We start from the raw sequence: 54,558 nt of genomic DNA, 5'->3' as shown, positions 1-54,558 counted from the left end.
AACTCATCACTGTAATGCTGTCTATTCTCGCTCATACCGGACACCTCTTCTTCATTTGTAGATTATTATCTAATTTCCCTTAAGAGGTGTCCACTTTTTATTCTAGTTCCAAAATCAAGCTTACAGTTTTTTTAAAGTCAGAATTGGTTAGTTTCAGATTGATTGTGGCTAGTATATGGTGTAACGGATATTATGATGAGTTAGAGTTTGGCTAGAGTAACTAGTATTATGGACATAACACATAATAAGTAACACAGATCAGACAAAACGCATAAATCAACATACTAAACAATAAATACTAAGTACCACAGACCAAGAAAGAAACACAAATAAGTGACACCAAACAAGAACACAAAATACGACAGACCAACAAGACAGCCAACAAGACAGCAACAAGACAGCCAACAAGACAGCCCATCAAGACAGCAACAAGACACTAATAACTAACTATCAACCGACTAACGACTAACCAAATTACATCAAATAAGAATATTGAAAAGGACGGGGTCTTTATTGAGCTCTATAAAATGGAACCCTTTCTTATTCATCCGATCAACAAGCGGATTGTAGTCCTCGCGATGTTTGAGCTCAATGCCGACAAGTGCAGGGCCGTTGTCTTTGTTGGATTTCTTCGTGTACTCGAACCTGGTTATATCGTCGTTTGGTCCAAGGATCTGATCGAGGAATTCGCGTAATGCCCCCGCGCGCTGAGGGAAGCTCACCATAAAGTAATGCTTATAGCCCTCATAAATGAGCGAACGCTCCTTGATTTCCTGCATCCGATCGACGTCATTATTACCGCCGCTCACGATGCATACGACTGTTTTGCCGGCAATTTGATCCCGGTACGCTTCTAGTGCAGCAATCGGCAATGCGCCCGCCGGTTCAGCGACGATCGCATTTTCATTGTATAGATCAAGCATGGTCGTACACACTTTTCCTTCTGGTACAGTAATGACATCATCGAGCAAATCTCTGCAGATCGCATAAGTGAGATCACCGACACGCTTGACGGCAGCGCCATCTACAAATTTATCGATTTGATCTAGCGGAGTCACCTCGCCCGCATCAATAGAAACTCGCAGCGAAGGTGCCCCTTCAGGCTCGACGCCGATTATTTTCGTGGATGGAGAAACGATTTTCACATAGGATGCGACACCTGCAGCAAGGCCGCCGCCTCCGACTGTAACGAATACGAGGTCTGGAACTTTGTCAGCTGCCTCCATAAATTCTTTACCGACCGTGCCGTTGCCGGCAATAATCTTCTGGTCATCGAACGGATGCACGAAGGCCATTCCGCTGCGGGTACTCTCAGCAACCGCTTCAGCATAAGCATCATCGAACGTATCTCCGGTCAAAATAACTTCAACTTGTGATCCGCCAAAAAAAGACACCTGCGAAACCTTTTGACGCGGAGTTGTGCTTGGCATATATATTTTACCCGGAATACCGAGTGTTTGACAGGAGTAAGCGACACCTTGCGCATGGTTGCCGGCACTGGCGCATACAACACCCTTCGCTAACGTCTCGGGAGAGAGGGAGCGCATGAGATGATAGGCACCACGTATTTTGAATGAACGAACGATTTGCAAATCCTCCCGTTTCAGGAGTACAGTACAGTTATATCGCTCGGACAGCACACGATTATGTTGGAGTGGCGTACGCGTAATGACATCCTTCAAATGCATTTGCGCTTGAATAATTTCTTCTAAACCAATGTGGGGAATAGGGGGTGTGTTCGGATTCATTTGCGGCCATCCTCTCGGTATTTCATTAGTAGTATTTTTTTATTTGATTTATTATAGCATTAACATTGAGATTAGAAGAGAGAAGAGGAGAAAATGCCAATGCGAAAAACGATAAGAAGACTGTTGATGGCTTTGGTGCTCTTTCTATTACTGCTAGGAGGCGGCGTTTGGTGGTTGTTGTCTTATATCGCGCCGGACGAGCAGCTTGATTTAGCTTATGAGCCTGTGGATGTGAAAGAAGAAGCGTTGTCGATGATCAAAAAGATGAAGCCAGAGCTGGTCCTTACGGAGCCGATTATTAACAACTTGATCAAAATGAGTCTGAAAAGTCAATTCAGTAGTGGAGAGCAATCATCACTTGAAATAGCGAAGGATGTCCAATTGGAAGGCGTAGCCTTTGAGCTGGAACAGGACAAGCTGATAGCACGGATGAATGTTACTTATCGAGACCGCATTCCTGCTGCGTTTGATGCCGTCTTTAGTATGGAGTGGCAGGAGCCGAATATTGTGCTTCGCCCGCAATCTCTTTCTCTAAAGAGGTTTAATTTGCCGCTGAGCTTGCTTGAGCCGATTATTATACCAATTGATTTGCCCAGGCAGGATGTTGTGACGGTGCGTGACGTACAGTTTCTAGTTGATCAAATCATTATAAAGTTTAAAATACACCTTCAACTAGATTTTTAGCTATAGTTAAGCAATAATAGGTCATCCGGTTGACAAAAAGTTAGATTGAAATAAGAATGGAGCGCGAGCTGGCGACAGTTTTGGCGCTCTATTTTTGTTGGCTTATTTTAGAAAATCCAAGCAACGTCCAGTAAGAATAAACTTTCGGAGTTGCAGGAGCAATTCTCAATTAACTTCGCTCAATGAAGTGAAAAGTTATTTCTTTAGGAGCAATAGCTTTCGCCTTGACAATGGCGTTGAGAATGTTTATCATATGATTGTAAGTGATAATCATTATCAATTGTTGAAATGGCTACATATACATTCGTATTGGGAGGCAATAATGTGGGCTTGCTTTATGAAATGGTTATTAAAAAACGCAGATCAGCGCAAATTTTGCACCAGCATAACAGCATGACAAACAGACCCGAGACAAATAAGTTAAGCAAAGCTAACGCCTATATAGATGGAGCTGAGACAGGAAGCGCGGAAATACAACTAATAAAGACAGTAAAGCCAATACGCTGCTAGGTCTAGGCTAATCGCTTAAAGCTGTCAACGGGATCGTGGACATAGAGCTTCGGTAAAAAATGATAAAGCGAGCATATACGGTGTTTTTTGAAGGAGAGAGAATTATGCAGACGGAAACAAGCAAGCCATGGAACTGGCTGCTCTTTCCCTTCTCATCGATAAAGGCTGGTCCAGACTGTTTATTTGCGGCCTCAGTCGGTCATGGCGTGTATCAAATCGATGAGACGGGTCGTTGGGATAAGATGGATGAAGGGTTGCCGGATCTGACAAATGTGAATCGGCTGCAGCTGCAGCATGAGCTGCTTCATGCATGCACAAGCAATGGGCTCTATGAATGGACTGCGGATAAGTGGGAAAACGACGGACTAGCTATCCCTTGCTACCAATTTCGCAAAATAGGAGGAACCTCTTACGTCGCGACAGATGATGGTCTTTGGTCTAAAACGGGATCGAAATGGGAGCAGGTGGCCTGCGAGGGCAAACGGGTATACGACTTTATTAATTTACCGCAATATTTGATCATTGCACATGACAGTGGCATTTCTCTCTATGATCGTTTTATGGATGATTGGGCTCACTTTGAGCTGCAGGAAAGAGTTGCGAGCCTGGCTGTATTTCACGGACATCTCATTGGAACCAATGATAAGGGGCAGCTACTTATTGGAGATAAGAAGGGGAAGTTTAACCGAATAAGCTTTGGTAAAAGGTTTATGTTTTCGGTGTTGGCTAAAGGGAATGACATCTATGTGTGCACGGACAGAGGGCTGTATCAGCTCGCGTATATTCATAATCAAGTTACCTTGTTATCCATTAAGCTCGGCTACCCCGTAACGGATGTTGATGTGCAGGGAGACAGTCTTTATATGGCTACGCTGTTTCAAGGTATTCAATCCGTAAAATTGGAGGAGTGACAGATGGCAAGGGTGCTTGTGGTATACGCGAGTCTGACCGGAAATACGGAAGAAATGGCGGAAGCCATTGCAGAAGGCGCGAAGGAAACAGGAGTAGAGGTGGTATGCAAGGAGTCATTCGATGCAAGCGCGTCGGAGCTTTCTGAGTATGATGGCATTATTATTGGAGCCTATACTTGGGGAGATGGAGAGCTGCCGGATGAGTTTCTTGATTTTTATGAGGAGATGGATGGACTCGATTTGAGCGGTAAAAAAGCGGCGGTATTCGGATCAGATGATACTTCTTACGAAATATACTGCGGTGCGGTGGACATTATTGAAGCTAAGCTGAAGGAGCTTGGAGCGGAAATAGCGGGAGAGAGCATTAAATTTGAATATAATGCTGCAGAAGCAGAGAAAGAGCAAGGCAGAAGCCTTGGGCGTCTTATTGCAGATCTTGTAGTGGTATAGCAATCCTCAGTCGATATCCGGAATCGGATCGGCTGGGGATTTTGTTTTGTTGTAGACAAATGAAAGGCTTATCAAGTAACATGGCAGTAGTCATTTTTGCATAATTACACATAGGAAGAACTACTGAGGAGAGATTAGGTTGTCAGAGGAATTATTGCTAACATTTCGTTCACCGCCGTTGCCGTTTTTTATAGAATCCAATCGAATAACATATAAAGCTGGGGAAGAGCATCCAAACCGGACTAACCTCGGCGTGTTTGATTTGTTGTTTGTGAATAAAGGCTCGTTGCATGTGGCAGAGGAAAACAACAGATGGACGCTCGGTCCAGGGGAAGTGCTTATTCTAAGGCCTGACCGCTGGCATTATTCCACCCGTCCTTGCGATGAGGAAACAGTGTTCGACTGGATTCATTTTCAGACCGTGGGTGCTTGGGAAGAAACCGAGGGCGGCCATCAAGGCTCGCTGCGCGGTGATTACTACACCTACGCGATTCGTTTGCCTAAGCAAATGAAGCTGACTTACCCGGATGAGGCTAAGCTCATCTTCTCCCAACTGCATGAAGCGGCTAAGAGCTCGTCGCATGGCGCATTTTGGGATCGGCAACAGCGTTTTCTGCATTTGCTGCAAATGCTGGATGAAGGCTGGCGTTCCGATGCTGCTAAAGCAGGGGTTTCGGTTGCGGAGCGGGCAGCTGCATATTTAAAGCTCAATTATCGCAGTCCTATTACCAATACGATGCTGAGTGATGTGCTTCAGCTTCATACCAATTACATAACACGCTGCATGACAGAGGTGTTCGACTGCACGCCGCAGCAGTATTTGCTTTACTATCGGCTTGATCAAGCGAAGCTTCTGTTAATTAAGACGGATTGGACGATCGCACGTGTGGCAGAGGAGACGGGCTTCCGTCAAACGCCGCATTTTTCCAGACTTTTTGCTTCGCATACAGGGATGCCTCCTCTTAAATTCCGTAAACGATTTACGACGTGAAAAGTTAATAGGCAGGGCCTGAATTTTTTATGGCGTAAATATGTAAGAGAGTTGAATACTAGAGTTTGAGAATTTAATGGAAAAAGGAATTGCTGCTGAGTGCATAATATTCTGGCATTTAACAAAAACTGGTTCAATCTACGTGAAAAAGGAGCGATCGCGATGATTGAACGGTTTTCGTTAACTGCGGAAATTGGCGATATAGTTGAAATGTTTAAGGTAAGCAAGGTTGTACGAGGATATACGAATCGGTTTAATGTGGCGCCAACACAATCGGTGTCGATTGTTATGAATGATCGTTTTGATCAAAGAACGATGCAGGAGTCTAGATGGGGACTGTTCCCTTTTTGGGCGAAGGATTCGGTTAATGCGGATCATATGACGTTGTCTGACAAGCCCTTCCTCGGAAGAATGCTGAAGAGACAACGGTGTATTTTGCCGTGCAGCGGATTTTTTGGCCAGAAGCAGGTTGGAAAAGAGCGTGACCCTCGTGCTATGCATATCGTGCTTCCCAGCCAGCAGCTGTTCGGAATAGCAGGGATCTATGATTGCTGGAAAAATGCGAGCGGCAAAGAGGTGCGGGCTTTTACCATGGTAACCGCAGCTTCGTCTGGCGCGATGTCCGTTTGGCAGCCTCGGGTTCCGGTTATTTTGGACGAGGACGGTATCGAGGATTGGCTTAACCCGCGTATTACAGAGTTCAGCGGACTTCGCAAGCATTTGGAAGCGATGGACACCTATCTAATGCGGGCCTACCCTGTCACAAATGCTGTACACAACGAATTATTTGAGTCGCCAGATTGTATTCGGGAGATTCGTCCGGATTTTGCTTGAGTGGCTGGTGGGGGATTGGAAAAGTAACTAACGACGAAAAAACCAGGTAACCAAATAACCAACTAACAAGTAACCAAGTAACAAGTAGTAAGTAGCAAGTAGCAAGTAGCAAGTGACCAAGTAACAAGTAACAAGTAACAAGTAACAGGTAGCAAGTAACAAGTAACCAAGTAACAAGTAACAAGTAACAAGTAACCAAGTGACCAAGTGACCAAGTAACCAAGTAACCAAGTAACAAGTAACAAGAAACAAACGCTCAAACGCCCAAACTACAAGTAACTGAGCAATTGAAGATATTGGCGTTCTTCGTAGCCTTGTGAGGTAAACTCACTAATTAGTGAGGAGAAGCTCACTAAAAGGACGTTAAAATGGTTTTGCTAATGAGATAGTGAGGAAAACCTCACTCGCCGTGAACTTATGTTCATGGGGAATGAGATTTACCTCACTATTTTTTGTGTTGTCTGGGGTACGGACGAGCTAATAGTGAGGATAACCTCACTATTAATGATGTTTACCTCAGTATTAGCAATTGAGGCATTGCATCTAATGTATTGTACCTAATGCAACGCATTTAGGAGGCCTAGGTGCGAACACGCTGTAACTCTGCAGTAAGCAAAGGGACTACATCGAACAGGTCACCGACGATACCGTAATCAGCAACGCCGAAAATAGGAGCTTCGGCGTCTTTGTTGATGGCGACGATGATGCGGGATTGGCTCATACCGGCTAAGTGCTGGATGGCGCCGCTGATGCCGCAGGCAATATATAGCTGCGGAGTCACGACCTTGCCGGTTTGCCCAATTTGCAGGGCATAGTCGCAATAGCCTGCGTCGCAGGCGCCGCGGGAGGCTCCGACCGCGCCGCCGAGCACGGCAGCTAGCGCCTGCAACGGCTCGAAGCCGGCCGCGCTGCGCACACCTCTGCCGCCGGATACGACTACGTCGGCTTCGGCAAGATCAAGCTGGCCGCCGGCTCGGCGAACGAGGCTATGCACGGCGGTGTAGAGCTGCGGCACCGTGAAAGGCAGAGCCACGACGGTGCCAGTGCAGGCGGCGGCGTCAAGCGGTTCCGCCGCCTGCAAATTATTCGGGCGCACCGTGATGACCCACGGGTGGCCCGCCACGAAGCTGCGCCGCTCGAACGCCTTGCCGGCGTAGAGCGGGCGAATAAAGCCGACGTTATCGCCACCTTGAGATGGTTCGATGGCGATAACGTCGGCAATGTGGCCGGAGCCATAGGCCGCGGCCACACGGGGCGCGAGCTCGCGCCCCACTGCGGTGTGGCCGAGCAATAGCGCGTCCGGCCGCACCGCATCCATTGCTGCGCTGAGGGCGGCGAAGCACGCCTCGGGCGCATAAGCGCGGAGGGAAGGATCGTCGGCGATATGCACGACGTCCGCCCCCCGCGCGGTTAGCGCGGCGGCTTCTTCAGCCGCGCCGCCGGTGCAGGCAAGGACGGCATGGACAGCGCCGTCCTTGCCTGCGAGCTGCCGCGCTGCGCCGAGCGCTTCGAGCGCCACGCGACGCAAGCTGCCGTCGCGGCATTCTGCAAAGACAAGTATTGTTTTGGACATATGACATAACTCCTCCCTCGCAACTTTGCTTTTGAAAATGATGTTCGGTTTAAAATCGTAACACTGCTTCTGAAAGTGATGTTTGTATAAAAGCGTAGCATTGCTTCTGAAAATGATGTTTGTATAAAACGAATCATTGCTTCTGAAAATAATGTTTGTTTAAAAACGAAGCATTGCTTCTGAAAATGGTGTTTGTTTAAAAACGAAGCATTGCTTCCGAAAATGATGCTTGTTTAAAAGCGTAGCATTGCTTCTGAAAATGATGTTTGTTTAAAAGCGTAACACTGCTTCTGAAAGTGATGTTTGAATTAAAAGCGGAGCACTGCTGCTGAACCTAGATTCTTTTGGATAGATACAAGTAGCGGACACAGGAGACCTTATTTGCAGGGGTTACCCTTGTTTTGGGATGTTTACGAACCTCAGATCCGTTATTTGTATGAAAAGGATCAAATATGCCCCCAGCCAAGAGGAATAGCGGATCTCATGTCTCGTAACCATCCTCAATAATGAAAAATCAAGAATAACGGATTATGTTCGCTCTCGCACTATCGCTCTTGCACTATCGCTCTTGCACTATCGCTCTTGCACTATCGCTCTTGCACTATCGCTCTTGCACTATCGCTCTCGCACTATCGCCCTTGCACTATCGCTCTTGCACTATCGCTCTTGTACTATCGCTCTCGCACTATCACTCTCGCACTATCATTTATAGCAACTTCGCCTCCGACTGCAGCAGCGCGACTAACGCAGCTGCCTGCTCTGCAGGTGCGCCGCCAAGTCGTTGACCGGATGCGCGTGGTGGGGGTGGGAGCAGCTGAGTCCTAACAGTACGAGGAGAAATGCTTGATATTCCACTCCCCCCACCACTACCAAAAAGCTCCTCAACCGCAACGGTGCGCAGCGGTTTTTTCTTTGCCTTTATAATGCCCGGGAGTGAAGGGTAGCGCGGTTCGTTAAGGCCTTGCTGTGCAGTGATGAGAGCCGGCAAGGGGATGGATACGGTCTCTGTATCACCCTCTACATCTCGCTCAACCAAGGCGTACCTTTCCGCAGGCATTAGTGTAGGAGCAATAACTTCCTCTAATGAGCTGTCTACCTTTAAGGAGTTGCTCCTTTCATCGCCAGTAATAATAGAAAGCTTAACTGCGGAGGAGGCATGCGGTAAGTCGAGGCGCTGCGCTACCTGCAAGGCAACGCTGCCAGAACCGCTGTCTACGGCGAATAGTCCAGCTAGCAGCAGATCCGGGGCGAGTGGTTCGATCACCGCAGCTAATGCGGCTGCTACGGCAAAGCCATCGTCGGGCAGTGAACTGCTATCGAGTCGGATCGCTTCATCGGCCCCGACAGCAAGCGCGGTACGCAGTGCATCTTGAGCCCGTTCCGGACCGCAGGTAACGACGATAACCTGACCGCCATGCCGTTCCCGCTGCAAAATAGCTTCCTCTAGCGCGTATTCGTCATAAGGGTTGATAACAAACTTGGCTTCGCTTTCGTCGACGCCCTGCGGCGTAACGATTATTTTCTCCTCGGTATCAAACGTTTGCTTGAGAAGCACCACTATTTTCAGCATAGAAGCTCCCTCATTTACACCAAAATTTTTTAAAGGATAAGACTTTATAAGTGTCACACTCATAATTGGCTTATCCTTCACCGCGAAACGAGCTTTAGCCGCCAGAAGACGGCGCCAGCCGTTTACGCTTGGCAACAACATTGTCCATCAGTGCTACGATATGACGATTCGCAAGCGAATAGACCGTACACTTTCGTTCAATGGGCGGCATGTTCGCGAGAAAAATCTCATATACATGGAGCACCGCGGCTATTTTTTTATATATAAGCATTAAACGTTTTCACTTATAAATATGCTTATACGTCGCTGCCAAAGGAGGCGACTGCCGTTTTTCTGCACACGTTTGAAAGCGCTTTAATGCTTGTCCAACTACTTCGTTCGCATATGTGGGTTAGATAACCGGCATACAAGGAGGTGGGGCATTTGGCTTGGGAGTTGGTCAAATGGCTGATGTTTGCAGCGCTTACTTTGCTTGCCGTATCCATGTTCTCGGCCGTTGTACTTAGGCGTGTCGGATACATGCGGCTTGGAGTGAAGTCTGATTTTACCCGTTATAAGCAGAAGCGTAAGCAAAAGAGCAGCTTTAGTGGTCAAGTTTTCGGTCATCGCAAGCTGTTGAACGATGTCAGGAGCGGGATCATGCATTTGGTTTATTTTTATGGCTTTATTGTGCTTCAGTTTGGGGCGGCAGATTTAATATGGAAGGGGTTAAATGGAGGTGTACCGATTCCGCTGCCTTATTATCATGTATTCTCATTCACGCAGGAGCTTACGGTAACTTTGGTGCTGGCAGCAGTGGTCTATGGCGCGTTTCGGCGGTACGGGGAGAGGCTTCCGCGGCTCAAACGAGGCTGGAAGCCCTCATTGGTCATGTGGTTTATCGGCACGCTCATGCTTACGATTTTATTCACTTTAGCATTCGAGCGAATGGCTGCTGACGGCAGTCTCGGCAATCTCAACCGTTCAACCTCCTCAGTCGAAAAAAGCTCCGTCAAAGTCGAAGCCGACTTACCCTCGACCACTGGCTCGCTCACAAATGCAGTCCAAGCAAACGCTCATGTTGTCGCGCCAAGCTATGCTCCGGTTAGTGTGCAGCTAGCCAAAGCGCTCCACTATGCAGGCGTGCAGCCAAAAAGCTGGCTGGCTCATGCTGGTTTTGAAGTTTTTTGGTGGCTGCATTTATTGGTGCTGCTTGGATTTCTCGTATATGTTCCACAGTCGAAGCATTTTCATTTGTTGACCGCTCCAATCAATTTATGGTTCAGACGCAGCACGCCGCCGGGACGGTTAACGCCATTAAATTTGGAGGATGAGGAGGCTGAAGCGTTCGGAGCGGGCAAGGTGGAGCATTTTACGCAAAAACAAATGCTGGATTTGTATTCGTGTGTTGAGTGCGGACGCTGTACGAATGTTTGCCCGGCTGCAAGTACAGGTAAGCTTTTGTCACCAATGCATTTGATCATTAAACTGCGTGATCATTTAACGGAGAAAGGAGCAGCTATAACATCCAAGTCACCTTGGCTGCCTGCTGGTTTGTGGCAGAGCAAATCGAGGGAAGGCTACGCGCATGTCATGGGGGCGGTGCTTCCGGCGTGGGAGGATGGCTTTGTTGATGGGATCACGACTATCGCTCCAACGATGGCTGCACAGGCGCAGGCATGGGGCAAACGTGAGTCGATTAAGGCTGAGGAGGTGGAATTGCTCGGCGAGGTGATTACGGAGGAGGAGCTATGGGCGTGCACGACCTGCCGCAATTGCGAGGATCAATGCCCGGTCGGCAATGAGCATGTTGATAAAATCATTGATATGCGCCGTTATCTCGTTTTAATGGAGGGACGACTCCCATCTGATGGACAACGCGCATTGCAAAACATCGAGCGCCAAAGCAACCCATGGGGTCTGCCGCGTGCTGAACGTGCCGCGTGGATTGCTGATTGTGAGAGTCGAACCGGAATTCGGGTTGACACAATGCAGGAGCTGAAGCTATTGGGGCGTAAGCCGGATGTGCTGCTTTGGGCGGGATCGATGGGCGCGTATGATTCGCGAAGCCGACGTGTGTTGTTCGATTTGGTACGGCTGCTTGATCATGCGGGCGTAAGCTTCGCGACGCTTGGCCATGAGGAGCGGAGCTCGGGCGATACGGCAAGGCGGATAGGGAACGAGCTACTTTTTCAGGAGCTATGCCGCGAAAATATCGAAACACTCCATAAATATGAAGTTAAGCAAATCGTGACCGCTTGTCCGCACACATTTAACACTTTTAAAAATGAGTATCCCGATTTTGGTCTTAACCCTGACATAAAAGTGGAGCATCACACTGAGCTGCTGGCGAGGCTCCTTAAGGAGGGGATGTTGAAGCCCGCTTACGAGCTGGAGGAGCGCGTTACTGTACATGATTCCTGCTATCTTGGCCGCTACAATGACACATACGAAGCGCCGAGAAATGTACTCAGGGCGATTCCCGGCGTAATGATTGAGGAAATGGAGCGTTCGCGCGCGAATGGGATGTGTTGTGGCGCGGGTGGCGGGTTGATGTGGATGGAGGAGCACTCAGGGACGCGGGTTAATCATGCGAGAACCGCCCAGGCTCTAGAGGTGAAGCCTTCTGTCATTAGCTCGGCCTGTCCGTATTGCTTGACGATGATGGAGGACGGACTTAAAGCGTTGTCGGCAGAAAAAACAGTCGCTGCGCGTGACGTGGCAGAGCTGCTGGCTGAGAGTATTTTTGGAGACTTATAAAGCTTTTAAAATATAGGATAGTAAAAGTTTCACTTTTATACTTAGCCTATATTTCACCGCGAAACGAGCTCGTGCCGCCAAGGAACAGCGCCAGCCGTTTACGCTTGAAATATAGGAAATTATAAGTTTTACCTTATACTTGGCATAAATTTTTACGAGAAACCGTTTGTCCTAGACAAGGACAACAAAGTCGTTTCTTCTAAGAAGGAGGGGGCCTATGTCGATAAGAACGCAGCAAAAAAACGCCAGTGCAATCCGCAAAGCAGCGGTGATCGGCTCTGGTGTTATGGGGGCGGGCATTGCCGCTCATCTGGCGAATGCGGGTATGCGTGTCATGCTGCTTGACGTCGTGCCGCAATCGTTGACTGCGGAGGAGGAGCAATTTGGGCTGACGCTAGAGGATGCTAAGGTTCGCAATCGGTTAGCAAGCGCCGCAATAGCAAAAATGAGCAAGGTGCAGCCTGCGCAGCTATATGACCCGTCTTGGTCATCACGAATTACGCCGGGCAATTTGACCGATCATTTGGCAGCGCTGGGGGATGTCGATTGGATTGTCGAAGCAGTCGTCGAAAGGCTGGATGTGAAACGACAGGTTCATACGGCTATTGAATCAGTACGGCAACCGGGAACACTCGTCAGCACGAACACATCCGGTCTATCCGCAGTTTCGATGGTGGAAGGACGGAGCGAAGAGTTTCGGCAGCATTTTGCGGTGACGCATTTTTTTAACCCGCCTCGATATATGAAGCTTGTGGAAATCGTTCCTACTGTGGATACGGATCAGGCTGTCGTTCAATTGCTGACTGAGGTGTGTGAGAAAAGGTTAGGGAAAGGCGTTGTCATTGCAAAAGATACGCCTAACTTTATTGCGAATCGTATTGGCACCTTCGGCATGCTGGTTACGCTGGAGGAAACGCTGCGCTTCGGACTTACGGTGGAGGAGGCTGATGCGCTAACCGGTCCGGCAATGGGGAGACCGAAGACAGCAACGTTTCGGATGCTCGATCTCGTTGGGTTAGATACGCTGCTGCATGTCGTCGATAATGTGCGGGAGAGAAGTGATGATGCCGCTGAGCAAGCGATTTTTGCTAGACCGCCTTTGCTTGAGCAGTTGGTGGCGAGCGGGAGGCTGGGGGAAAAGTCAGGGGCAGGCTTTTATCGGAAGCTAAAAGGAAAGGGTGGCACTGAAATTGAATCGCTTAGCCTGGATACGTTTGAATACGGGGCGAAGCGTTCTGTAAGCTCACCGATCATTGATGCGGCAAAGGCGGCCAAAGGCCCTGCGGCTAAAGTAAAAGCGCTGCTTCGTACCGATCCGCGTGATCGCTATGCGAAATTTGCATGGTCGACGATCAAAAAAACACTGCTCTACTCCGCGGCACAAGTCGGCATCATCGCCGACTCCATCGTGGATATCGACCGCGCGCTGCGGTGGGGCTTTAATTGGGAGCTTGGACCGTTTGAGCTGTGGGATGCAATCGGTCTGCGAGAATCCGTTCAGCAAATGCAGAAGGAGGGAGATGCTGTACCGAAGTGGGTGACGGAGTGGATAGCTGCCGGTCATCAGAGTTTTTACGATGTTGAAAATAATAAACGGGTATATGTAGCGAACGGGGCTTATAAGCTTGAAGAACAGGAAGCTGACATCATTTCGTTACCGGCGTTAAAAGCTTCCGGGCGAACCGTACTGTCCACCTCAGGTGCCAGCTTAATTGATATTGGCGACGATGTTGTGCTTTTGGAATTTCATTCGCCTAACAATGCGATTGGCGGAGATATTTTATCCGCTATTAAGCAAAGTACAGCGGAGGTTGCTCTTAATTGGCGCGGACTGGTGATTGCAAACGAAGGCCGGAATTTTTGCGTAGGCGCCAACTTAATGCTGCTGCTTATGGAAGCTCAAAATGGCGAGTGGGACGAAGTAGAGGACATCATTCGTTATTTTCAGAGCACGATGCTTCAGCTCAAAAGGCTTGATCGGCCTGTCGTTGCAGCGCCGCATCGGATGACGCTAGGCGGCGGGGTGGAGGCTTGCTTGCCTGCGGATCAGATCATTTATTCGCCGGAAACGTATTTTGGATTGGTCGAGACAGGTGTGGGCCTTATTCCTGCGGGCGGGGGCTGTAAGGAAGCGGCTGCAATGGCGGCGGAACGGTCACTTATCGCAAATGGTGGAAAGGCAGGCGGAGATTTGCAGCCGCATTTGAACGCGCTGTTCGAGACGATAGCGATGGCCAAAGCGTCCACTAGCGGCTTCGAAGTGAGCAAGCTCGGATTTATGCGGCCGCAGGATCGCGTCATTATGCGGCAGGAATCGCGAATCGCGGAAGCGAAGCGAGCGGTGCTGGAGCTGGACCGAGTGGGCTATTCGGCGCCCGCCGAGGCAAGAATTCGCGTAGCCGGCCGTGAAGGCAAGGCGGTGCTCAAGGTCGCGGTGCAGGCGATGCAGCTGAGCGGTTTTGTTAGCGAGCATGACGCGCTCATCGGCGGCAAGCTCGGGCATGTGTTAGCCGGCGGAGATATTCAGCCGGGCGCTGAGGTGAGCGAGCAGTATTTGCTCGATCTGGAATGCGAAGCGTTCCTAAGCTTATGCGGCGAGCGTAAAACGCAGCAGCGCATGAGCCACATGCTAGCGACGGGCAAGCCGCTGCGCAACTAGTTATAGACTGGCTTGTAGTTGTCTGGAGTAACTTGTTGCAGGATAAGTAACCATCTGCCGAGTGTTGCTTGTCTTAGTGAGGGGAGTTCGGTAAATAGTGAGGAGAACTCAATAGCGAAATGCTAACCACCTACCAATCGTCACTCCTCCTAGTGAGGAGAACTCACTATTTACTGAGGCTAAGCTCACTAATATCGCTTGTTTGAGGTACATCGGTCAGAACAGTGAGGCAAACCTCACTCCCCGTGAGGAAATCCTCTTGGCTAGTGAGGTTTACTTCACTAATTAATCAGAGGATCAGATGACGCATAGAGATTAGTGAGCCTAACCTCACTTTCAGAGAGGCTAAGCTCACTAATGAAGTTGCATGTAGTGACAAGTTGCAGAAGAGTAGCTCAAAGTTAGCTGAAGAGACTTGTAGCAGAGGGAGTAACATTGGGTTGGTTGGAGTGACATGCAGCGGAAGAAGTAACAGCCTATCAAGCGTCACTCCACCTAGTGAGGAGAACTCACTATTTAGTGAGGCTAAGCTCACTAATATCGCTTGTTTGAGCCAACTCGGACCGAACAGTGAGGGAAACCTCACTCCCCGTGAGGATATCCTCTTGGCTAGTGAGATTCACTTCACTAACTAATCAGAGGAAGAGATGACGCATAGAGATTAGTGAGCCTAACCTCACTTCTAGAGAGGCTGAACTCACTAATGCAGTTGCATGTAGTGACAAGCAGCAGAAAAGTAGCTCGAAGTTAGTTGAAGTGACTCGTAGTAGAGGGAGCAACTTATGGTTGGCTGGAGTGACATACAGTAGAAGAGTAGCTTGAAACTAGCTGAAGTGACTTGTAGGAGAGGGAGTAACTTGTGGTTGGTTGGAGTGACATGCAGCAGAAGAGTAGCTCGAAGTTAGTTGAAGTGACTTGTAGCAGAGGGAGTAACATTGGGCTGGTAGGAGTGACATGCAGCGGAAGAAGTAACAGCCTATCAAGCCTCACTCCACCTAGTGAGGAGAACTCACTATTTAGTGAGGCTAAGCTCACTAATATCGCTTGTTTGAGCCATATCGGACCGAACAGTGAGGGAAACCTCACTCCCCGTGAGGATATCCTCTTGGCTAGTGAGGTTTACTTCACTAATTAATCGTAGGATCAGATGACGCATAGAGATTAGTGAGCCTAACCACACTTCTAGAGAGGCTAAACTCACTAATGCAGTTGCATGTAATGACAAGTAGCAGAAAAGTAGCTCAAAGTTAGCTGAAGAGACTTGTAGCAGAGGGAGTAACAATGGGTTGGTTGGAGTGACATGCAGCAGAAAAGTAGCTCAAAGTTAGTTGAAGTGACTTGTAGCAGAGGGAGTAACATTGGGTTGGTAGGAGTGACATGCAGCGGAAGAAGTAACAGCCTACCAAGCGTCACTCCACTTAGTGAGGAGAACTCACTATTTAGTGAGGCTAAGCTCACTAATATCGCTTGTTTGAGCCATATCGGACCGAACAGTGAGGGAAACCTCACTCCCCGTGAGGATATCCTCTTGGCTAGTGAGGTTTACTTCACTAATTAATCATAGGATCAGATGAGTATAGAGGTTACTGAGCCTCACTTCAGATTTAGTGAGGCTCGCCTCACTATTGGACGATTTCACTCACTACAAGACAAAATCGGCTCCACACTAGCCAACCTCACCACACCAGCCAACCACACCACACTAGCCAACCTCACCACACCCGCCGCCTCGGAAAAGGCCGAGAGGCGAAACCATTCAAAGGAGGTAGAGCAATGTCAGCTGTATCACCGTTTAACGATCACGATCGTGATGCCGTAATCGTAGCCGCGGTAAGGACAGCGGTCGGCAAAGCATCGAAGGGGAGCTTGGCAGAAACGAGAGCTGAGGATATGGGGCGCGCCGTCCTGCAAGGCGCACTGGAAAGATTGCCAGGCGTATCACCTGATCAAATTGAGGATGTCATTCTCGGCTGTGCCATGCCGGAAGGGGAGCAGGGGCTTAATGTCGCGCGTGTCATCTCGTTGTACGCAGGATTTCCAGTTACAACGCCAGCTGTTACGGTCAACCGTTTCTGTGCGTCAGGGCTGCAGGCCATTGCTTATGCGGCAGAGAGAATTCGACTAGGAGAGGCGGAGATAATCGCGGCCGGTGGAGTAGAGAGCATGAGTCATGTGCCGATGACGGGCTTTAAGCTGTCCCCTCACCCAGGAATTGTTGACTCTATGCCTGAGGTTTATATGGGTATGGGGCACACAGCGGAGGAGGTTGCTCGCAGGTACGGTGTGACGCGCGGGGCGCAGGATGCGTTTGCTGCTGAGAGTCACCGAAAAGCGGCAGCAGCGATTGCGGAAGGTAGATTCCAAGCGGAGATTGTACCGATGACTGTTACCCGGTCAGGGGTAAATGAGGCAGGTAGGCCGTGGGAAAAAATATTCGAATTTGACAGGGATGAGGGGGTGCGTCCAGAGACGACAGTACAAACGTTGGCTCCGCTGAAGCCTTCGTTCGCTCGGGAAGGTACGGTAACAGCAGGTAATACTTCTAAAATGAGTGATGGAGCAGCAGCTGTTATTGTGATGAGCCGCGCTCATGCAACGGAGCTGGGATTAAAGCCTCTCGCTGCTTTCCGCGGTTATAGCGTGGCAGGTGTTGCCCCAGAGGTAATGGGCATTGGCCCGATTGAAGCAGTGCCCAAAGCGCTTAAGAAGGCAGGCATAACGTTGGAACAGGTTGATTTATTTGAGCTGAACGAAGCTTTTGCGGCACAATGCGTTCCGATTATAGAGCAGCTGGGCATTAATCCCGACCTTGTGAATGTGAACGGAGGTGCGATTGCACTCGGTCACCCGCTTGGGTGCACAGGAACGAAGCTTACGGTCTCTCTTATACATGAGCTTGGCCGGCGAGGCGGAGGTATTGGTGTTGTAACGATGTGTGTTGGAGGCGGAATGGGAGCTGCCGGTGTTATCGAGGTGTATGGACTTAACTGAAGGGAGATCTGTGGCATGACGACGGGTACAAAAAGTTTTGGCGGACGCTTTGTTCTGGAGGATAGCTTGCCGGATTCGGTCGTGACGCCAGAGGATTTTACGGAGGAGCAAAAGATGATGTCGGAAGCCGCCAAGCAATTTTTGGAGGCAGAAATTTTTCCGCATGATAGCGAACTGGAGGCGCTTAATTACGATTTGACGGTTGAGCTCATGCGCAAGGCAGGGGAATTGGGACTGCTTGGAGCTGATGTGCCCGAAGCGTATGGCGGACTTGGGCTAGACAAGGTGAGCACAACATTGCTTGCTGAGAACTTGTCGCGAGCATCCTCTTTTGCTCTTTCAATAGGCGCTCATACGGGTATCGGAACTCTTCCGATTGTATTTTTTGGCACAGCTGCGCAAAAGGCTAAGTATTTGCCGGATTTAGCTGCGGGGAAGCTGATAGCGGCTTATTGCTTAACCGAACCGGGTTCAGGCTCAGACGCGCTTGGAGCTAAGACTACAGCAAGGCTGTCGCCGAGCGGCAAGCATTATGTATTGAACGGCTCTAAGCTGTACATTACGAACGCTGGATTTGCTGACTTGTTCATTGTTTATGCGAAGGTTGATGGTGAATATTTTACGGCGTTTATTGTAGAACGGGGAATGAAAGGGTTCAGTGTCGGTCTGGAGGAGCATAAGATGGGCATCAAGGGCTCATCGACATGCCCGATCTATTTTGAGGATGTGGAGGTTCCGGTTGAAAATCTGCTCGGGGAAATTGGAAAAGGGCATCATATCGCTTTTAATATTTTGAATATCGGTCGATTTAAGCTAGGTGCGGCCTGTCTCGGCTCGTCGAAGGAAACGATTGGGCTTGCTTCATCCTACGCGAATACGCGCAAGCAGTTCGGCCGTGCCATCTCGTCCTATCCACTTATCGGCGCTAAGTTGGCTGACATGAATATTCGAACCTATGTACTTGAGAGTATGGTGTATCGGATCGCTGGTTTTATCGATAATACGCTGCAATCCACAGAAATAGCAGGTGAGACAGTAGACGGCGGTATGCAGATTGCGAAGGCGATTGGTGAGTATGCGATAGAGTGCTCGATATTGAAGGTATTTGCTTCAGAAGCGCTTGATTTTGTCGCGGATGAGGGCGTTCAAATTCACGGAGGGTATGGTTATATTCGGGAATATAAGGTGGAGCGGATTTATCGTGATTCGCGAATTAATCGGATTTTTGAAGGGACGAATGAAATCAATCGCATGCTCATACCAGGCACCTTGATGAAAAAAGCACTCAAAGGCGAGCTGCCGCTGCTCCGTCAAGTACGCGCCCTCCAAAGCGAGCTCATTCAGCCGATGCCGATTCCGGCTTTCGATAAGCCGCTTAGCAAGGAAGCGTACCGTATTGCTCAAGCGAAAAAAACCTTTCTAGCGATCGGCGGGCTAGCGGTACAAAAGCTTGGGCTGCGGCTGGAACAAGAGCAAGAGGTGCTGTGCTCCCTTGCTGATTTAATGATTGAGGTTTTTGCAATGGAGAGTGTATGGCTCCGTACGCAAAAAATAGTCAATGCAAGCAGAGAGTCCGCCTCCGAGAAAACGGATCATGCGATTGCTATGACGACTGTATTCGTGCAGGAGTCCATGGACAGAATCGAATCACTGGCAAAGCTTGCTCTAGCTGCGCTTGAACAAGGCGACGGGCTGCAAATGCAGCTGTCCATCCTTAAGAAGCTCATGCGTGCTCCGCTTTCTGATACGGTAGCGTTGAAGCGTACCATTGCTGCAAAAGTTATTCGAAGTGAGCATTATGTCGTGTGAAGGGGGAGAGCATGAATGGATTCGCTCAGACCGCAGGACCCGCATTTGCCCGAACAGCAGTTAGCTGAAGAAGCAGCGACTGATTCGTCTGCTGAGCAGCCTACTGAAGAACCGACCAACGATGCATCAGCAGAGCAGTCTGTTGAAGAACCGACAAGCGAGGCATCAGCAGGGCAGCTTGCTGAAGAAATGACGAGCGAGGCATTAGCTGAACAGCCTGCTGAAGAGCCGACGAACGAGATATCAGCAGAGCAGACAACTGAAGAATCGACACTTGATTCATCTGCCGAATTGCAGTCCGATATCGAATCGGCGCAACCAACACCGACGCTTGAAGATGTAGAACTGCCGCGCCCTTGGCTGCGTCACTATCCGAAGGAGATTGCCGCTTCACTGGTCTATCCGAACGAGAGTATTGTTCAATTTTTATTAAACGCTGTAAATAAATTTCCTAACCATACAGCGATTCATTTTTTGGGCAAAACAATGACCTACCGCGAGCTGCACACAGATGCAGTAAGGCTGGCAAGCGGTCTTATCTCACTCGGCATAGCGAAAGGGGATCGGGTGGCGATCATGCTGCCGAACTGTCCGCAGGCGGTTGTCGCCTATTACGGCATATTGCTTGCGGGTGGTGTTGTTGTTCAGACGAATCCATTGTATGTGGAGCGGGAACTTCAGCATCAGCTGTTAGATAGTGGAGCTGTGGGTATAATAACGGTAGATTTGCTTTATGACCGCCTGTCACGCGTGCGCGGGGAGCAGCCTGCGACGGGTCCGCTACCTTTGCTGCAGCATATCGTTGTTACTTCCATCAAGGATGGGCTTCCATTCCCTAAAAACTTGCTTTACCCGATCAAACAGCGCAAAGAAGGCTTTCGTTCCACGATCCCTTATGGACGTCTTGGGATTATCTCTTATAAAAAATTACTGGCTGCAAAATCACAATCGATCGAGCTGCCAGAACTGGCGGAAGGCCATGAGCTGGCTGTGTTGCAATATACTGGCGGTACGACTGGCACGCCAAAGGGCGTGATGCTAACGCATCGCAATCTGGTTGCGAATACGATGCAAATATCGGCATGGTGTTACAAGGCGGTAGACGGCAAGGAGCGATTTCTTGCTGCATTACCGTTGTTTCATGTTTTTGGATTAACGGTATTAATGAATATGTCCGTGCTGCGGGCAGGCATGCTTATCTTATTGCCGCGCTTTGAGACGGAGGTTGTGCTGAAAACGATCAGTAAGCTGCACCCTACGATTTTTCCAGGGGCGCCTACTATGTACGTGGCACTTATTAATCACAACAATGTGGACAAATCAGATCTGTCTTCGATCAATATATGTGTTAGCGGTTCTGCTGCTCTGCCGCTTGAGGTGCAAGAGCAATTCGAGTCTCTGACGGGAGGAAGACTCATTGAGGGCTATGGCTTAAGTGAAGCTTCTCCAGTAACTCATGCCAATCCCGTGTGGGGGCTTCGTAAAATAGGTACGGTAGGCGTACCGTTTCCAGACACCGAGGTACAAATCATTGACCCTGCCACAGGGAAGAGGCTGCCGGTCGGCGAGCTAGGGGAGTTAATTGTTCGAGGACCTCAGGTTATGAAGGGGTATTGGAATAAACCGGAGGAAACCGCACAGGTTCTGCGTGACGGATGGCTGTATACGGGCGATCTTGCGACGATGGATGAGGATGGCTTTTTTACAATTATGGATCGGATGAAGGATGTTATTATAGCAGGCGGCTTTAATATTTACCCGCGTGAGGTTGAGGAGGTGCTGTTTGAGCATCCTGCTATAAGGGAAGCTGCGGTTATCGGCGTGAAGGACAATTATCGGGGCGAGACGGTGAAAGCTTTTATCGTACTGAAGGAGGGCTGGCAGGTTTCGCGGGAGCAGCTTGATGTATGGTGCAGGGAACGTCTTGCTTCTTATAAAGTACCGCATCATTACACCTTTAGGGAAACGCTTCCAAAGACGATGATCGGCAAGGTGCTTCGTCGCAAGCTATATGAAGAAGATGCTGCGGCGGAAAAAACAGCTGGTGACAAAGGACGGTGAGTGACATGGATGAGGACTGGTTTGTTCAACAGGCGGATCAAGCGGGCCATTTGACTAGGCTTGCAGAGCGCGCGCAGGAGACATTTTGGGGATTGCTTGGTTGTGAGGTTGTGCAAGCCGACGCTCGAAAAGCAACAATTTGCTTAGACGCGATGAAGCCGCATCTTAATTTACTCGGCATCGTTCACGGTGGCGTACTCATGTCGTTGATCGATAATGCGATGGGTCTAGTGGTTATGCTAGCCTCGTCTAATGAGAAGGCCGTTACTGCAAATATGACCACCCATTTTCTCGCTAGCAGCAAGGGCGGACTGCTGTTATGTGAAGCAGAGCTGGTGCACCGTACAGAGCGAACGATTACGCTTCAAGCAGAAGTAAAAGATGAAGGAGGGAACTTACTCGCTTGGGGAAGTGGGTCTTATCGACTCCTATAGATGGGGATTGTGCCCTGTTGCTTGCACCTGTCAAAATGGTTATAATAATACCTAATATATGGAATTTTGTCTGTTTAGTGAAATGATTAAATATGAAGCATAAATATTCCGATAATAGAAGTAGAGAAGGGAGGCGAGGACATGGTCCCGGGCTGGGTAACAACGCTTGTTTTGGCTTTTGGAATTATAGTTGCCGTCATTGGTGTTTTTGCATATTTAAGAATGTTTCGTAAAGACAGACTCTCTGCAGCGTCTCAGTCAGGAGCTGATGTATCGCCTCCAAAAGGGATAAACACAGTAAAAACGAAGGAAGAAGGGCCTTCTGTGGAAGCGGTTACCGAGCATGCCGCATCAAAGGATTAGAATTTGTTTACTTTCATAATTTCTCCCAGAATGTTATAATAGTAAGAAAAATTAAAACATTGTGACACTTTGACCATGGAGTTACCTGCACCGTGTGGGGGGTCTTGCGGTGTAACACCGCATGCGGTATCGTACATTGCTGTTTAGGACGACCATCCAACGTATAGGGGAGGAGATTTCATGGCGAAACATAGCCAGAATGAAGTCAAGGAAAGCCTGAAGGAACTCACGAGGATTTTTCAACCCAAGGACCCGCGTAAATTTGTTAAGGAATATATTCGAAAGTATCGGATTACCGGTGGCTACGAGGATGAATTGACGACATTGGTGGAAAATGAACTAGGCAGAATTAACTCCTCGGTCAGTTAATCACAACATGGATAATAGGCTTTGTCTCCTGTATTTATACAGGCGGCAAAGCTTTTTTGTTTTTTTGGGCTGCAGCAGGAGCGAGCCTAGAGGAGACTCCTTTGTCCTTACACGTAGGGGAGAGGGTAGGAGTGGGCTGGGCTGGATTTGCGACATATCTGAGGTTTAAGCACGTTTTTCGAGCTTACGGCTGCCTGTGTGCGGTTAGTTTTGGGCTATAAGCTCGATTTTCGGGCTTACAGCTAGCTGGACGAGAGGATATGCCTGAAAAAGGAGTCCGTAAGCACGGTTTCCGAGCTTATGGCCTCTGAAGGTGGCTAGTTTTGAGCTGTAAGCTTGATTTTGGAGCTTATAGATCTCACTGACCTCGAGTGGGTGCAGGAGGGAGTTGTATGGGTACGCGGAAAGGTGAGGGATGAAGAAAGTATACACGCTTTTCGGGTTTCGTACTGCGGCGAGTGGTTAATTACGACAAAACGTTAACAGCAACTGTATCGCTAAGCAAAAAGCAATAATAAAAAGTATAATTTGACCGTGGCGGACTGATGTTCATCACGGTTTTTCATGTTTGTAGAGCCTAACATTTTAGCTGCTTTTAACTTTGAAAATAGACTGGCCACATTACTCTGAAGCTATTATAAATGAATGGTCATGAGGCAACAGATCCTTGAATAAAGGTAACTATAGACAAATGCGAAGCTCTCGATGCAGCTGGACTTTGCCTAATTAACCACAAGGAGGTTTAGAGATGGCAGTGGTTTTAAAAACGAAAGAAAACATTCGTGGTATTAGAAAAGCAGGGCGGATAGTCGCGGCCTGCCACCAGGCACTTTCCAAGCGCATCGCGCCAGGCGTTACAACGCAGGAAATTGATCGTTTTGTAGAGCGGTTTATGCTTGATCGAGGAGCTACTCCTGCTCAGAAAGGATATAAGGGGTATCCGTTCGCGACTTGTGCCTCCGTTAATGAGGTCGTTTGTCATGGATTCCCTGGTTCGGAGCCATTAGAGGCGGGCGATATCGTCACCATCGACATGGTGGCTGATTTGGATGGCTGGAAAGCGGATTCGGCGTGGACCTATGCAATCGGCAAGTCGACTGCTTCAACTGAAAAGCTGTTGGAAGCGGCAAAGCAATCGCTGCAGGCTGGCATTAAGCAGGCTGTTATAGGAAACAGGATTGGAGATATCGGCTACGCGGTACAATCTAGTGCGGAACGAGCAGGCTTTGAAGTGGTAGCTGCTTTTGTCGGGCATGGTATTGGCAGAAGCATGCATGAATTTCCTGAGGTTTTCCATAGGGGCATCCCGGGTCAGGGAATTCAGCTTGAAGAGGGCATGGTAATAACGATAGAGCCGATTCTCACAGCAGGGAGAGCGGACGTATACATTGCGAATGACGGCTGGACCGCACGTACGAGAGATGGAGCTTGGGCGGCACAGTTTGAACATACGGTAGCGATTACGAAGAACGGACCGATTGTTTTGACGCGTTGGGAGAAATAATTGAAATGAAATAGGTGAAGTTCGTTCAGCTAATGAACGGACTTCTTTTAATATATAAGAATTTATAAGTTTTCACTTATAAATGTGCTCATATATCACCGTGAAACGAATGCTTTTGCCGAAGAGGACGGCGATAGCCGTTTACGCTTGAAATATAGGAAAGTATAAGTTTCGCACTTATACTCATGCCTATATTTTTACGATAAACCGATCGTCCTTAGACAAGGACGACGAAGTCGTTTCTTCTTAGTGTGCGAACAAAGATGCCTATGGCGTATTTCTTCTATACTATATGGGCTTATTTTAGCGGTATAATGAGAGTAGATAGTTGAAGCGGAATAAGCAGGAGGGACCCATGTGAGCAAAATGTTGGATCGGCTGCGTAAAGGTTATGGGAAGAAGCTAGTCTCGCTGCATTCGTGGAATGGCTGGTTGGTCGTTATTTTGGCATTGACCGGACTTATACTTGTTGGAGGGTTTTGGCGTGGCTTTTTAGGTGAAGGACGGGTATGGGTGAAGTGGCTGCATACTGCGGTCGGTATTGTCTCTATTTTACCAGTTGTCTATTACTTGGCGCTCGCAGGAAAGCATTGGAAGCAGCTGAAGGCAAAACCTTGGCAGCGATTTAATGTGCTGGTTGTTCTTGTTTTGCTGGTAGGCTGGTTTGCATCCGGTGTGCTGCTGTGGCAATTCAGAGCTGTTGGTCCACGTGTGTCAAACGTCGCCTTAGTCGTGCATGATTTGCTCACATGGGTCGGTTTACCTTATATTATTTATCACTCCATTACTCGAGTAAAATGGCTGAAGGAACCGAATCGTCGCACAATCAAAAATGATCGTGAAACGGACGACATTCATCCAGCCGGATCGCCGCAGGCCGTGTATACACGGAAAGCCTTCATACGCGGAGCGATTGGAGCGGGACTCGCGATTACTTTAGGACCTTCTTTTCTGAAATGGCTCGGTAATTCTCTTGGGGGGATTGGCGGAAGCCAAACGATTGACAAGCTAATCGAAAAGGATGCCAATATGCTTGTCCCGGCACCACAGCCATTGCCTGCATCTGCACCGCCAATGGGCGGGGGCGCTCAGGGGCAATTCCGTATCTATACGGTAACCCCGATACCAGAGTTTAACAATGATAACTGGTCCTTTACGATAGACGGACTAGTAGAGCAAACATTCAAGTGGGATTGGAAGCAATTTGTTGCCATGCAGCGCACGGTTCAAGTCAGTGATTTTCACTGCGTAACAGGCTGGTCCGTCTACAAAAATACGTGGGAGGGCATTCCGCTTAAGGAATTGCTTAAGAAAGCAGGCGTTAAGTCTAACGCGAAGACTGTTAAGTTATACTCCGGAGATGGCGTGTATACCGATACGTTAACCCTCGAACAAGCAGATTTGGACGATGTTATGGTGGCGGTTATGCATGATGGCAAGCCGATACCAAGTGATCTTGGCGGTCCTGTTCGACTCGTCGTACCTAAGATGTACGCGTACAAATCAGTGAAATGGTTGAATCGCATTGAGCTGATTGAAGGTGAGCATATTGGGTATTGGGAGGAGAGAGGTTATTCCACGGATGCGTGGGTGTGATATTATTCAGAGTGAGTACTTCCCTGCGTTACTTTGGTAAGATGCATGAATGAGTAAGAGTGAGCAATTGCTAATAGAGGTTTATTGTTTTATACATATTAATGTTCAGAGGAGCTGAAGGGTATGTCGTATTATAAAACGGCTAGTTGGGTGCTGGAGCATCTGGATAAGAATGAAATGGTGATCGTCGATGCGAGATATGTGCTCGGTGATCCTGAATCGGGAAGCAAGGCGTATGCGGAAGCACATCTACCTGGTGCTTACTATTTGAGCTTGAGCCATGACCTATCTGGACCTAAAGGGCCGAATGGAGAGGGCGGCCGTCATCCTTTGCCGGAGCCGAAAGTGCTCGCGACTGTATTGGAGAGTTTCGGGATTGGAACGAACACAACAGTGGTGGCCTATGATGATCAAGGCGGTGCGATGGCATCCCGTCTGCGCTGGCTGCTGAAATGGCTAGGTCACGATGGCGAGGTTTATGTGCTTGAAGGCGGGTTTGCAGGCTGGGTAGCTGCTGGTCATCCGACTAGTACGGAGACCCCAGCTTTGGTAGAAGGAGTTACTTTTGAGCTGGCTGTTAGAGATGAACTCTTAATAAGTCGCGAAGAGGTGCGGGACCGTATCGGTAAGGCGGGCACCGTAATTATCGATTCACGTGATGCCTCTCGCTACCGCGGCGAGCTCGAGACGATGGATGCAGCTGCTGGACATATTCCCGGCGCCATTAATCGCTTTTGGAATGAGGGCAAGCGCGCCGACGGTACATGGAAATCTCCAGAGGAGCAAGCGGAGCGCTTCGCAGGCTTGTCGCAAGACGATGAAATCATCGTCTATTGCGGCTCAGGCGTGACGGCTACGCCGAATGTTTTTGCTTTGGAAGAAGCGGGATTCCGTAATGTGAAGCTGTATGCGGGTAGTTGGAGTGATTGGAGTTCCAGCAAGGAGAATCCGGTTGCTACGGGAGACGAAGAGAAGGCTTAAGCTGAAGAATAGTTATATGAAGGTGAGTGCAGAGCACGGTGAGAGGGATGCCGTTGCACTGTATTTTTTATAGCTCGGAGTCACAGAAAACCAGTCTCGTGCAAATAAGATTATTAAATTAGTAGGGTTGGATAAGGAACCGTCATATGATCCGATAAAAAATGGTGATATTACTGATCAAAGATGGAGAGAAAGAAGGACTGTTTGGGGTATAGCCGAAGAGTCATTGAAAAGGCTTATGAAAAGAGATTATATTGAAGTAAGAGAACTAATTGTAGAAATTGCTTTAGGCAGAGGATATTTTTCAATTTGGATGAGTGTGTTTGCTAGTGACTCCGACATGTTATCTCGATTTGTGTTTGCCTTTATTGGTACCGCAACAAATTGCTATGATCCGCATTTTAAATTAGTGCCTCGTCCTGGAGGGCACTTATAATTCAGATCCAGCTGGAGTGATTGGATTAGCTATGAGGGTAATCCGATTGCGGTGGGGGAAGAGTAAGGGCGGAAGTTGAATAGCAGTATGTGAAGTTCGATACAGAGCACGGCGAGAGGAAAGCCGGTGCTCTGTTTTTTTGTGTACCAAAGTCAACGCAGAGTCAACAGTTGACTGAAAGAAAGTATGTACATCTTGATCTTTTGGATTGTTTCTAATTCTTGTACAGCAACAACATTTCAATGACCCTAGGAGATTTAAATGCGCCTTGAATCAACAAGTGAAGATTACTTGAGGCAAATCAACGGAAAATCAACATTAATGCTGAGGATTAATCGCGCTGAACCATATCATAAGTGACGGCGAAAAATTAAGTAAAAAAGTTTGTCTTGCCATGTCGGCTGTGCTAAATATCGAGAATACTCTCGAAGGGAATCCAGCAGATGGAGTAGAATAAAAGCCGAGAGGCCGCGACGGACGCGGGTTTGGGGCTAAGGCAGGTTAGTAGGAGGCAAACCAAGATGTTTTTGCCCGAGTAACACATCCGCTTCACCTACAATATGATGTATCTAGAAATCTAAAGAGGTGAGCCAATGGCAGTCGTAAAAGCCAGGGAACAGGATATAAAAATGTTGGCAAGGTTGCTTAGAGCTGAGGCTGAGACCGAAGGGGAGATGGGAATGCTCCTTGTTGGAAATGTGGGCATTAACCGGATAAGAGGGAATTGCTCCGATTTTAAAGATATCCGGACAATTCCCCAAATGATCAACCAGCCGCATGCGTTCGAAGCGTTGCAACATAGTTTGTATTATCAAAACGCAAGAGAGAGGGAACGCCGTTTGGCACAACGGTCTGTGAATGGGGAACGGAATTGGCCGGCTAAATTCTCCCTATGGTATTTCCGCCCAGGATCGTTCGAAAGTCCCGGACCATGTCCGCCAACTTGGTATAATCAGCCGATCGCAGGACGATGGAAGAAGCACTGTTTTTATGAACCGACCGCGGGAGAGTGTGAAAATATATATAATACGTATTAATTTCTTAACCTGACTTATCACAGCCATGTGTTGTCACGGGTCAATATTCGGAAACTAATCTCTAGATGGAATTATTAGATTGCAAGGTTACCTTCTTCAAGTGCCTAGTAGTTCCAAAGGCATAAAGGCATAATCCCCGTTCTTAACAATGTTGCATTTGCGAACAGAAATAGGATGCTTGAAGATGGGGCCATCGATTACGGTGGTATGGAACTCGCCGCCTTCTCCACACGGGTCAATTCCACGAGCTTGCAGTTCCTTGATGTAGTCGTAAGTTAATGTTCGTCCTAAATCTTCTTCCCGCATCCCCAACGATAGATTTACAGTGACCAGAGTCGATTTAAAACCGAGATCAATAAACTCTATGACAGCTTCATGATGATCCATTTCCCATAGGGGCATGCCAAGCTTTAGGCCGGCATTTTGGGTAACATTGTCATGCCAGCAGTCAACAATAGGCATATCCAAATCTCCTGTGACTAACACTTCTGCGCCTTGACGTTTTGCGTGTTTTAAAAGCACCATAAATTTGTTTTCATAGTCGTCCCAACTTGTAGCGGCAGTATAAAGGGGCAAGCCGATAGATTCAGCTTGGGCGTGGATAAGCTCCAGAGGCATTCCATGGGATCTGGAACGTTTCCCTTCTTCCTCCATCATGACGATCAGTCCGATCGCTTCTCCAACCATCATAGATTTATACAGAGCCAGGACGCTATCTTTTCCCCCACTAAAAGAAGCTATAAATTTATGCCCACGAGCGCCATTTTTCCAGTTTACAGTTTCTTTCATTCCTCTTGTTCTCCTTTGTTATTATGCTCTGTGAATTGTAACACGACTTGCTTCGGAATGATTAAGTTTTTGATGTCTAAGTATCAAGATGCCAGGCTTAGTCTCGGGAATCTGTCAGTTGGAGCGATTGGAGTTCTAACTCTAGTAACCCGGTTGCTACGGGTGAAGAATAAGAGCTGAGGGACCGCGTCGGACGCGAGTTTGGGGGCTGTGACAGGTTGCCTAGGGGCAGGCTGTTGCGTCCCTTTTTGGGTTGTTCTGCAAACAGCTTGCAAACAAGTTGTCGGGGAAAGCAGTTGCATGAACCCTGGAGTCAACCACAGCAGGGCAGTCGGGTCAGGTTGTTGTTGAATGGCAACGCGGGCTTTTCTTCCGTCTATCCACAAACAGGCGCGGCGCACCCTTTCGTGCGGAGCAAGAGCACGACTGCTTTTGGGAACACTTCGCTTCATTGGCTTGCCGGTATCCCAAGGCTTGGAGGTATCGATACAATTAACAGGCAGGTTCGGGGGAGTGAACGCGGCGGAACGTTGAGTCAGCCACAATCCCCGGTAGGGTCAAAAGCGGAGCGCTTAACTTCAAGAGAATTGATTATTTATTATTGTTCTTCTCTTGTTGTCACTCTACTGCCACCTGCTGCTACAGCATCAATTTGGGCTGTCAGCGGTTACGCTGGAGAGGAATGTATGAACATAGCGAGGAATAAACTCGGGTGTGAAAAAAAAGGATTCGGAGCGGCCGTGTGGATTCCAGATTTATGCAACATAAATCGGATTCAACTGAAGGAGCGTTAACCCATGTATCACACGCATATCCCGGTTAGAACGTTCAACCCCAAACGTCCAGGCGCCCTTGTCGGCGTCATGATGACCGTGACGGAGTACCTTGGCGTGCTTTACGGAAGCATTGCAGATACGAGGAGCGCCGGTTCTTACGGCCCTTGTGCCGAGTGCGGCGGTACCGTTGCGCCGGCCGAGATCGACCCCGGCCGCATGATCGCCCCCGAACTGTCGCTCAAGAACGGCGCAGTCCTCTTATGGGCCGGAACGGACTGCGCACCGGTGCCTAGAATCAGGCAACTGGCGGCGATGCTTGGAATCGATTATCTGAGGCCGCTCGAGGAGCAGGATCGGCGGTTTATTTCTGTCCTGCTGTATGGGTACGACAAAGAACCCGTTTCGTTTGTACATAACAAGAGGCTGCGTACGGACTATTACCGCGGCTGCGTATCCGACCTTCAAACTATGATCGACGCGCGCACCACCAGCAAAGGCAATCTGAGGATGATCTCGTTTTTCTCCAAACATTCGGAGTGTCCGGCGTGCCTGGGAACCGGGATGAGCAAGGGCATGTTGGATATCCAAATTTCCGGCCATACGCTGGCTGAGGCCGACAGGTTGCCGATACCGGAAATGCTCTCCTTCATCAAGAGCCTGCGGCAGTCGATGGACGCGCATGAGTTCGAAATCGCCGGCCCGATCGTCAACCATCTTGAGCCCATGCTTCTCTACCTGAGCAAAATCGGACTCCGGACGCTGCCTCTGATCACCGCGCGGGGCGGTCTCCTAGCCGTTTCTTCTTGAGCCGCTGGGACAAGTACCAGTCGAGGCCTCCATATCCGAAGTCACGCGGAGCATCGCGCAGTTGATCAGCCTTTGTTGTTTCCGGGAACAGGTTATAGTGTGCGAGCAGATCGTCGCCGAGCGAGGCTAGGCCATTGAGCCAGGATGACAGCCTTGCACAGAATCACTCTTCTGCAGAAAACCTTATAACGGCGGAATTTGCGGCGCGATCGCCGAGTAACAAAATGATGTATTTTGTTGCGCTAACGAATAAAGATTAGTTTAGTTTTGATGTCTTGTAAACAACCGCCAACAAGCTGCAAACAACTGTGTTTCAGCCCATCCACCCTTTGGGGTGCTACCCTGCTTCACTTGGCCTTTTGTTGGCGATCCATTCGGCTTGCCCCAGCCACAGGGGTATACCTCGCCTTGGCTCAAACCATACTGTTGCGCCAGCCGCGTCGTCCACGGGCTTCTTGCTCTTGAATCGCTCCCTAGCGTAGCCAAGGGAGGTCGTTGCACATGGGCGCTGGCACATCCTCGGAGGCACTCCCGCCGCGCTGATCGGAACCCCCATTTTTTTTGCGTTGGAACTATACGAGCATAGGGATTCGTGGGGGATAAGAAGGTGGAGCGATTGGATTAGCTATGAGGAGAATCCGGTTGCGGTCGGGGATGAGGAGAAGGCGTAAGCAGTTATACAGGTTGTGACACGGAGTACGTCACGCTTATGTGACGATGTACTCCTTTTTTGCTTTGTGCCGAGGAGTGTCGAAGTCAATTTGTACGTGCATGCGATTCCACTTGATTCACAACCTCACGCGCGAGAAACAACGGGATCATCCCTTAAGTGGTCCTTAAATCGGGAGAGTCGACAAGGGTCTAATTCACTTCTTGCTTCCCGATCGATTATTTCACTTGCAGCCAGACGCGCAATCAGCGGCGCCAGCGTAATTGCAGAATGCATCACTGTCAGATAAAGTCCCTTTATGTGATCATGGAAGCCCACGATCGGATAGCCGTCTTCAGGCATTGGTCTCATCCCGACCTGGATGCTTTCCAGTTCCAATTGATTCCCGCCCTTCAGACTGCGACGCAACGTCTCGAACGCTCGCTTGCCGACCGACTTTGGCCCGTTTTTTTCCGACTCGTCGATATAATCTTCCGCAGCCAGCAGCGTTTGATCCGTCAGTTGACGCGCTTCAAATTGCGCATTTGAGATTAATGTGCGTATCAGCTTATTCGCAGTTTTCATCCGAATCAGAATGGAAGGCGACGGCGTTACCGGCACGGGACAACCTAACGGGTTACAAAGTTCGGGTATGCCTGTACCTGCGGCCAATACCACGAGATCCGACTCCAGAAAACCCTTGGACGTGTGGACGCCGACCAGGCAGGAATCTTCTTGCTGCAGCTGTGTAACGTTGGTACCGAACTGAACCTTTGATCCGTACTCCCGCGCTTTGCTGAGCAACAGCTCCGTTACCCCTATCGGGTCCACCGCACCTTCTTCGCTGACAAACATCGCTTCATCCGGATATTCCTTCAGATTCGGCTCCAATGCCTCAAGCTGCTCCCGGTTTAATTTTTGAAAACGGAGTTGCTCTCTTAGGGGCGAATTGCCCCAAGTCAGCGCTCCGTGCCAATGAATTTGCAGTTCGGACAAATCTTGCTGAAGCGCATGATATTCCTCACAAGCCGCATCGTACAAATGCCAGTATTCGGGAGCCACCCTATGCGTCGTATGTATCCAGGAAAACGATTTTTCCGTGACTTCACGCGCCGCGGCGGGGTGTCGTTCAATAACAGTTACATCTTGATTTCGTTTGGCCAGATGATAGGCCACGGACGCCCCGACAATTCCTGCGCCAATAATCACGATTTTTTGTTCACTCAATAATGACTCCCCCTTTGTCACCCTCTTGTAGCATAGGCGTCATGATAATCCGACGTCATAACACACGAGGGCAGCTGGAGTGATTGGAGTTCTGAGGCGGGGAATCCGGTTGCAACCGGGGACGAGTAAGAAAGGAAAGATGTGTAGCAGTATGTAAAATATGAATACATCGCCATTTGGGACACAAACCTTGGGCGGTGTATTTTTTATATTCGAAGTCAACACGGAATCAACAATCGCTCTCTAAATATATTTTCAGGATACTTTGAACCGAGGTACTCTCTTGTAAGCAAATTGAAACTATGGAGTTCTAATTTCATTGTCCAAGGATTTTAATGGTTGAAGTCAACGCAATCGAATGTTAGCAAGAAAGATCAACAAAGAGTCAACAATGTTTACAATATGTAATAAGGAACGTTGCTTAAGGTGCGTGTAAAGATTAATTGAGGTGAGCCATAGCATAAGTAGGGCGAAATTTTTATAAAAGATGGGGCTGTCCCAAAGGTCTGATCGGACATCAGATCCGTTATTTGAAAATGGAACGTATGTCCGTATCTATCGAAAATAGAGGGGATTTGTACAAATATATATGACAGAAGTAACGGTCAAGAAGCATACCCGTAACAAGGAAGGCCGGTAGCCTCTCTTCTTGAGAGTGATTGTACCGGCCTTTTTTGTACATATACAGGTTGTGTACCAAATTAAGACAGCTCAAAAAATCCCTAATCCAAACAAGTGGTACGACATTTTATGTCGTACCACTTGTTTTATAATAAAGCCATCTAAGAGAAAAGAGGTCGAAATAAAATGCCGAAAACAAATAGAGGCCGAGTGTTATGGAAGCTGCCTTCTCGCGGGAGAGGCACTTGCCCGATTTGTGCAAGTACGAGAATTAAATTGCTGTATACGCAGGTGAACTCGAACGGAAAGTCTATTTCAGTATGCAAGAGGTGCACAGGTGCGTCTCAGGAGAGAGTAGATTCCGTAATCGTTTAATCTGTTCATCTACTATTGCAGATGGAGTTATTCAATGCTCTAATGGTTAGAGATGGATAATGGAAGGAGCTGTTTGGTGTGAGTAATATGCATCGTATTGGGTGGTTTGATCAGCAAGTGCGTGCAGGCAAATATCCGAACAGCAGCCTTCTCGCGACAGAGTTTGAAATTTCAAAACGGCAGGCGGCTCGCGATATTGAATATATGGAAATATCGCTCCGAGCACCATTAAAATATGTGGCCAAACATAGAGGCTATTGTTATGAAAATGAGGCTTTTGTACTGCCCTATCTTTATATGACGGATGAGGAGAAGCGAGTGTTGAAATACCTCGCATTTCGTTATCGGCATTACAATTATGATGATTCCGAATCGGTTAATCGCGTTGCCGATTTGCTGGGACGTTTCGATAGCGGGGTAGAAACGGAGAATGAGGTTGAGCTCCGCCTGCCTATGTTTAATGTAAATCCGCAAGTGATTCAATATATGGAACTACTCTCGCATGCGATATCGGAAAGCCTGTCTGTACAGATCTTGTATAAGGATCAGGACGGTGAACGTTATTTGCTTGCAAGTCCGATCAGGTTCACAGCCCGATATCATGCTGATTATGTAATGGTATACATGAATGAAGAAGAGCAGCCAATCAGCTTAAGATTGGACGGTATTCGCCAGCTTTCCATTGCTGGCCCCGCTTGCAAACAGGATCAACCGGCTCTGGCAGCGGGGAGCGAAGGACAGAAACCACCGCTGGCGCCGTATTTTGCCAAAGTCAGATTGTCTGCTCCTCTTATTAGTGACAACTGGAGAGGTTACAGAGTGCAAGCGCAGGAGCAGCTCGTCTATACGATTTCTTTTTTCGATGCGGACAGTTTCTTGCAGCACTTGATCATTGCCGAGTGGGAGGAGCTCATTTCCCCGCAATGGCTGAAGCGGAAGCTTCAAAGCAGATGTGAGCAGGCGATGAATCGCTTGAACCGCATAGAGTAAATTAGGGTAGGAGGATGGAATGATGTCGGGTACGCGATTGGAACGGCTGATGATGAAGCGGGAATCCAAATCCTTTATCGACAGTCTCCATGCCATATTGACAGCAGCTCATTTGTTTGACGGCCCCAAGTTCAGGCTTTCCGGCCTATCCGGGATGGCGTTCAAATTTACGGTTCATGAGAAGCTGCTGCCGCTATCGGTAACGGCATATGGTCAGTGGGTAGATGAACACAAACCGGCCATTGATAATTTAGGTCTATTTACGGTGATGGATGCCGGACGAACGAGACATCCCACCTTCAGTCATTATCAGCAGGAGGCTGTGAAATGGGTGAAGAGCAGCCTGGACCTGGGAATCGGCGTGATTTACTGGATACCGGAGTTTGGTGTGATTGATGGTTATGACGATGAGGATCAAGTGTTTTTTGTTCAAAATGGATGGTCGGAAGAACCTCAAATTGTGCTGTATAATAATCTTGGCCTCAATTTCACGGAGTTCTGGTATTGCCAGGTGTTCGGCGGAAAGGTGGATATTCCATACAACACGATGCTTCTTGAATCACTTCGCCTAGCCATTTACGATTGGGATACTCCCTTTAAAACATTGCCTAATAAGGATATAGCCTCCGGCAAGCTGGCTTACGATTTTCTCATTTATGCGCTTGATAAGGGCGATTATGATGAGGGCGGGGCTGTATATATTTTGGACTCCTATTTCCAATCTCGCAAAGAAATTAGCGCATATTTGCGCGAGGCACGAGGAATTTGGCCTGAACTGGACGACGCATCTGATCGATACAATCAACTAGCGGAGAGCATTCCGGACATGGAGAACTGTATCGTTAAAATAAGCGGGGGTCGGCAAGTCAACCGAAGCCAACTCCAGGAATTGATAGGCATGCTGTCAGTGGCTCAATTGCTGGAAGAGCAAGCAGTTGAATGTTTTCGGGCCATATCAAGCGCTTATCCCGACCGGAAACGGTCCATCGTTCCTCGTTGGGGGACGCATACGCCCAAGTAATCTATAGGCATAAAGAGGTGAACATATGGCGGTTGTTATAGCGGATTTGAACATGTCTGTTGAATCGGAATCCTACATTGACGCAATGCATGCTATTTTAGCCCATAAGGGATGGATGACTTACTCCAAGTCGATGCTTGCTGGAATGACAGCGTCAGCTTTTCGATTTACGGTTAGTCGACATTTTACAGCGGAGTCGCATACAGCATATAACTGGATGGCGGAAAACTTCCTTGCCGCAGATTTTATTGGCGTAACCGCTTCTCAGGATGCAGGTTTCTCCTTTGACGCGACCTTCCCACTTTATAAGGAACAGGCTGTATCGCAAATTAAAAGCTCGATCGATAACGGCACAGGCGCGATTATATGGAAGGACCGGTTTGTCATTGCCGTTGGTTACGATGATGAACGAGAAGCGTTGTTGATATCGAATGGCGAAGCAGACGAGTATGAGCTGCTGTCCTACGAATCTTTTGGCAGTAACGCTTCACCTTATTGGTATTATCAAGTATTTGAGGATCGAATCTTGCTCGATCATTTGGAAATTTGCCGGGAGTCACTCATGCAAGCCGTTTATAAGTGGGAAACACATGATCCTATGCTGCCTGAGGAGGATTATGCCTGCGGTAGGACAGCATATGATGCAATAATAACGGCGTTGCAGAGCGGGAAATACAACCATGAGGGATTGCGTACCGTAATCCGAAGCTATGCTGCTGCCAAGCGGGACATTCGATTATATGTCGCAGAGCTGGGGACGTATTGGCATGGAATAGGAATGGCGGCCCAACAATATACGTCGGTGGAGAAGGCGTTTAGCGAAGCGAAACGGCTGACGGATTCGATTGACGGGCGTAAGGGGCTGAAGTCCGAAACAACCATTCAGCTTATTGATCTATTTGCATCAGCCCGGGATTCGGAAGGAAGAGCGATTGAGATAATCCGAACGTTTATGCGCGAGACGATCGATATCCGCAGAGGCGATATCGCTTTAAGGTAAACGGCAGTAATTGACGATGGGTAAGAGTAAGAGTTATGAATCAGTGTGTGAAATTTGAATACATCGCCATGTGGGCTATATGCCTTGGTGATGTATTTTTTTATATTTGGAGTCAACACTTGTTCCAAATCTAGTATAGGATCGATATTCGAGGAACTCTCGATTTCGACTTTATCTAATACGAAATCCAACAATCAGGGCCGTAAAATGCCTGATTGTTGGATTTTTTATTTTCACGAAAAACGCTTTGCATAAATACGACCGGTCTCTAGATCGTTTATCAAAACGGCCTGTACGACGTCTGAGGGTCCGTGAGTAGAACGGAAGTATACCCGAATTCGACTATGTTGCTACGTTCGGATAATAGAATGCGCGAATGTAAGATGGTACATTTGAAGGTGATGATGTAAACATTGAAAAAAAGGAGAGAATTTCTATTTTTTTCATAATCAGATTTACTACATTCGGATATCAAGCTTGAGTTCTTATTTTATCCATACGATTAGGAGGATGCAAGATGTTAATCATGCGTACAAAAGGATTGTATTGGTTAATGGCTGTCGTGTTGTTAATGGGTACTATTTCAGTTCATTTCTCAGCCACAGCTTATGCAGCCGTATCTTCAGACGGTATTCATGAAGTCCCTACGGCTGGGGGATTTAAATTGCCGATAGTGGGAGGGGAATTCAATGAACCCCAACTTGTAGCAGTTGGTCCTAGCGAAAACGTGTATGTGGTGGATGGTGGAAACAACCGTATACAGAAGTTTGATTCCAAGGGTAATTACCTTTTACAATGGGGGAAATCTGGTAGGGGTAATGGAGAATTTAAAGACCCTCATGGAATAGCAGTAGACACTAGCGAAAACGTGTATGTGACGGATAGTGCAAACAACCGCATACAGAAGTTTGATTCCAACGGTACTTACGTCACGCAATGGGGAAGTAAAGGTAGCGGTGATGGAGAATTCAATTACCCTTTAGGAATAGCAGTTGATGCTAGCGGAAATGTGTATGTGGCAGATACTTTCAACTTCCGTATACAGAAGTTCGATTCCAGCGGTAATTACGATAGGAAATGGGGGAAATATAGCAGCGGTGATGGAGAATTCTTTTACCCTATAGGAATAGCAGTTGATGCTAACGGAAATGTGTATGTGGCAGATTATTTCAAAAGCAGTATACAGAAGTTTGATTCCAGCGGTACGTACGTTACGAAATGGGGGAAATCTGGCAGTGGTGATGGAGAATTCAATGTTCTTCTAGGAATAGCAGTTGATCCTAGCGGAAACGTGTATGTGGTGGAAGGTGACATTTTGATTCCAGCGGTACGTACGTTACGAAATGGGGGAAATCTGGCAGCGGTGATGGAGAATTTAAAGACCCTCGAGGAATAGCAGTAGACTCTAGCGGAAACGTGTATGTGGCGGATAGTGGAAACCACGGTATACAGAAGTTTGATTCCAGCGGTACTTACGTCATGAAATGGGGGGCATTTGGAAAATCCGTTATTACTCCACAATTTATTGCAACAGATAGCAAAGGAAACGTGTACATGACGGATCTTTACAACAACCGAATACAGAAGTTTGACTCCAGTGGTACATACGTTGCGCAAAGGGGGAAGGCTGGCAGCGGTAATGGAGAATTCAATATCCCTGCAGGAATAGCAGTTGATACTAGAGGAAACGTGTATGTGGCGGATAGTGGAAACGACCGAATACAGAAGTTTAATTCCAGCGGTACGTACGTTACGCAATGGGGGGTATCTGGAAGCGGTGATGGAGAATTGCAGAAACCTATAGGAATAGCAGTAGATACTGGCGGAAACGTGTATGTGGCGGATTATGAAAACAACCGAATACAGAAGTTTGACTCCAACGGTACTTACGTTATGAAATGGGGAAGTGCAGGCAGCGGTAATGGAGAATTCAAAAACCCTTATGGAATAGCGTTAGACACTATCGGAAACATGTATGTGACGGATTCTTACAACAACCGAATACAGAAGTTTGATTCCAGAGGTATTTACGTCACGCAATGGGGAAGTAAAGGCAGCGGTGATGGACAATTTGATGATCCTCTTGGAATAGAAGTTGATAGTAGCGGAAACGTGTATGTGGCGGATTATGAAAACGACCGAATACAGAAGTTTAATTCCAGCGGTTCTTACGTTACGCAATGGAAGATCACTTTTCCTCTCGGAGTTATGGTGGACAATAGTGGTAATATGTATGTAATAGATCTTTATCATTTAACGGGTGAGCGAAGAATTGGAAAATTTAGCCCGAACAATAACACGCATATAGCTGAATTAACGCTCACAGCGGGAAAGCTCATCCCGTCGTTTACACCTGGAACAACATCTTACACGGCATCTGTCGCTTCTAGCGTTGCTGCAGTGTCGATCACACCGGTGCTAGGAGATCCGATGGCGACAGTGGATGTATCAGGTGCATTCGGTACGGTTACTAGCGTCGTATACAACAATGTAGCTTCGTTCAGTGTACCTTTGAAAGTGGGAGAGAATCCGATTACGGTTACCGTCACGGCAATGGACGGAGTGACTACGAAGACCTACACCGTTACTGTGACACGTGATCAGGCACCATACAGTGGCGGCGGTTCGACCCTATGCGACGACAAAGTTACCTCAAAGGATGGTGAGCTAACGCTTCCCATGTGCAAATCAGGCGAGGTTAGCTTAGGGGATGGGGTCACGATCACGATTCCTGCCTATGCTGCAAACAAAGAATTAAAAGTAACGATCGAGAAATTGGTGGACATCAAAAATCTTCTAACGAATCAAGAGGTTCTAGCGAGCCCGATCTTTACGATTTCAAAAAACTTTCCGGAGAACTTCAATAAACCGGCCACGATGACCTTCTTATTCGATGCTGCGAGCTTGAAGAGCTACCAAAAGGCATCTGTATTCTACTATGACGAAGTGAAGAAGTCATGGGTAGAAGTCGGCGGTATTGTAAATGGCAATCATATTATTATAGAGGTCAATCACTTTGGAACATTTGCTGTATTCGCTGTAGGTCAAGCGCCGGAGGTGAGCTTTAGCGATATTTCCGGACACTGGGCGGAGGCAAACATCAAGCAAGCGGTTAGCAAAGGGATCGTCAGCGGTTATACGGACGGCACGTTCAAACCTAATGATACAGTGACTCGCGCGGAGTTTGCAGTTATGCTGATGAGTACGTTGAAGCCGCAAGGCGAAGGGGCGGAGCTAACCTTCACCGATACAGCGGGGATCGGAGCTTGGGCGCAGAAAGCGGTGGCGCAAGCGGTTCAAGCAGGTATTATTAAGGGCTATGTGGACGGTACCTTCCGTCCGGATGCCGGAATTACACGTTCGGAGATGGCAGTGATGATCGCGAGCGCTCTGGGTCAGCCGATCGAAGAGGCTGCCGCAACGGGCTTCGCGGACGATAAGGCCATTCCGAAGTGGGCGAAAAGCGCAGTGGCAGCCATGAAGAAGCTGGGCATTATTACGGGTAAAGACATGAACAAATTTGCTCCTGATGATCATGCAACAAGAGCAGAAGCAGTAACGGTTTTGCTGGAAATGATGGAACAGAAGAGCAAGTAAATGAACCTCTTATCCCCCAAATGGGGGATTTTTTTTAGCACTCAATACCTTACCCAGTTAGCTCGCCGTAAGGAGGATATCTTTCCGTTTGTCGGAAAGGGGTTGCCGGCCCCGGCGTGAGACCTCCCTGAGACTCCTTGAGCAACAGGAAAGTACAGGCCCAGTTTAAAAGTTGCGCCTCAGATCATCGAACTCTGCTTTCTCTACTGCTTTTTTAGCACGAGGAGGCATTGGGATATAGGTAACCTCAACAGGCACATAGTATATGAATCTGGAGTTTTGTCAGTACTTCGGCAGATAAATGAATTTGTTGAAATAGTGTAACTTAAACGAAACCCGAAAGTTAGAGACCTGAATACAGGCTTCTACTTTCGGATTTTATTAGAATATCAGATTTCAAACTGGTAAAGTAGATCGAACTTGATCGAACAATACGTGATTTTCGAGATGGATATGTTCAAACGTATCCTGCTCAAGCAAAGATAAGCGTTGAAATACAAGTCGGTATGTGCCACAGGCATCAGCAGGCGGCTCATAGTCGTGTGTAATTGTACGCAATTCTTTTAGTAAATTACCTGCACTATCATGCTCTTCTTCCAAATTAAGCAGATAGGGCATGAGCTGCTCTCTCGTTTCTTCTACAGGATTGCTTGTATATTGAAGCAGCAATGGGAATACAACTTGATCTTCCTCCAATGTATGATCGAGCAATTCCTTCTTCAAGGCAGTAAATAATTTTTGTACACGCAGCAAGTGCGGATGATGTTCTCCATGAACACGTGCAACTTTCGTTATATAGGGCGTCAACTGTGGCAGCTCATCTCGTAAAAAAGCGTGGTGTTTCTTCTGAATATGCTCAACAAGCGTGGCTTCATCTAGTGATTGGGGCTTGCTTGATGCATGAGCAGCGTGGTGTTGTTCGATCTGCAATACCTCAGCCAGAACTTGCTTCGGGTCTAAATTCAGCGCTTTGGCGGCATCTTCCAAGCTGATTTTACCACCGCAGCAATAATCAATTCGCAGCTTTCGAAATAAATCCGCTGTTTGTGGAATCGCAGTGACAATGTCTGCAACAAGTGTATGATGTGTCGTTGTATTCATATACAGTCCCCCTTAAAAAGATTAACTCCTCGAATTAAGCTTAAAGCTTAATCGGTGTTAAGCCTGTGATTGTACACACACAATTCAAGAATGTTTTGTGACTATACATGGTTTGTTGATTATTGCGTGCTTGCCGCTTATGCGCGTAGTAATCGATTGACGGTCTCGCGCCGCAGACCAATCAGTTGCCCGATTTCATCCTGCGTGTACGATACGTCCTTCATGTATGCGGTGGTCCAGCCAATCGGTAATCCATCGGGCAAAAGGGGCTGGAGTAATTGGAATTCTAATGCGGGGAATCCGGTTGCGGTGGGAGAATAGTAAGATGCAGTATGTAAGATTTGAATACATCGCCACAAGGGTTACTTACCTTGGGCGATGTATTTTTTATGTCCAGAGTCAACATGAAGTCAACACTCTATGTGTACGTGAGTGGAATCAACGTGGAGCCAACAAGTTTTTGTAGCAACCTTAAAGAGTCACTGAGCCATCCCCAAGGGTTGAATAACTTATCGATGCGATTAAAATATCGAGAAAGAAGTACTGGCTTCCACGATAGAATAAAATATATAATTTACATAAAGATAGCAGTTGCAAAATTGAACCTGATTTGCTGCAACGAACTCGTCCCGCTTTTTTTGATGATGTCATTCGAAAGAAGGTAATTATATGTATGAGGGCAAGATGAAGGCAGGCGGTCCAGAGGAACGCTTAGCTGTCCAGATTGACCAACTGGAACGGCATTATTTGGTAGGGCGGGACATCGAAATTCAGTATTTCTTGCACCAATTGATAGACGGCGGACAACAGGTACGGATCTTGAATCTCTATGGTACCGGCGGCGTAGGAAAAAGCTATTTAATCGACGAGTTCCGTCGGCTGGCGGTGAAAGCCAATGCCGCCTTTCTGTTGATGGACAGCCGTGGGTTCTCTCATACACCGCAGGACTTTTGCACGCAATTGCTACGCAAACTCGGCTATCCGATGGAGAAGTTGCAGCAGATCACCGAGACGCAGGCGCTTTTAGAGCTTTGCCTTGACAGCCTGAGGGAAAAGGCGGTGACTCACAAGCTTGTCCTCGCATTAGACACATTCGAGGAAATGGGTGATATGGAGCTCTGGCTGAGAGAGGCACTCCTCCCGCAATTGAACCCGGAAATCCTGATTCTCATTGCGGGAAGATTCCCCTTGCAAGGCATATGGCTCAGTTCTCCGGCATGGCGCCATTGGATACACCGGATGCCCATTGGGGATCTGGATTATTTGTCCGTTAAGCAATATCTAGAGCGCTCGGGCATTTCTCAGGAGCCGATGATCAAACAGATTTGGATGAAAACTAGAGGACATCCGCTCACGTTGTCTTTGATCGTCTCGACGACGATGGTTCAGAACAGTCAGGGCTTGGAATTGGTGGATGGAAGCGAAGTGTTCGAACATATCGTGAGCGTTTGGTTAAAAGAGGTTCCGGACGACAATCTTAGGGAGCTCGTAGAGACCGTAGCTGTACTTCGGCATTTTAACCAGGAGCTGCTTTCCTATGTATTGGATCGGCAGGTAAAGACGGATTTATTCCAGCAGCTGGTCGGATTTTCCTTCATTCGGAGGGTGGATAGGGGTTGGATCCTTCATGATTTGATGCGGGATGCCATCGGCTATGAGCTGCGTTTGCGCCAGCCTGAGCATTACGACTGGTTATGGAAGCGCTGCATCATATATTACTACAGCAGGATGAGCAATCAGTCCAAGAGAAAGAAGATCGCTTGGGAAGTCGTCGAATGGTACTATTATATCGGCGATCATGTTGTCCACAATTTCTGTTTTCAGAAATTGACTCCGTATCTCACGGAGACGTTGAATCCGTCCAATTGGGCGGAGGCAGAGCAGTATTTGGTAAATCGTTACATCAATCTTAAGGAAGTTTGCCTTCCTCTCCAGAACCTGGACACGGGCGAGAGGTTCGAGTATATGATTTCTAAAGAAGAATGTTTTTACCCGATTAAGCATATAAATCTTCAAGAGCTTTACGAGCTCGATCCTGGCATTGTTAAGCTGATGAGAGATCAGCAGGGGGCAATATGCGGCCTGACGGCAATCATTCCGATTCATACAGGAACACTTGACTATTTGCTAACTCATCCGCTGTCGTCCACATATTTCCAAAGTCTTCCGGATCATAAGCTAAAGGAACTCCGGGTGCCGAATGAACAAATTGCGGGTTATTTTGTGAAAACGATCGACGTGACGGATTTTGAGGACGTGGCGATACGTACAACTGCAGGGCTAACGTTCATCTCACTGCTTATTTCTTCTGATTTTGTCGTGACGACTGCTCCTCCGGAGCTCTCCTTCTTAAAGGAATTCCACCTTAGCTTGGGGTGCGAGCAGGTGAAAAACGTTGCACATTACGATTATGACATTAACGCTCCTACGCCATATTACGTTCTCGATACGAGGGGCGGCAGGCTGCAGGATTATTTGAATAAAATGATAGCGTCCTTCGGTCTTTTAGATCATTCCAAGCAACAGGATGATGGTATGTCGATGCTATCCGAGCGGGAAAAAGAAGTAATGGGGCTGCTGGTGAATGGTTACACGAATCAAGAAATTGCAGCGGACTTGTATATTACGGAAGTAACGGTCAAGAAGCATCTGACAGCGGTATTTCGGAAATTGAATGTCAGGAATCGAACGCAACTGGTTAATAGCTACTTGAGAAAAATATAAGGATACTAAATCAGACAAGCTTTCTTTCGGGAGAGAGCTTGTCTTCTTTTTTCGTGAGGAGAAGGGAAGTATACCCGATTTCAACTATTTTGCTACGTTCGGATAATAGAATACGCAAAAGCAAGATAGTACTCTTAATGTAACTAAACCAAAGTATTCAGAAAGGAGAAAACGGGGAATGAAATGGTTGGTGTTGATTCATGTATTATCGGCGATTATTGGTATTGGTCCAACGTTTTTCGGACACGTGTTAGTTAGGAACAACCAAACGTTGGAACAATTGAGACACTCCATGAAGTTGGCTCGTAAGCTGGACTTTTTTCCGGAAATTAGGGGATCCATTGTCGTGATCTCAGGTATTCTGCTCATCTCGCTGAACAACTACGGTTCAGTCATGCAGATATGGTTATTAGACCGGACCAATCTATTGCGTACATGATGGAAAACTGGTGTTCCTTGAATATATGATTGCTCAGGACGATTTTATAAAAGGGGTTAACCATACCAACGTGGCTGGTATGAAGGGGGTTCCGTCACCCGCTGTCGTGCAAATGGATATCGAGTTCCAAAAGCTGGGGCACGAAGGTTTCGAAGTTCCGCACTACGACATTCATGCATACTTTATTACCGACGAAGAGCAGCAGAACATAAAATAATAGGCAAGAAACGGGGTCAGCCTATTCAGTTACCAGGGGTGACCCCATTTTGTCGTCTTTGCGGATTACACGGTCTTAGCTTTTTTACGATATACCCACTCTGCTGAAAGGTGAGGAAAGCATGGAGAATGATTTGAAAATTAAACTAGGAGGCTCGATTGACGAGTATGTTAATGAGCTCTCAGAACTCTTGATTGAGGTCGTTGAGGACGGAGCATCACTCGGTTTTTTACCGCCATTAAGTCGTTCGGTAGCTGCCGAATATTGGTCAGATGTACTCAATCCCGATGTATATTTGTTTATTGCTAAATTCGACAACCGGATTATCGGAAGTGTGCAGGTCCATTTATGCACCAAACAAAATGGCAGACATAGAGCCGAAATCTCTAAACTCATGATACATTCTCAATACAGGCGCAAGGGGATTGGGAGGTTGCTGATGCATTGGGCTGAAGAATGTGCGAAGCTAGAAGGGAGGTCATTGTTAGTTCTCGATACGAGAGAAGGAGATCCGTCTAACGCTCTTTATACCTCCATTGGATATATTCAAGCAGGGAAGATTCCGTGTTATGCGAAATCAGCAAATGGAGTTTTGGATGCAACTATTTTGTACTACAAATCCATACATTAAATTCCTATGTTCGATATACCGCAACAGCCAGTAAAGTCGCAGAGCGAGAGTCTGTATTCGACAGCTGGAGTGATTGAAGTTCTGATAGCGGCAATCCGGTTGTAATGGGGGAAGAGTTAGAGCCGAAAGGCAACCAACGTAGGACGCGGGTTTTGGGGTTGTGACAGGCTGCGAAGAGGAGGGCTGTTACGGCCCTCTTCTGGCTTTCCATTCAATAGATTGCAACAAGAAGTCGGAGAAGTCGGAGAAGGATATAAAGTAGCTGAATTAGCAAGGTTTATAGAGATAAATTGCCACTAAGTAGGAGACCGAAGCAGGCAGCGTTCAACAGAAAAGTAATGCCAGCGCCGATCAGTAATCCTTGAATGATACCGCTTTTTTTACGGAAAATAAGGATAGCAGGAATTAGGTATAAGAGTTGTGCGATGCTGATAAAGAAAAGGGCGATAGGGAAAAGAAAAAGCAATAAATGCAGCACGGCCAACAGCCCGATTCCGAGCCATACCTGCTTGGTATGGCCAGGCGTTTTGCCAGAAGGCGATACGTCTAGCTGCTTGTTATCCTCATCACTCATTCCACTCATTGATTTTACCTCCCGGGCGCATGTCAAATTCATTTCTCAGCTCGGCCAGCTTCTTTTCCTGATCACCGCGATAGAACATATTGTACGTGTCAAAAGGAATGATTCGTCCATCGGGGTGTACGATGTGAACGCAAGATTTTTTGACGGAGCGTACATCAAAATTGTATGGATCTAAAAACTGCATAATGATGACACGGAATACATTATCATAGCTAATGTTTTCAGGCACGGCGACCATAGGCATGCAGCATAGTAGGTTTTTCAGTGAAAGCGCTGAAGAGGTAGGGGAATGAGCAGTCGAGAACAGCTCGAATATTTTTGACTTAAGTGTTTGATCCTGCTCGAACACGATCGTGTTGCGGCCGCCTTCTAGTAATATTTGAGGGTCCATTAATCCGGTAAGCGGCAGCACATCCCCGCCAAGCTTTAAGGCGTAGCCCATCGCCAAACAATCGGGGTGGCATGGCACCGGAATAATATCCTCAGGGCGAAAAATGCCCGATTGGTCAATTATTCCTTGCCGCACCTCACTAAGGGTCAAGCGATCCCTCGCCGGATCGTAATCTTCCAATCGTCCTGCTGCTTGGATAGGTTGGAAGGTTACACCGCGTACGGCGGGCTGCTTCAGGCCGAACTGAATAATGTCGCCGATCTCATGATCGTTCAGTCCTTTTTTGAGCGTAACGACCAGTGTGGTCGAGATATTGAATTCGTTCAAGTGCTCTAAAGCCCGGCGGCGAACGTCGCGCAAATCAACGCCGCGAAGCTCTCGCAACGCCTCCTCTTGGAAGCTGTCGAACTGCAAGTAAATTTCAAAGCCGGGCATATATTCTGCTAACCGCTTGGCAAAGCTACGGTCCTGAGCAATACGGAGGCCATTGGTGTTTAACATAATATGCTTGATTGGCTTGCTTTTGGCGAGGTCCAGTATTTCGAAAAACTGCGGATGAATGGTAGGCTCGCCCCCGCTAATTTGTACAATGTCGGGCTCGCCCTCGTTGCGGACGATGGCATCGAGCATTTTCTCGATCTGCTCTAGTGAGCGCCACGAGTCCTTGTGCGGGGAGGACTCTGCATAGCAAATCGGACATTGCAGATTACAGCGGTCTGTGACCTCTAGCAGTGTCAGACAGCTATGCTGCTCATGATCGGGACATAGTCCGCAATCATATGGACAGCCGTAGCGAATCGGTGTGTTCCAGTGCTGCGGCATTTCCGCAGGCTTCAGGAATTCGCGGCATTTCTTATAATAGGCGGCGTCGCTTGCAATCAGTACCTTTTCCCGTCCGTGCTGTCCGCAATATTTGAGCAGAAACACTTGATTGTCCTCAATGATGACTTTAGCTTCGACCTTGCGCAAACATTTCGAACAGATGCTGTTCGTTAGCTCGTAGAAAATGTAGGGTCTGTTTTTCGTTGTCATCGTTACAACTCCTTCCTATGTGAGCGTAGCGGCTGCCCCAGCCACTTGTATATCAAAGCAAAGTAATAGATTAAGCCTGCGAGGCAAGCCAGCTGAATATTGTTAAGCCCGAGATAAAGATGAGAGGTCGGCTTTATAAAATCGACGGCCAAGCGGAACAAGAGATACCCCGCCATAAAAAGTTGGAAAATCGCTCCGTCAGGAAATGCGGCTCTTTTTTTCCATCGATAGAGCATCCCGCCAAGCAGGAGCAAGAAAGCAATTTCATATAGCTGTGTCGGATGTCTGTGGATGCCGTCACCAAAATCAATGCCTGTCATCCAAGTTGTCGGCGTGCCGTAGGTATGATCAGTGAGCCCGGTCATAAAGCAGCCGATGCGCCCAATGATCATGCCTGCCATAATCGGCAGCGCCATATCATCGCCAGTGGAACGGGTAATGCCGACACGCTTCTTCATCCACTCAACACCGATCAGTCCGCCTAGTAATCCTCCGACTATCGTTTTGCCCTCCATTAAATAGGTGTAGCTGCGCCAGTTTTCGATCGTCCGTATGGGGTCCTCCAGCCAATACAACACTTTAGAGCCAATGGCAGCTCCTAGAATGGCCCCGACAATGATCCACATGCCCTGCACAATCGGAAGCTTATCTTTGCTGCGGGTGTAGAGGTACACTCGAAAGCCGATAAAATAAGCGAGCGCTTCAAATACCGCATGAGGATGCAGCTTTATAAAGCCAAGATTGATCCAAATAGGGAAGGTCATCGCGTTCTCCAGTTTCGTTTTATGGATTTATTTTCTATATATTCGCTAGCGGCAGTAGATAATCCTTTATGTTCACAATGGATCAGGTGTGTTAGAGTGACATCGAAATACCTGAGGAGAAACTAAGATTAATCGGTACTCTTGGATTCGGCGATGAAAGGAATGGCAAAGGGACTCCCGAAGTGAATCCGACAGCTGGAGTGATTGGAGTTCCGGCCGTGATAACCCTGTTGCTACGGGTGAGGAATAAAAGCTGAAAGACGTATAGCAGTGTGTAAGATTTGAATACATCACTATAAGAGGAATACACCTTCGGCGGTGTATTTTTCAAACTCAAAATCAACACAAAATCAACACAAAGTCAACACCCGCTCTCTGAAACCATTTTCATGAAGCTTCGTGCCGATCACACAAGAAAGTGCGGGATGATTCTGTTTCGTAACTTGCCATTACGAGACAAGACTATCGTGATCTTTCCACATAATTATAAATCGTATCTCTCAACTCAAACTCGTATGTCAAACCATTCACAATCCCCACAACGTGATCGTTGTCATACAGGTCAAGCATGAATCCAGCCATTTCTTTCGCGGTATGGAACTTCGGCACAGTGCCGTGATATTCGAAATCCGTGACATCAAAAGCACGCTTCGCGAATTCTGTTTCTGTTGCGGCAGGTGCCAACACTTTAGCCTGCATAAGTGCACCTTGACTTTTCAACTCATGAGATAATCCTTCAGTAAAGGCACTCACATAAAACTTTGTCGCGCAGTACGTAATGGCATTTCCCACAATCGTATAGCCGCCACCGGATGAAACGTTGATTAATTGTGTTCCTTCAACATTGGAGTAGTCACGAACGAAAAGAGAGGATAGTATGGTTAACGCTTCAATGTTCAGATGCAGCATAGTAGTTATTTTATTTAAATCTTGCTTGGCGACTGAAGCAAAGTTACCCAATCCCGCATTGTTGATCCAGGTTTCGATTTGGAACCCTTGCAGGCTTTCGTAAAGCTTATAAGCATTCTCGACAACGGATAAGTCAGTTGTTCGAATGACAACATCTACATCAGGATGGATACGAGCGATTTCAGACTGTAATTCCTCCAGCTGTTCCTTTCTGCGTGCTACAAGGATTAAGTTTTTTCCTCGAGATGCAAAAGCTAGAGCAGCTTCATAACCTATACCTGAACTGGCGCCGGTAACTACAGTAAATTTCATGTGATTTCCTCCTATTTTTTCAACGAGAATATATTATGAACCCACTGCGATTTGATTATACAGCTTAGAGTTTACTCTAAGTCAAATGTTTTTTATAATCATGGGGACTCTTAAAATTATAAATAGATTCGGGGGGTTGTATGTACACGATCAGCGAGGTAGCCAAGTTATTGGGGGTAACCTCACATACACTGAGATATTATGAAAAGGAAGGGATCATTGCTCCGACACGCAATGCGAATGGAGAAAGAGTTATATGATGACTTCCATCTTGCATGGCTGCGATTTGTGATGAGGTTGAAACAAACCCAAATGCCGATCTCACAAATCACAGAATATGCCCAGTTATATATAGAAGGAGAGCATACGACTCAAGCCCGCTTGAAACTTCTCGAGGATCATAGAAACTCTATTCAGAATCAAATCAGAAACTTAACAACCACAGAGAAGATGCTGGGAAACAAAATCGCGGCTTACAAAGAATTCATTAGTAAAATGGAATAATAAATATAGAAACGGAGCGTGAACCACGGCGCCCCCTCGTTGTGACAGGAAATCTAGTAATACTTGTTTTCTTTGTATGAGCTTGCAATGCTTTGAATGATAAAGGTATACTCCGTTTATCGCACGGTATCTGGTAGATAGGCAAGCACGGATAGATAACACTATGAATAAGCGGGGTTAATGGAGTGGACAATCCAACAACAAGGCAGCGCATACTAATAGAAGCGGAAAAGCAATTTATTGCGCTCGGGATCGCAAGTGTACAAATGAAAGATATTGCATCAGCCATTAATATCAATAGAAGAACGCTGTATCGTTATTTTCCTTCGAAGGATGAATTAGCCTTTGAAATTGAGATCATGGTGATGAAGCAACTGCAGGACTATCTCACATTAGATTTAGGGGACATGACCGGCAAAAGCGGGTTTGAAAAAGTAAAAGCGTATTTTTTTCAGGTTAATCTTGAAAACGCTAAAGAACAGATCAAGTTCACTGCCGAGTTCGATCGGTATTTTCAGGGGAATTATCCTAATCCAGAGTTGGAGCAATCGTTTATAGAAGCTTTAAACCCAAATCAGGACCCATTATTTCATTATATTCGCGATGGCGTGACAGATGGCTCCATTCGTAATGATATGACGGTCGAAGAGTTATACCACTTTATCAGCCACAGTTTTATCTCCCTCTTTCAACGGCTGATTCTGAGGGAGAACCACTTAAAGTATGAATATTGCGATAATATTGATTTTCACAAGTCATTTCGGAATATTATACTAACCGGAATACAGCGCACATAAAAATTGGAGTATCAGCTTCGATTTCATGTGCGCTGGCGTGGCGGTTATCTTAAAATATAGGAAAGTATATCAAATCGCCATACTATCTCTATATTTCTCCGGAATGAAACGCGCGACCGCCATAAGGACGGCGACAGCCGTTTCACCTTGGCTATGGAGTTAGAACGACTCTTACGACACCGCAATACGGGGTCGCCCAGAAACCTCCGAACACGGCTTCATCGCCATTCCGGGTTCGCATGGGTACAAATTCAACTGATTCGGTCAGATAGCCTTCCTCTACGGTGAGATAGTCCACAGGGGTTAATACTAACGACATTTTCAAAGCGTCCAACCATCCAGGTCCTGAACCGGGAACCATAAAGAGATGGAAGTTACCGGCCAAGTAAAATTCTTGCGGTCCGGCTTCAATGATAAGTCCGTGTTTAGGTCGTCCTTCTATCAACTGAGGATTACGGGCATGTCTATGATCCTTGTTCTCGCTTGTTGGGCCCATATTGATAAAAGGCACTGCTCCGATGTAGCGTTCGAATTCAAAACTCTGATTCATTTGATAATCTTCTTCTACAACGGCATGAACTTTGCCTGTGCCTCGATACTTCTGAATTAACGGCAATAAACTCATTACGCTGCGGAAGCTTTCGGCGAATAATACGGCATCTTCCAGCAGATTGCCTTCCATATCGAGGATGCTGTCTACACCAAAACAAAAATAACCAATCGCGTCGTAGTCAGCCAAAGCCCGAAGCATATTTCGCGCATTAAGTCCGTCCGGGCTGGATTCCGGAACAAACAAAGGATTGTCAGGCCTGCGATATTCTTCGCATATAATCTTGTAGTCACTATAATTAACAGAGTAAATATCTGGTGCGATTAGATCCAGATGGGGCGCTGCAAATTTCCAAATGTCTAGCGTGTTCCTGGCAGGCCCTCCGGAGGGATAGAATCCCGGAATCGGCCAACCCGGAAAAGAAAGCCATGCATTGACATACAACGGGATATTGTATATCGCACGGCCTTCTGCCGCGATATGATCAATATATTTAGCAATAGACCAAGCTGTACAGAATTCGCCGCCCGTGGCGCCAAAAACGTCCTGCCAACCTCCTTGTTCTTTGGATCCACTCTTCTTCCAAGCATCCCAAACGCGGCCCTCTCCAAGCCTCTTCACATGCTCGAGGAGTTCAGAAGATACAGCTCCGGCAAATGCGGCTTCTGCCTCAAGTCCATAATCCCTGTCACAGCCAAGAATGCCTGGTTCATTCTCCACTTGTACCGCAATAACCGTCTGCGTGTCACCATCAGCTTCTTTTAGATGCTTCATCAATGCGCTGAACGCTCTTGTATCCGCCTGCAGCGCTTCCTCACAAAAAGCCGAAAGGACATTCATAGGGACGCCGTCGCTGCGAAGCGCCCTGAAAAAACGCTGTTTGTCCGTCTTTACCCAGCCAGGACAATAACGCATCTCGCCATTCTTCCATGTAGCAAACCACAACACGATAAGGTGCAACTCATGCTTGCGGCACTCTTCCAGAAGCATGTCTACCGAAGAAAAATCAAATTGCCCTTCCTGTGGCTCTACTTGCTCCCAATAGACAGGGGCTTCCAGCGTGTTGCCTCCCAATGCCTTGACGCCTGCAATGGCAGATGACAATTCTTCCGTGTTGTAAGCGCTGGAGTTTTTTGACTGTCCCCCCATTGGCATGAATGGTTTTCCCTTTACCTTAAACATAGAAACCTCTCCTGTTCTTCTATATAAATTGGGTTAAATCCGAATAAAGCACATGAGGATAGAATCTTAAGGTTACATATTCCTTGCAGGATTAACTTCAGAAGTAATTTTCTTCTCGTTATATCTGAGAAATGCGAATAAGGAAAATAGGGCAACTACGGCTGCAATAACAACGGATATTCTGATCCCGGAATCATGATCAATCGATTTCCCGATCGCCAATACGGTAGGCAGGACGATGACAGATAAGGCGGAGCCAAATTTCGTCAGAAACGAGCGTACGCCAAAGTACAGCGCTTCCTTGTTTTCCCCGCTTAAACTGGCGTCATATACAGCACAATCAGCAACGATAGCATTCGGTAATATGCCTGATATAGCCGCAGGAATTGCAGAGAGAACAACAATGGGAATCAGCTGTATAAATCCGCTAAATGGAAGTTTCCCCATAAGCGATATGTAGATGAAAGAAACAATAAGAAGCACAAACGAAACAATCATTAATTTCTTCTTGCCGTACTTTTTACTGAGTCTGTTTACCAGCGGATAGAGCATGAAAGAGAGTACGCCGACGGCAGTTACAATCAGTCCGACATGATTTTCCTTCTGCCTAGCGAGCACTGTTATGTAGTAGACGAGGGAAGATTGGAAGAACCCGTTCGTAAACCAATAACCCAGCTCGCTTATTAAGAAATATCGGAAATCCCGATTTTTAAAAACGGCCTTAACCGACGCTTTGATGTCCAAACTTGTCGCATTTGTTGAACCGTATTTCGTCTCATCAATCGTATACGCTGGTATGAGCATGAGAATGAAAGCAGCGGTTGCAAGCGCTCCGAACGTCCACTGAATCGAGGCTGTTTTTGAAACCCCAAAGACCGTCATGACCGTCTCCCAGATACTTGGCGCAAAGGTCGCGAGAATAAGCCCCAGAAACCAGGTTACTGAAATATATGTCGACAGATCTATGCGCTCTTCCGTAGTACGTCCCAAATCACTAAGAAGCGCGGTATACGGTATCACATAACAAGTAAACGCCACAAAGTAGAGGGGGAGGATGATGAGAAGCCATAAAGAATTGATCGTATGGACTTCGTTTTGAAACGGTACGATAAATATGCATACGAGCAAAAGTGCGCAAGGTAGTGCGCTTCGTCTCAAAAACGGCGTCCTTCTTCCAAGGCGATGCCTACTCTTATCACTTAAATTTGCAATCCATAGATCGGTCGTTGCATTGATTATCGTAGCAAATCCCATGATGATGCCAATAATCGTAACGCCCATAAAGACACTGCCTTGTGGAATCGCCACTTGAATACCGGATTCTTCTGGTGGTAAATAAAAATAGATGAGCCATGTTCCGATAATACCAGCCAGAATCGACCAACCTAACTGCCCAAGCGAGTAGAGCACCATTATCTTCCTCGGTAATTTCGCCATCCTTACCCTCCTTTGTCACATTGCCCGCCAAAGAAATGCCACACGTGTGGCGTAATTGGATTATAAAGCGTTTCCAACCCTAAGGTCAAGATCATTTTCACGTCGCATTAACATTACACGAATGATTCATTACATGTCGTACTATATTAAATATGGTATCTATTGTAAGATGAAAGACAAAATATTAAAGGAGAGAGGGATAGAAATGTGGGATCGTACAGAACTGAAACGAAAAGCGAAGGAGGTGCTGCGGACATCGTATTGGAAGGCATTTTTGGTAAGTATTATACTGGCATTTGTTAGTGGAGGAATCAATCCTCAGACCTTTAACCTTAACTTTGGTTCATCCGGTTCAAATGATTCCGGCTCCTCCGGTTTGGATTTCGATTGGGGATTATTTGCACCTTTCCTTGCTATTGCGATAACCGTTTTTATTATTGTCATGTTGTTCGCACTTGCGTTTCGTATTTTTGTCAGCTTTCCGCTTGAGGTAGGTTCGATGCGTTATTTCAAGCAATCTGCGGAGCATGAGGTGAATCTAAACCATTTGGGTTATGCTTTTAACAAGGACAGGTACTTGGATATTGTGAAATCGATGCTGTGGAGAGGATTTCTAAATTTCTTATGGTTTCTGCTCCTCATCATCCCCGGAATTATTAAATCATACTCCTACAGCATGGTACCGTTCATTTTGGCGGACAACCCTAATATTGGGTATAGGCGCTCGGTGGATTTAAGCAGGCAAATGACACGTGGACACAAATTTCGCATATTCGTGCTTGACCTAAGCTTCCTCGGCTGGATATTCCTAGGCATATTGTTATGCTTCGTCGGCGTCCTGTTTGTGATGCCCTATATCAATGCCACGAAGGCGGAGCTTTAC

Annotated in this window: 46 protein-coding genes and 2 pseudogenes (1 of these 48 running past the window's edge); 33 read left to right on the top strand and 15 right to left on the bottom strand. The window is 47.4% G+C overall.

Going from position 1 to position 54,558, the window contains the following annotated elements; translation table 11 throughout:
• Window positions 1-479: 479 nt before the first annotated feature.
• Window positions 480-1,748: a threonine ammonia-lyase IlvA gene (gene ilvA / locus AC0YN7_RS18255; protein WP_475811427.1), complete on the bottom strand. Its 1,269-nt coding sequence runs from the start codon at window positions 1,746-1,748 to the stop codon at window positions 480-482.
• 99 nt (window positions 1,749-1,847) lie between these two features.
• Between ilvA and AC0YN7_RS18250 the strand changes: the two genes are divergently transcribed.
• From AC0YN7_RS18250 to AC0YN7_RS18225, 6 genes are all read left to right on the top strand, one after another.
• Window positions 1,848-2,432, top strand: coding sequence for a hypothetical protein (locus AC0YN7_RS18250; RefSeq protein WP_475811426.1), 585 nt, complete (start codon window positions 1,848-1,850; stop codon window positions 2,430-2,432).
• 324 nt (window positions 2,433-2,756) lie between these two features.
• Window positions 2,757-2,942 carry a hypothetical protein gene (locus AC0YN7_RS18245; protein ID WP_475811425.1) on the top strand — a complete coding sequence of 62 codons (186 nt, stop codon included), beginning with the start codon at window positions 2,757-2,759 and terminating at the stop codon, window positions 2,940-2,942.
• 104 nt (window positions 2,943-3,046) lie between these two features.
• Window positions 3,047-3,853, top strand: coding sequence for a hypothetical protein (locus tag AC0YN7_RS18240; protein ID WP_475811424.1), 807 nt, complete (start codon window positions 3,047-3,049; stop codon window positions 3,851-3,853).
• A gap of 3 nt (window positions 3,854-3,856) precedes the next feature.
• On the top strand, window positions 3,857-4,303 hold the full coding sequence (locus AC0YN7_RS18235; RefSeq protein WP_475811423.1) for a flavodoxin: 447 nt from the start codon (window positions 3,857-3,859) through the stop codon (window positions 4,301-4,303).
• 139 nt (window positions 4,304-4,442) lie between these two features.
• Window positions 4,443-5,294 (top strand): AraC family transcriptional regulator, encoded by an 852-nt coding sequence (locus tag AC0YN7_RS18230; RefSeq protein WP_475811422.1) that lies wholly within the window; start codon window positions 4,443-4,445, stop codon window positions 5,292-5,294.
• Between the two features lie 162 nt (window positions 5,295-5,456).
• Window positions 5,457-6,128, top strand: a complete 672-nt coding sequence (locus AC0YN7_RS18225) for an SOS response-associated peptidase (protein ID WP_475811421.1) — start codon at window positions 5,457-5,459, stop codon at window positions 6,126-6,128.
• Between the two features lie 580 nt (window positions 6,129-6,708).
• Here the strand turns inward: AC0YN7_RS18225 and AC0YN7_RS18220 are convergent.
• The 3 genes from AC0YN7_RS18220 to AC0YN7_RS18210 form a co-directional block, all read right to left on the bottom strand.
• The gene (locus AC0YN7_RS18220; RefSeq protein WP_475811420.1) at window positions 6,709-7,701 is read right to left on the bottom strand and encodes an electron transfer flavoprotein subunit alpha/FixB family protein; all 993 of its coding nucleotides are present in this window, start codon (window positions 7,699-7,701) and stop codon (window positions 6,709-6,711) included.
• Between the two features lie 706 nt (window positions 7,702-8,407).
• Window positions 8,408-9,271 carry an electron transfer flavoprotein subunit beta/FixA family protein gene (locus AC0YN7_RS18215; protein ID WP_475811419.1) on the bottom strand — a complete coding sequence of 288 codons (864 nt, stop codon included), beginning with the start codon at window positions 9,269-9,271 and terminating at the stop codon, window positions 8,408-8,410.
• A 94-nt stretch (window positions 9,272-9,365) separates the two neighbouring features.
• Window positions 9,366-9,542: a hypothetical protein gene (locus AC0YN7_RS18210; RefSeq protein ID WP_475811418.1), complete on the bottom strand. Its 177-nt coding sequence runs from the start codon at window positions 9,540-9,542 to the stop codon at window positions 9,366-9,368.
• A 152-nt stretch (window positions 9,543-9,694) separates the two neighbouring features.
• On the opposite strand from AC0YN7_RS18210, the gene AC0YN7_RS18205 reads away from it, so the two are divergent.
• The 13 genes from AC0YN7_RS18205 (at window position 9,695) to AC0YN7_RS18145 (ending at window position 28,250) form a co-directional block, all read left to right on the top strand.
• Window positions 9,695-12,010 carry a (Fe-S)-binding protein gene (locus AC0YN7_RS18205; protein ID WP_475811417.1) on the top strand — a complete coding sequence of 772 codons (2,316 nt, stop codon included), beginning with the start codon at window positions 9,695-9,697 and terminating at the stop codon, window positions 12,008-12,010.
• A gap of 217 nt (window positions 12,011-12,227) precedes the next feature.
• Entirely contained in the window at window positions 12,228-14,669 is a 2,442-nt protein-coding gene (locus AC0YN7_RS18200; RefSeq protein ID WP_475811416.1) for a 3-hydroxyacyl-CoA dehydrogenase/enoyl-CoA hydratase family protein, read from the top strand.
• Window positions 14,670-16,442: 1,773 nt separating this feature from the next.
• Window positions 16,443-17,660 (top strand): acetyl-CoA C-acyltransferase, encoded by a 1,218-nt coding sequence (locus AC0YN7_RS18195; RefSeq protein WP_475811415.1) that lies wholly within the window; start codon window positions 16,443-16,445, stop codon window positions 17,658-17,660.
• 15 nt (window positions 17,661-17,675) lie between these two features.
• Window positions 17,676-19,469 carry an acyl-CoA dehydrogenase family protein gene (locus tag AC0YN7_RS18190; RefSeq protein ID WP_475811414.1) on the top strand — a complete coding sequence of 598 codons (1,794 nt, stop codon included), beginning with the start codon at window positions 17,676-17,678 and terminating at the stop codon, window positions 19,467-19,469.
• Between the two features lie 15 nt (window positions 19,470-19,484).
• Window positions 19,485-21,530 carry a long-chain-fatty-acid--CoA ligase gene (locus AC0YN7_RS18185; protein ID WP_475811413.1) on the top strand — a complete coding sequence of 682 codons (2,046 nt, stop codon included), beginning with the start codon at window positions 19,485-19,487 and terminating at the stop codon, window positions 21,528-21,530.
• A gap of 5 nt (window positions 21,531-21,535) precedes the next feature.
• Window positions 21,536-21,964, top strand: a complete 429-nt coding sequence (locus AC0YN7_RS18180; protein WP_475811451.1) for a PaaI family thioesterase — start codon at window positions 21,536-21,538, stop codon at window positions 21,962-21,964.
• Between the two features lie 141 nt (window positions 21,965-22,105).
• Window positions 22,106-22,327: a hypothetical protein gene (locus AC0YN7_RS18175; protein WP_475811412.1), complete on the top strand. Its 222-nt coding sequence runs from the start codon at window positions 22,106-22,108 to the stop codon at window positions 22,325-22,327.
• Between the two features lie 180 nt (window positions 22,328-22,507).
• Window positions 22,508-22,696, top strand: coding sequence for a hypothetical protein (locus AC0YN7_RS18170; RefSeq protein WP_054026245.1), 189 nt, complete (start codon window positions 22,508-22,510; stop codon window positions 22,694-22,696).
• A gap of 748 nt (window positions 22,697-23,444) precedes the next feature.
• Window positions 23,445-24,200, top strand: a complete 756-nt coding sequence (map, locus tag AC0YN7_RS18165; RefSeq protein ID WP_475811411.1) for a type I methionyl aminopeptidase — start codon at window positions 23,445-23,447, stop codon at window positions 24,198-24,200.
• Between the two features lie 357 nt (window positions 24,201-24,557).
• Window positions 24,558-25,796, top strand: a complete 1,239-nt coding sequence (locus tag AC0YN7_RS18160; RefSeq protein ID WP_475811410.1) for a molybdopterin-dependent oxidoreductase — start codon at window positions 24,558-24,560, stop codon at window positions 25,794-25,796.
• Between the two features lie 123 nt (window positions 25,797-25,919).
• The gene (locus AC0YN7_RS18155) at window positions 25,920-26,777 is read left to right on the top strand and encodes a sulfurtransferase (protein ID WP_475811409.1); all 858 of its coding nucleotides are present in this window, start codon (window positions 25,920-25,922) and stop codon (window positions 26,775-26,777) included.
• A 127-nt stretch (window positions 26,778-26,904) separates the two neighbouring features.
• Window positions 26,905-27,213: a hypothetical protein gene (locus AC0YN7_RS18150; protein ID WP_475811408.1), complete on the top strand. Its 309-nt coding sequence runs from the start codon at window positions 26,905-26,907 to the stop codon at window positions 27,211-27,213.
• Window positions 27,214-27,806: 593 nt separating this feature from the next.
• Window positions 27,807-28,250 carry a cell wall hydrolase gene (locus AC0YN7_RS18145; protein WP_475811407.1) on the top strand — a complete coding sequence of 148 codons (444 nt, stop codon included), beginning with the start codon at window positions 27,807-27,809 and terminating at the stop codon, window positions 28,248-28,250.
• A gap of 96 nt (window positions 28,251-28,346) precedes the next feature.
• Here AC0YN7_RS18145 and AC0YN7_RS18140 read toward each other — a convergent pair whose 3' ends face one another.
• Window positions 28,347-29,039, bottom strand: a complete 693-nt coding sequence (locus tag AC0YN7_RS18140) for a Dph6-related ATP pyrophosphatase (RefSeq protein WP_475811406.1) — start codon at window positions 29,037-29,039, stop codon at window positions 28,347-28,349.
• A 296-nt stretch (window positions 29,040-29,335) separates the two neighbouring features.
• Between AC0YN7_RS18140 and AC0YN7_RS18135 the strand changes: the two genes are divergently transcribed.
• Complete coding sequence (locus AC0YN7_RS18135; protein WP_475811405.1) at window positions 29,336-29,833, top strand: hypothetical protein; 498 nt, start codon at window positions 29,336-29,338, stop codon at window positions 29,831-29,833.
• A gap of 3 nt (window positions 29,834-29,836) precedes the next feature.
• On the top strand, window positions 29,837-30,622 hold the full coding sequence (locus AC0YN7_RS18130; RefSeq protein ID WP_475811404.1) for a hypothetical protein: 786 nt from the start codon (window positions 29,837-29,839) through the stop codon (window positions 30,620-30,622).
• A gap of 337 nt (window positions 30,623-30,959) precedes the next feature.
• Here AC0YN7_RS18130 and AC0YN7_RS18125 read toward each other — a convergent pair whose 3' ends face one another.
• Entirely contained in the window at window positions 30,960-31,139 is a 180-nt protein-coding gene (locus AC0YN7_RS18125) for a hypothetical protein (protein ID WP_475811403.1), read from the bottom strand.
• A 279-nt stretch (window positions 31,140-31,418) separates the two neighbouring features.
• Window positions 31,419-32,498, bottom strand: a complete 1,080-nt coding sequence (locus tag AC0YN7_RS18120) for an NAD(P)/FAD-dependent oxidoreductase (RefSeq protein ID WP_475811402.1) — start codon at window positions 32,496-32,498, stop codon at window positions 31,419-31,421.
• Between the two features lie 1,083 nt (window positions 32,499-33,581).
• Here AC0YN7_RS18120 and AC0YN7_RS18115 point away from each other — a divergent pair.
• From AC0YN7_RS18115 to AC0YN7_RS18095, 5 genes are all read left to right on the top strand, one after another.
• Window positions 33,582-34,484, top strand: coding sequence for a helix-turn-helix transcriptional regulator (locus AC0YN7_RS18115; protein WP_475811450.1), 903 nt, complete (start codon window positions 33,582-33,584; stop codon window positions 34,482-34,484).
• 19 nt (window positions 34,485-34,503) lie between these two features.
• Window positions 34,504-35,505, top strand: coding sequence for a hypothetical protein (locus AC0YN7_RS18110; RefSeq protein WP_475811401.1), 1,002 nt, complete (start codon window positions 34,504-34,506; stop codon window positions 35,503-35,505).
• 25 nt (window positions 35,506-35,530) lie between these two features.
• Window positions 35,531-36,505, top strand: a complete 975-nt coding sequence (locus AC0YN7_RS18105; protein ID WP_475811400.1) for a hypothetical protein — start codon at window positions 35,531-35,533, stop codon at window positions 36,503-36,505.
• A 517-nt stretch (window positions 36,506-37,022) separates the two neighbouring features.
• The gene (locus tag AC0YN7_RS18100; RefSeq protein ID WP_475811399.1) at window positions 37,023-37,901 is read left to right on the top strand and encodes a 6-bladed beta-propeller; all 879 of its coding nucleotides are present in this window, start codon (window positions 37,023-37,025) and stop codon (window positions 37,899-37,901) included.
• A gap of 26 nt (window positions 37,902-37,927) precedes the next feature.
• Window positions 37,928-40,102 carry an S-layer homology domain-containing protein gene (locus AC0YN7_RS18095; RefSeq protein ID WP_475811398.1) on the top strand — a complete coding sequence of 725 codons (2,175 nt, stop codon included), beginning with the start codon at window positions 37,928-37,930 and terminating at the stop codon, window positions 40,100-40,102.
• 396 nt (window positions 40,103-40,498) lie between these two features.
• On the opposite strand, the gene ric is transcribed toward AC0YN7_RS18095, so the two are convergent.
• The gene (gene ric / locus AC0YN7_RS18090) at window positions 40,499-41,203 is read right to left on the bottom strand and encodes an iron-sulfur cluster repair di-iron protein (RefSeq protein WP_475811397.1); all 705 of its coding nucleotides are present in this window, start codon (window positions 41,201-41,203) and stop codon (window positions 40,499-40,501) included.
• A 137-nt stretch (window positions 41,204-41,340) separates the two neighbouring features.
• Window positions 41,341-41,442: pseudogene (locus tag AC0YN7_RS18085) on the bottom strand (helix-turn-helix domain-containing protein); the annotation flags it as partial.
• Between the two features lie 430 nt (window positions 41,443-41,872).
• On the opposite strand from AC0YN7_RS18085, the gene AC0YN7_RS18080 reads away from it, so the two are divergent.
• The 4 genes from AC0YN7_RS18080 to AC0YN7_RS18065 all read left to right on the top strand — a co-directional run bounded on the left by AC0YN7_RS18080 (window position 41,873) and on the right by AC0YN7_RS18065 (window position 45,214).
• The gene (locus AC0YN7_RS18080) at window positions 41,873-43,927 is read left to right on the top strand and encodes a LuxR C-terminal-related transcriptional regulator (RefSeq protein ID WP_475811396.1); all 2,055 of its coding nucleotides are present in this window, start codon (window positions 41,873-41,875) and stop codon (window positions 43,925-43,927) included.
• Between the two features lie 178 nt (window positions 43,928-44,105).
• A complete protein-coding gene (locus AC0YN7_RS18075; RefSeq protein ID WP_475811395.1) occupies window positions 44,106-44,366 on the top strand; it encodes a hypothetical protein in 261 nt (86 codons plus the stop codon).
• Window positions 44,367-44,391: 25 nt separating this feature from the next.
• Window positions 44,392-44,583 carry a hypothetical protein gene (locus AC0YN7_RS18070; protein ID WP_475811394.1) on the top strand — a complete coding sequence of 64 codons (192 nt, stop codon included), beginning with the start codon at window positions 44,392-44,394 and terminating at the stop codon, window positions 44,581-44,583.
• 121 nt (window positions 44,584-44,704) lie between these two features.
• Window positions 44,705-45,214: an N-acetyltransferase family protein gene (locus AC0YN7_RS18065; protein WP_475811393.1), complete on the top strand. Its 510-nt coding sequence runs from the start codon at window positions 44,705-44,707 to the stop codon at window positions 45,212-45,214.
• Window positions 45,215-45,491: 277 nt separating this feature from the next.
• On the opposite strand, the gene AC0YN7_RS18060 is transcribed toward AC0YN7_RS18065, so the two are convergent.
• The 4 genes from AC0YN7_RS18060 to AC0YN7_RS18045 all read right to left on the bottom strand — a co-directional run bounded on the left by AC0YN7_RS18060 (window position 45,492) and on the right by AC0YN7_RS18045 (window position 49,205).
• The gene (locus AC0YN7_RS18060; protein WP_475811392.1) at window positions 45,492-45,797 is read right to left on the bottom strand and encodes a hypothetical protein; all 306 of its coding nucleotides are present in this window, start codon (window positions 45,795-45,797) and stop codon (window positions 45,492-45,494) included.
• Complete coding sequence (locus tag AC0YN7_RS18055; RefSeq protein WP_475811391.1) at window positions 45,781-47,220, bottom strand: radical SAM protein; 1,440 nt, start codon at window positions 47,218-47,220, stop codon at window positions 45,781-45,783. The genes AC0YN7_RS18060 and AC0YN7_RS18055 overlap by 17 nt, the downstream gene beginning before the upstream one ends.
• A gap of 2 nt (window positions 47,221-47,222) precedes the next feature.
• Window positions 47,223-47,984, bottom strand: coding sequence for a prolipoprotein diacylglyceryl transferase (locus AC0YN7_RS18050; RefSeq protein WP_475811390.1), 762 nt, complete (start codon window positions 47,982-47,984; stop codon window positions 47,223-47,225).
• A gap of 462 nt (window positions 47,985-48,446) precedes the next feature.
• A complete protein-coding gene (locus AC0YN7_RS18045) occupies window positions 48,447-49,205 on the bottom strand; it encodes an SDR family NAD(P)-dependent oxidoreductase (RefSeq protein ID WP_475811389.1) in 759 nt (252 codons plus the stop codon).
• A 140-nt stretch (window positions 49,206-49,345) separates the two neighbouring features.
• On the opposite strand from AC0YN7_RS18045, the pseudogene AC0YN7_RS18040 reads away from it, so the two are divergent.
• Both AC0YN7_RS18040 and AC0YN7_RS18035 read left to right on the top strand, forming a co-directional pair.
• Window positions 49,346-49,709: pseudogene (locus AC0YN7_RS18040) on the top strand (MerR family transcriptional regulator).
• A gap of 185 nt (window positions 49,710-49,894) precedes the next feature.
• Window positions 49,895-50,506: a TetR/AcrR family transcriptional regulator gene (locus AC0YN7_RS18035; RefSeq protein ID WP_475811388.1), complete on the top strand. Its 612-nt coding sequence runs from the start codon at window positions 49,895-49,897 to the stop codon at window positions 50,504-50,506.
• A gap of 151 nt (window positions 50,507-50,657) precedes the next feature.
• Here the strand turns inward: AC0YN7_RS18035 and AC0YN7_RS18030 are convergent, their stop codons facing one another.
• Entirely contained in the window at window positions 50,658-52,238 is a 1,581-nt protein-coding gene (locus AC0YN7_RS18030; protein WP_475811387.1) for a DUF5597 domain-containing protein, read from the bottom strand.
• Between the two features lie 72 nt (window positions 52,239-52,310).
• Window positions 52,311-53,675, bottom strand: a complete 1,365-nt coding sequence (locus tag AC0YN7_RS18025) for an MFS transporter (RefSeq protein WP_475811386.1) — start codon at window positions 53,673-53,675, stop codon at window positions 52,311-52,313.
• Between the two features lie 205 nt (window positions 53,676-53,880).
• Between AC0YN7_RS18025 and AC0YN7_RS18020 the strand changes: the two genes are divergently transcribed.
• Window positions 53,881-54,558 carry the 5' portion of a DUF975 family protein gene (locus tag AC0YN7_RS18020; RefSeq protein WP_475811385.1) on the top strand. 81 nt of this gene lie beyond the right edge of the window, so only the first 678 of its 759 coding nucleotides appear in the window; its start codon is at window positions 53,881-53,883; its stop codon lies beyond the right edge, outside the window.

The sequence above is a fragment of the Paenibacillus sp. J31R122 genome (assembly GCF_056269185.1).
Note: the sequence above shows the minus strand (reverse complement) of the source record. Positions and strands in the feature narration are given on the sequence as shown.

Bases quoted from the DNA above. Each gene is read 5' to 3' on its own strand.
- ilvA (WP_475811427.1), bottom strand. From the start codon at position 1,748: ATGAATCCGAACACACCCCCTATTCCCCACATTGGTTTAGAAGAAATT.
- AC0YN7_RS18250 (WP_475811426.1), top strand. From the start codon at position 1,848: ATGCGAAAAACGATAAGAAGACTGTTGATGGCTTTGGTGCTCTTTCTA.
- AC0YN7_RS18240 (WP_475811424.1), top strand. From the start codon at position 3,047: ATGCAGACGGAAACAAGCAAGCCATGGAACTGGCTGCTCTTTCCCTTC.
- AC0YN7_RS18235 (WP_475811423.1), top strand. From the start codon at position 3,857: ATGGCAAGGGTGCTTGTGGTATACGCGAGTCTGACCGGAAATACGGAA.
- AC0YN7_RS18225 (WP_475811421.1), top strand. From the start codon at position 5,457: ATGATTGAACGGTTTTCGTTAACTGCGGAAATTGGCGATATAGTTGAA.
- AC0YN7_RS18220 (WP_475811420.1), bottom strand. From the start codon at position 7,701: ATGTCCAAAACAATACTTGTCTTTGCAGAATGCCGCGACGGCAGCTTG.
- AC0YN7_RS18215 (WP_475811419.1), bottom strand. From the start codon at position 9,271: ATGCTGAAAATAGTGGTGCTTCTCAAGCAAACGTTTGATACCGAGGAG.
- AC0YN7_RS18210 (WP_475811418.1), bottom strand. From the start codon at position 9,542: ATGCTTATATATAAAAAAATAGCCGCGGTGCTCCATGTATATGAGATT.
- AC0YN7_RS18200 (WP_475811416.1), top strand. From the start codon at position 12,228: ATGTCGATAAGAACGCAGCAAAAAAACGCCAGTGCAATCCGCAAAGCA.
- AC0YN7_RS18195 (WP_475811415.1), top strand. From the start codon at position 16,443: ATGTCAGCTGTATCACCGTTTAACGATCACGATCGTGATGCCGTAATC.
- AC0YN7_RS18190 (WP_475811414.1), top strand. From the start codon at position 17,676: ATGACGACGGGTACAAAAAGTTTTGGCGGACGCTTTGTTCTGGAGGAT.
- AC0YN7_RS18185 (WP_475811413.1), top strand. From the start codon at position 19,485: ATGGATTCGCTCAGACCGCAGGACCCGCATTTGCCCGAACAGCAGTTA.
- AC0YN7_RS18180 (WP_475811451.1), top strand. From the start codon at position 21,536: ATGGATGAGGACTGGTTTGTTCAACAGGCGGATCAAGCGGGCCATTTG.
- AC0YN7_RS18175 (WP_475811412.1), top strand. From the start codon at position 22,106: ATGGTCCCGGGCTGGGTAACAACGCTTGTTTTGGCTTTTGGAATTATA.
- AC0YN7_RS18170 (WP_054026245.1), top strand. From the start codon at position 22,508: ATGGCGAAACATAGCCAGAATGAAGTCAAGGAAAGCCTGAAGGAACTC.
- map (WP_475811411.1), top strand. From the start codon at position 23,445: ATGGCAGTGGTTTTAAAAACGAAAGAAAACATTCGTGGTATTAGAAAA.
- AC0YN7_RS18155 (WP_475811409.1), top strand. From the start codon at position 25,920: ATGTCGTATTATAAAACGGCTAGTTGGGTGCTGGAGCATCTGGATAAG.
- AC0YN7_RS18145 (WP_475811407.1), top strand. From the start codon at position 27,807: ATGGCAGTCGTAAAAGCCAGGGAACAGGATATAAAAATGTTGGCAAGG.
- AC0YN7_RS18140 (WP_475811406.1), bottom strand. From the start codon at position 29,039: ATGAAAGAAACTGTAAACTGGAAAAATGGCGCTCGTGGGCATAAATTT.
- AC0YN7_RS18130 (WP_475811404.1), top strand. From the start codon at position 29,837: ATGTATCACACGCATATCCCGGTTAGAACGTTCAACCCCAAACGTCCA.
- AC0YN7_RS18125 (WP_475811403.1), bottom strand. From the start codon at position 31,139: ATGTGCCAGCGCCCATGTGCAACGACCTCCCTTGGCTACGCTAGGGAG.
- AC0YN7_RS18115 (WP_475811450.1), top strand. From the start codon at position 33,582: ATGCATCGTATTGGGTGGTTTGATCAGCAAGTGCGTGCAGGCAAATAT.
- AC0YN7_RS18110 (WP_475811401.1), top strand. From the start codon at position 34,504: ATGATGTCGGGTACGCGATTGGAACGGCTGATGATGAAGCGGGAATCC.
- AC0YN7_RS18105 (WP_475811400.1), top strand. From the start codon at position 35,531: ATGGCGGTTGTTATAGCGGATTTGAACATGTCTGTTGAATCGGAATCC.
- AC0YN7_RS18100 (WP_475811399.1), top strand. From the start codon at position 37,023: ATGTTAATCATGCGTACAAAAGGATTGTATTGGTTAATGGCTGTCGTG.
- ric (WP_475811397.1), bottom strand. From the start codon at position 41,203: ATGAATACAACGACACATCATACACTTGTTGCAGACATTGTCACTGCG.
- AC0YN7_RS18080 (WP_475811396.1), top strand. From the start codon at position 41,873: ATGTATGAGGGCAAGATGAAGGCAGGCGGTCCAGAGGAACGCTTAGCT.
- AC0YN7_RS18075 (WP_475811395.1), top strand. From the start codon at position 44,106: ATGAAATGGTTGGTGTTGATTCATGTATTATCGGCGATTATTGGTATT.
- AC0YN7_RS18070 (WP_475811394.1), top strand. From the start codon at position 44,392: ATGATTGCTCAGGACGATTTTATAAAAGGGGTTAACCATACCAACGTG.
- AC0YN7_RS18065 (WP_475811393.1), top strand. From the start codon at position 44,705: ATGGAGAATGATTTGAAAATTAAACTAGGAGGCTCGATTGACGAGTAT.
- AC0YN7_RS18060 (WP_475811392.1), bottom strand. From the start codon at position 45,797: ATGAGTGGAATGAGTGATGAGGATAACAAGCAGCTAGACGTATCGCCT.
- AC0YN7_RS18055 (WP_475811391.1), bottom strand. From the start codon at position 47,220: ATGACAACGAAAAACAGACCCTACATTTTCTACGAGCTAACGAACAGC.
- AC0YN7_RS18050 (WP_475811390.1), bottom strand. From the start codon at position 47,984: ATGACCTTCCCTATTTGGATCAATCTTGGCTTTATAAAGCTGCATCCT.
- AC0YN7_RS18045 (WP_475811389.1), bottom strand. From the start codon at position 49,205: ATGAAATTTACTGTAGTTACCGGCGCCAGTTCAGGTATAGGTTATGAA.
- AC0YN7_RS18030 (WP_475811387.1), bottom strand. From the start codon at position 52,238: ATGTTTAAGGTAAAGGGAAAACCATTCATGCCAATGGGGGGACAGTCA.
- AC0YN7_RS18025 (WP_475811386.1), bottom strand. From the start codon at position 53,675: ATGGCGAAATTACCGAGGAAGATAATGGTGCTCTACTCGCTTGGGCAG.